44 protein-coding genes (1 of these 44 running past the window's edge) are annotated in these 57,671 nt (G+C 69.4%); 14 read left to right on the top strand and 30 right to left on the bottom strand.

What is annotated here, in order from left to right:
• Positions 1 to 1,638 carry the 5' portion of an ATP-binding protein gene (locus H5407_RS15385; protein WP_183105348.1) on the bottom strand. 15 nt of this gene lie to the left of the window's left edge, so only the first 1,638 of its 1,653 coding nucleotides appear in the window; it begins with the start codon at positions 1,636 to 1,638; its stop codon lies off the left edge, out of view.
• 35 nt (positions 1,639 to 1,673) lie between these two features.
• Between H5407_RS15385 and H5407_RS15380 the strand changes: the two genes are divergently transcribed.
• Positions 1,674 to 2,462: a hydroxypyruvate isomerase family protein gene (locus H5407_RS15380; protein ID WP_183105347.1), complete on the top strand. Its 789-nt coding sequence runs from the start codon at positions 1,674 to 1,676 to the stop codon at positions 2,460 to 2,462.
• Between the two features lie 25 nt (positions 2,463 to 2,487).
• On the opposite strand, the gene H5407_RS15375 is transcribed toward H5407_RS15380, so the two are convergent.
• Genes H5407_RS15375 through H5407_RS15340 form a run of 8 tightly spaced genes read right to left on the bottom strand, consistent with a single transcriptional unit; the run spans position 2,488 to position 9,545 of the window.
• The gene (locus H5407_RS15375) at positions 2,488 to 3,378 is read right to left on the bottom strand and encodes a ribose-phosphate diphosphokinase (RefSeq protein ID WP_183105346.1); all 891 of its coding nucleotides are present in this window, start codon (positions 3,376 to 3,378) and stop codon (positions 2,488 to 2,490) included.
• Between the two features lie 13 nt (positions 3,379 to 3,391).
• On the bottom strand, positions 3,392 to 4,960 hold the full coding sequence (locus H5407_RS15370; protein ID WP_183105345.1) for a thymidine phosphorylase family protein: 1,569 nt from the start codon (positions 4,958 to 4,960) through the stop codon (positions 3,392 to 3,394).
• A 25-nt stretch (positions 4,961 to 4,985) separates the two neighbouring features.
• Positions 4,986 to 5,717 carry a 1-acyl-sn-glycerol-3-phosphate acyltransferase gene (locus tag H5407_RS15365; RefSeq protein ID WP_183105344.1) on the bottom strand — a complete coding sequence of 244 codons (732 nt, stop codon included), beginning with the start codon at positions 5,715 to 5,717 and terminating at the stop codon, positions 4,986 to 4,988.
• Between the two features lie 10 nt (positions 5,718 to 5,727).
• Positions 5,728 to 7,035, bottom strand: coding sequence for a dihydroorotase (locus H5407_RS15360; RefSeq protein WP_183105343.1), 1,308 nt, complete (start codon positions 7,033 to 7,035; stop codon positions 5,728 to 5,730).
• Positions 7,036 to 7,049: 14 nt separating this feature from the next.
• Positions 7,050 to 8,006, bottom strand: a complete 957-nt coding sequence (locus H5407_RS15355; RefSeq protein WP_183105342.1) for an aspartate carbamoyltransferase catalytic subunit — start codon at positions 8,004 to 8,006, stop codon at positions 7,050 to 7,052.
• 5 nt (positions 8,007 to 8,011) lie between these two features.
• Entirely contained in the window at positions 8,012 to 8,521 is a 510-nt protein-coding gene (gene pyrR / locus H5407_RS15350; RefSeq protein ID WP_183105341.1) for a bifunctional pyr operon transcriptional regulator/uracil phosphoribosyltransferase PyrR, read from the bottom strand.
• Entirely contained in the window at positions 8,518 to 8,970 is a 453-nt protein-coding gene (ruvX, locus tag H5407_RS15345; protein WP_183105340.1) for a Holliday junction resolvase RuvX, read from the bottom strand. The genes pyrR and ruvX overlap by 4 nt, the downstream gene beginning before the upstream one ends.
• Complete coding sequence (locus H5407_RS15340) at positions 8,967 to 9,545, bottom strand: YqgE/AlgH family protein (protein ID WP_183105339.1); 579 nt, start codon at positions 9,543 to 9,545, stop codon at positions 8,967 to 8,969. The genes ruvX and H5407_RS15340 overlap by 4 nt, the downstream gene beginning before the upstream one ends.
• A gap of 58 nt (positions 9,546 to 9,603) precedes the next feature.
• Between H5407_RS15340 and H5407_RS15335 the strand changes: the two genes are divergently transcribed.
• On the top strand, positions 9,604 to 11,061 hold the full coding sequence (locus H5407_RS15335; RefSeq protein WP_183105338.1) for a deoxyribodipyrimidine photo-lyase: 1,458 nt from the start codon (positions 9,604 to 9,606) through the stop codon (positions 11,059 to 11,061).
• Positions 11,062 to 11,073: 12 nt separating this feature from the next.
• Here H5407_RS15335 and H5407_RS15330 read toward each other — a convergent pair whose 3' ends face one another.
• The 12 genes from H5407_RS15330 to H5407_RS15275 form a co-directional block, all read right to left on the bottom strand.
• Positions 11,074 to 12,150, bottom strand: a complete 1,077-nt coding sequence (locus tag H5407_RS15330) for an acetylhydrolase (RefSeq protein WP_183105337.1) — start codon at positions 12,148 to 12,150, stop codon at positions 11,074 to 11,076.
• The gene (locus H5407_RS15325; protein ID WP_183105336.1) at positions 12,147 to 15,236 is read right to left on the bottom strand and encodes an efflux RND transporter permease subunit; all 3,090 of its coding nucleotides are present in this window, start codon (positions 15,234 to 15,236) and stop codon (positions 12,147 to 12,149) included. Before H5407_RS15325 ends, H5407_RS15330 begins: the two co-directional genes overlap by 4 nt.
• Before the next feature lie 13 nt (positions 15,237 to 15,249).
• Entirely contained in the window at positions 15,250 to 16,404 is a 1,155-nt protein-coding gene (locus H5407_RS15320; RefSeq protein ID WP_255501264.1) for an efflux RND transporter periplasmic adaptor subunit, read from the bottom strand.
• A gap of 21 nt (positions 16,405 to 16,425) precedes the next feature.
• Positions 16,426 to 17,841 carry a TolC family protein gene (locus H5407_RS15315; protein ID WP_183105335.1) on the bottom strand — a complete coding sequence of 472 codons (1,416 nt, stop codon included), beginning with the start codon at positions 17,839 to 17,841 and terminating at the stop codon, positions 16,426 to 16,428.
• Positions 17,834 to 18,694 (bottom strand): TetR/AcrR family transcriptional regulator, encoded by an 861-nt coding sequence (locus H5407_RS15310; RefSeq protein WP_183105334.1) that lies wholly within the window; start codon positions 18,692 to 18,694, stop codon positions 17,834 to 17,836. Before H5407_RS15310 ends, H5407_RS15315 begins: the two co-directional genes overlap by 8 nt.
• A 208-nt stretch (positions 18,695 to 18,902) precedes the next feature.
• Positions 18,903 to 19,943 carry a GGDEF domain-containing protein gene (locus H5407_RS15305; protein WP_183105333.1) on the bottom strand — a complete coding sequence of 347 codons (1,041 nt, stop codon included), beginning with the start codon at positions 19,941 to 19,943 and terminating at the stop codon, positions 18,903 to 18,905.
• Positions 19,944 to 20,020: 77 nt separating this feature from the next.
• On the bottom strand, positions 20,021 to 26,944 hold the full coding sequence (locus H5407_RS15300; protein WP_183105332.1) for an Hpt domain-containing protein: 6,924 nt from the start codon (positions 26,942 to 26,944) through the stop codon (positions 20,021 to 20,023).
• 50 nt (positions 26,945 to 26,994) lie between these two features.
• On the bottom strand, positions 26,995 to 29,334 hold the full coding sequence (locus H5407_RS15295; RefSeq protein WP_183105331.1) for a methyl-accepting chemotaxis protein: 2,340 nt from the start codon (positions 29,332 to 29,334) through the stop codon (positions 26,995 to 26,997).
• A gap of 71 nt (positions 29,335 to 29,405) precedes the next feature.
• Complete coding sequence (locus tag H5407_RS15290; protein WP_183105330.1) at positions 29,406 to 29,936, bottom strand: chemotaxis protein CheW; 531 nt, start codon at positions 29,934 to 29,936, stop codon at positions 29,406 to 29,408.
• A 6-nt stretch (positions 29,937 to 29,942) separates the two neighbouring features.
• A complete protein-coding gene (locus tag H5407_RS15285) occupies positions 29,943 to 30,320 on the bottom strand; it encodes a PleD family two-component system response regulator (RefSeq protein ID WP_183105329.1) in 378 nt (125 codons plus the stop codon).
• A 58-nt stretch (positions 30,321 to 30,378) separates the two neighbouring features.
• The gene (locus tag H5407_RS15280; protein ID WP_183105328.1) at positions 30,379 to 30,753 is read right to left on the bottom strand and encodes a PleD family two-component system response regulator; all 375 of its coding nucleotides are present in this window, start codon (positions 30,751 to 30,753) and stop codon (positions 30,379 to 30,381) included.
• A gap of 88 nt (positions 30,754 to 30,841) precedes the next feature.
• Positions 30,842 to 30,994, bottom strand: a complete 153-nt coding sequence (locus H5407_RS15275) for a rubredoxin (RefSeq protein WP_183105391.1) — start codon at positions 30,992 to 30,994, stop codon at positions 30,842 to 30,844.
• Positions 30,995 to 31,269: 275 nt separating this feature from the next.
• On the opposite strand from H5407_RS15275, the gene H5407_RS15270 reads away from it, so the two are divergent.
• From H5407_RS15270 to mpl, 4 genes are read left to right on the top strand one after another with little or no spacing between them, the layout of a single operon-like run.
• Positions 31,270 to 32,220: a bifunctional hydroxymethylpyrimidine kinase/phosphomethylpyrimidine kinase gene (locus tag H5407_RS15270; RefSeq protein WP_255501263.1), complete on the top strand. Its 951-nt coding sequence runs from the start codon at positions 31,270 to 31,272 to the stop codon at positions 32,218 to 32,220.
• 20 nt (positions 32,221 to 32,240) lie between these two features.
• Positions 32,241 to 33,527: a glutamate-1-semialdehyde 2,1-aminomutase gene (hemL, locus tag H5407_RS15265; protein WP_183105327.1), complete on the top strand. Its 1,287-nt coding sequence runs from the start codon at positions 32,241 to 32,243 to the stop codon at positions 33,525 to 33,527.
• A gap of 15 nt (positions 33,528 to 33,542) precedes the next feature.
• Entirely contained in the window at positions 33,543 to 34,217 is a 675-nt protein-coding gene (locus H5407_RS15260) for an HAD family phosphatase (RefSeq protein ID WP_183105326.1), read from the top strand.
• A gap of 16 nt (positions 34,218 to 34,233) precedes the next feature.
• A complete protein-coding gene (mpl, locus tag H5407_RS15255; RefSeq protein ID WP_183105325.1) occupies positions 34,234 to 35,655 on the top strand; it encodes a UDP-N-acetylmuramate:L-alanyl-gamma-D-glutamyl-meso-diaminopimelate ligase in 1,422 nt (473 codons plus the stop codon).
• Between the two features lie 128 nt (positions 35,656 to 35,783).
• Here mpl and H5407_RS15250 read toward each other — a convergent pair whose 3' ends face one another.
• The 3 genes from H5407_RS15250 to H5407_RS15240 all read right to left on the bottom strand — a co-directional run bounded on the left by H5407_RS15250 (position 35,784) and on the right by H5407_RS15240 (position 38,851).
• Positions 35,784 to 36,722, bottom strand: coding sequence for a polysaccharide deacetylase family protein (locus tag H5407_RS15250; RefSeq protein WP_183105324.1), 939 nt, complete (start codon positions 36,720 to 36,722; stop codon positions 35,784 to 35,786).
• 89 nt (positions 36,723 to 36,811) lie between these two features.
• Complete coding sequence (locus H5407_RS15245; protein WP_183105323.1) at positions 36,812 to 38,479, bottom strand: NAD(P)/FAD-dependent oxidoreductase; 1,668 nt, start codon at positions 38,477 to 38,479, stop codon at positions 36,812 to 36,814.
• A 144-nt stretch (positions 38,480 to 38,623) separates the two neighbouring features.
• Entirely contained in the window at positions 38,624 to 38,851 is a 228-nt protein-coding gene (locus H5407_RS15240; protein WP_183105397.1) for a hypothetical protein, read from the bottom strand.
• Between the two features lie 180 nt (positions 38,852 to 39,031).
• Between H5407_RS15240 and mfd the strand changes: the two genes are divergently transcribed.
• The 5 genes from mfd to H5407_RS15215 all read left to right on the top strand — a co-directional run bounded on the left by mfd (position 39,032) and on the right by H5407_RS15215 (position 46,133).
• Positions 39,032 to 42,517 (top strand): transcription-repair coupling factor, encoded by a 3,486-nt coding sequence (gene mfd, locus H5407_RS15235; RefSeq protein WP_183105322.1) that lies wholly within the window; start codon positions 39,032 to 39,034, stop codon positions 42,515 to 42,517.
• 6 nt (positions 42,518 to 42,523) lie between these two features.
• On the top strand, positions 42,524 to 43,087 hold the full coding sequence (locus H5407_RS15230) for a nucleotidyltransferase family protein (protein ID WP_183105321.1): 564 nt from the start codon (positions 42,524 to 42,526) through the stop codon (positions 43,085 to 43,087).
• A gap of 77 nt (positions 43,088 to 43,164) precedes the next feature.
• A complete protein-coding gene (gene serB / locus H5407_RS15225) occupies positions 43,165 to 43,872 on the top strand; it encodes a phosphoserine phosphatase SerB (protein ID WP_183105320.1) in 708 nt (235 codons plus the stop codon).
• 96 nt (positions 43,873 to 43,968) lie between these two features.
• Complete coding sequence (locus H5407_RS15220; protein ID WP_183105319.1) at positions 43,969 to 45,318, top strand: hypothetical protein; 1,350 nt, start codon at positions 43,969 to 43,971, stop codon at positions 45,316 to 45,318.
• Between the two features lie 248 nt (positions 45,319 to 45,566).
• The gene (locus tag H5407_RS15215) at positions 45,567 to 46,133 is read left to right on the top strand and encodes a flavin reductase family protein (protein WP_183105318.1); all 567 of its coding nucleotides are present in this window, start codon (positions 45,567 to 45,569) and stop codon (positions 46,131 to 46,133) included.
• Between the two features lie 678 nt (positions 46,134 to 46,811).
• On the opposite strand, the gene rraA is transcribed toward H5407_RS15215, so the two are convergent.
• The 4 genes from rraA to H5407_RS15195 all read right to left on the bottom strand — a co-directional run bounded on the left by rraA (position 46,812) and on the right by H5407_RS15195 (position 50,635).
• Positions 46,812 to 47,306 (bottom strand): ribonuclease E activity regulator RraA, encoded by a 495-nt coding sequence (rraA, locus tag H5407_RS15210; RefSeq protein WP_183105317.1) that lies wholly within the window; start codon positions 47,304 to 47,306, stop codon positions 46,812 to 46,814.
• Between the two features lie 22 nt (positions 47,307 to 47,328).
• Positions 47,329 to 47,544 (bottom strand): RNA-binding S4 domain-containing protein, encoded by a 216-nt coding sequence (locus H5407_RS15205; protein WP_183105316.1) that lies wholly within the window; start codon positions 47,542 to 47,544, stop codon positions 47,329 to 47,331.
• Between the two features lie 33 nt (positions 47,545 to 47,577).
• Positions 47,578 to 49,302 carry a thiamine pyrophosphate-binding protein gene (locus H5407_RS15200; RefSeq protein WP_183105315.1) on the bottom strand — a complete coding sequence of 575 codons (1,725 nt, stop codon included), beginning with the start codon at positions 49,300 to 49,302 and terminating at the stop codon, positions 47,578 to 47,580.
• An 85-nt stretch (positions 49,303 to 49,387) separates the two neighbouring features.
• Positions 49,388 to 50,635 carry an MFS transporter gene (locus H5407_RS15195; RefSeq protein WP_183105314.1) on the bottom strand — a complete coding sequence of 416 codons (1,248 nt, stop codon included), beginning with the start codon at positions 50,633 to 50,635 and terminating at the stop codon, positions 49,388 to 49,390.
• Positions 50,636 to 50,715: 80 nt separating this feature from the next.
• Here H5407_RS15195 and H5407_RS15190 point away from each other — a divergent pair, with 80 nt between their 5' ends.
• The 3 genes from H5407_RS15190 to H5407_RS15180 all read left to right on the top strand — a co-directional run bounded on the left by H5407_RS15190 (position 50,716) and on the right by H5407_RS15180 (position 53,242).
• On the top strand, positions 50,716 to 51,585 hold the full coding sequence (locus H5407_RS15190) for a helix-turn-helix domain-containing protein (RefSeq protein ID WP_183105313.1): 870 nt from the start codon (positions 50,716 to 50,718) through the stop codon (positions 51,583 to 51,585).
• 78 nt (positions 51,586 to 51,663) lie between these two features.
• Entirely contained in the window at positions 51,664 to 52,779 is a 1,116-nt protein-coding gene (nadA, locus tag H5407_RS15185; RefSeq protein WP_183105312.1) for a quinolinate synthase NadA, read from the top strand.
• A gap of 163 nt (positions 52,780 to 52,942) precedes the next feature.
• A complete protein-coding gene (locus H5407_RS15180; protein ID WP_183105311.1) occupies positions 52,943 to 53,242 on the top strand; it encodes a late competence development ComFB family protein in 300 nt (99 codons plus the stop codon).
• A 33-nt stretch (positions 53,243 to 53,275) separates the two neighbouring features.
• Here the strand turns inward: H5407_RS15180 and nadB are convergent, their stop codons facing one another.
• Both nadB and H5407_RS15170 read right to left on the bottom strand, forming a co-directional pair.
• Positions 53,276 to 54,877: an L-aspartate oxidase gene (gene nadB, locus H5407_RS15175; RefSeq protein WP_183105310.1), complete on the bottom strand. Its 1,602-nt coding sequence runs from the start codon at positions 54,875 to 54,877 to the stop codon at positions 53,276 to 53,278.
• Between the two features lie 262 nt (positions 54,878 to 55,139).
• On the bottom strand, positions 55,140 to 57,671 hold a 2,532-nt coding region (locus H5407_RS15170), incomplete at its 5' end, for a zinc-dependent metalloprotease (RefSeq protein ID WP_183105309.1).

Genomic DNA, 57,671 nt, shown 5'->3' with positions numbered 1-57,671 from the left:
TCCCGTCACCAGGGGCAGGTTCAGGCGCAGGTGGCAGCCCGGCGTCTCCCGGTTGCTCAGCGCGATATCGCCGCCGTGGGCCTGCACGATGTCGCGCGCGATGGCCAGGCCCAGGCCCAGGCCGTCCGGGCGATGAGCCCGCGCCGCTTCGCCACGGAAGAGGCGATCGAAGACCTGGGGCAGATCCTGCTCGGCCACGCCGATACCCTCGTCCAGCAGGTCGATGCGCAGTTGCCCGCCCTCCTCCACCGCCTGCAGCCGAATGGCACCGCCTGGCCGGCTGTAGCGTCGCGCGTTGTCCAGTACGATGGCCAGGGCCTGGCTCAGGCGCTGAGCGTCCCCGCGCAGGCGCGCCGCGTCGCTGGACGGCCTCAGCTGCCAGTCAAAACGCAGCTGGGCCGCGCGAGCCAGCACGGCGGCCTGCTCGCAGCTGCGCGCCAGCAGGGGCGGCCAGGCCAGCAAGTCCTCGCGCATGGCCAGCGCCTCCACCTCGCTGCGCGCCAGCTGGCTCAAGTCCCCAAGCACATGGGAGAACTGCCCCACGGTGTCCACGATGCGCTGCAGCGCCTCGCGATAGTCCTGCGCCGGGCGCTCGCCGCCGCGCAACGCGACCTCCGCCTCGCCGCGAATGGCCGTGGCCGGTGTGCGCAGCTCGTGGCTCAGCTCGGCGAAGAAGCGGCGGCGCCGGGCATCCAGCGCCTGCAGGGTGTCCAGGGCCTGGCGCAGCTCCGCGGTGCGCGCCTGCACCATGTCCTCCAGCAGCGCGCGGTCCGCCTGTTCCTGGGCGCGATGCTGCTGCAGCTCGCCGGCCATCTGGTTGAAGCTGCGCGCCAGCTCGCCGAACTCATCGCGCCCCTTGGCGGGGATACGGTGCCCCAGGTCGCCCTCGCGCAGAGCCCGTGCGCCGCGCATCAGCGCATCCAGCGGCTGGCGCAGGGCCCAGGCGAAGTAGGCCAGCAGCGCCAGGGTCAGCATCAGGGCACCGGCGCTGAGCCAGGTCACGCCGCGGTCGATGGCGCGCAAGGCCTGGTCCGCCGCCTGGCGGGACTGCGAGGTGGCCAGGCGTTCGGCTTCCATCTCGGCATTGAGCAGCCGACGCAAGTCCTGCCCCTGGGACTCGTCGAACAGGCTGCGCAGGCGCTGCGAGGCCTGGGTCGCGTCCGTCCCCGGCGGCAGTGCGGCCAGGCCCTTCAGCGCACGGCCCAGCTCAAGCAGGTGGCGCTCCAGCACGTCCAGCGAGCGTTGGCGGATCTCGCGGCGCCCCGGCTCCTGCAGAGCGGCCTCCAGCAGGTCCAGTTGCCCGGCCAGCGCATGCAACTGAGCCAGGCCGGCCTGCATGTCCTGCAGCAGGCTGTCTCGCAGGGTGTCGGTCGCCGAGTCTGCCAGCAGGCGCTGGGCCGCCCAGCTGCGCAGGCGCTGCTTATTGGCAGAGAGCTCGATATAGCCCTTGAGGATGTCGCTGGTCAGGCGCCCGCGCTGCACCTGCTGCACGGCGGAACGCTGGGCCCACAAGGCGACGCCGCCCTCTGTCAGGGCCAGAAGGCCCAGGAGCGAGAGGGCCAGAAGCAGCTTGGCTCGGAACATGGCCGCACTGTAGCGGCGCCGGGCCCGACACAGCCGGCCGATCCAGATGAACATCCGATGAAAATCGGGTCGCCCTCCGGAGTCTGCCCATGCCCATCCTCGCCGCCAACCTGAGCTTCCTCTACCAGGAGTTGCCCGCCAGCGCACGCTGGACTGCCGCCCGTGCCGATGGCTTCGAGACCTGCGAGATCCTTTTTCCTTATGCCGAGCCCGCCGCGCAGCTGGCAGTGCACCTGCAGACGCTGGGCCTGCAGCTCGCCCTCTTCAACGCGCCGGCAGGCGACTGGGCCGCCGGCGACCGTGGCCTGGCCTGCCTGCCCGAACGGCGCGAGGAGTTCCGCACCGGCCTGCTGCAGGCCCTGGACTACGCCGGTGCCACGGGCACGCAGCGCCTTCATGTGATGGCAGGCGTGCCGGGCGAGGCGATCACGCCCGAGGCCGCCCAGGACTGCTGGCTGGAGCAGCTGCGCTGGGCCGCCGAGCAACTGGGCGACGACCCCATGCGCCTGTGCGTCGAGCCCATCAACCCGCTTGACATGCCGGGCTACTTCCTGAGCAGCCAGACCCAGGCCCATGCCCTGCTGGACCTGCTGGGCGACGCCCGTGTGCTGCTGCAGTTCGATGCCTACCACTGCCAGCGCAGCGAAGGCGAGGTGCTCAACAAGCTGCGCCTGGCCTGGGAGCGCGGCCGCCTCGGCCACGTGCAGATCGCCGGCGCCCCTGACCGCCACGAGCCCGACCGCGGCGAACTGCGTGTCGAAACCCTTCTGCAGGCTCTGGACGACTGGGGCTACGCAGGCCGTGTCGGCTGCGAATACCGGCCTGCCGCCGGCACCCGCGAAGGACTGGCCTGGGCCCGCCCCTGGCTCAGGCGCTGAGCCAGCCCTTCAGGCCCGTCGGCGCTCAGCCGAGTGCGCGGATGGCATCGACCAGCAGGGGGACGATGCTCACCGCGTTGCTCTCGTGCGGCACCGCGTTGCTGCTCCACACATGGCGAACGCCCGCGGCCTTCAGCAGGGGCAGGGCATCACCATTGAACAGCGCATGCGTCACCGCCACGTCCACCGAAGCCGCGCCACGGGCCAGCAACTGCTCGGCCGAGCCGATCAGGGTGCGGCCCGTGGAGGCCATGTCGTCCAGCAGCACGACCGCCCTGCCCTTCACCTCGACCTCGGGGAGGGCCAGGCGGACCTGGTGGTCGCCCTCGCGCAGCTTGCGGCCCACGGCATGGTCCAGGCCGCCGGCCAGGGCGGCTTCCTTGACCCACTGGCCTGATTCCTCGTCCGGCCCGATCAGCAGGGCGCCCGGCACGTGTCGGGCGATCCAGGCCCCCAGCACCGGCGCCACGGACAGGGCGATGCCCACGCCGGGCGGCATCACCTCGTCCAGGCTGGCGATGCGGTGCAGGTGCGGGTCCAGCGTGATCACGCGGTCGAAGAGCTGGGCCAGCCAGCGGGCCACATGGCGCTGGCTGACGGCCTCGCCAGGGGTGAACTCGATGTCCTGGCGCATATAGGCCAGGTAGGGCGTGACCAGGACCACATGCCTGGCCCCCAGCTCGCGCGCGGCGGGCGCAGCGATCAGCAGCTCCACCATTTTCTCGTTGGGCTGCTGCAGGCCGCGCAGCAGGATGACGGCCTCCGGCAGGGGCTTGGGCAGGACCAGGCGCAGCTCGCCGTCAGGGAAGCGGTGGCGGCGGATGAAGTCCAGGCGCAGGCCCAGGGCCTCCGCCAGTTCGCGGGCCAGGAGAGCTTCGTCCTCGAAGGCCAGCAGGAGGGTCAGGTCTTGAGCCATGGGGAGCGAATCGTCAGATGGAGAAGAAGCCCGAGGCATGCGAGAGCTCGGCCCAGTGTGCCGTGCTGCCCAGGCGGTAGCCGCTGTCGCGGTCGGCCAGCTCGCGGGCGAACTGGAGGTCGGTGGGGTACTGGGCGTGGATGCGGTAGAGCGGCTCGCCGGCCTTCACCGGCTCGCCCAGCTTCTTCAGCAGGTCCAGGCCCGCGCCGGGCACCTGGGGCGCGCCGGCCAGCCGGGCGATGCGGGCGATGCGCAGGTTGTCCAGGGCCAGCACAACGCCGTCCTGCGGGGCCAGGACCGCTGTGCTGAGTGCCCCCAGCGGCGGTGGTTCAGCACGGCGGCCCTGGGCGTCGATGATGGCCTCCATCTGGGCCAGGGCTCGGCCGGACTCGAGGATGTCGCGGGCGATCTGGTAGCCCTGGCCGCCGCGAACATCGGGGTCGAACTCGATCATGCGGCCGGCCAGGCGCAGGGCCTTCTGGCGCAGGTCATGCGGCGCGTCAGGGTCGCCTCGCAGCACCTGCATCACGTCGCGCGCCTCCAGCACCGGGCCGATGCCGCGGCCGATGGGCTGGCGACCGTCGCTGATCACCACGTCCAGCTCCAGGCGGAGATGGCTGGCGACGAACTCGAAGAGCTTCTTGAGCCGGTGCGCCTCGGCCATGGAGCGCACCTTGGCGCTGTCGCCGACCGGGATGTCCAGCACCAGGTGCGTGGAGCCGGCGGCAATCTTCTTGGACAGGATGGACGCGACCATCTGCCCGGGGGAGTCGATGGACAGGGGCCGCTCGACGCTGATGAGGATGTCGTCCGCCGGCGAGAGGTCGGCCGTGCCGCCCCAGGCCAGGCAGGCGTGGGTGTCCCGCACGATGCTGACCATGCGGTCGAAGGGCAGCTCCACATTGGCCAGCACCTCCATGGTGTCGGCCGTGCCGGCGGGCGAGGTGATGGCGCGCGAGCTGGTCTTGGGGCACAGCATGCCGTGCGCCGCGACGATGGGCACCACCAGCATCGAGGTGCGGTTGCCGGGGATGCCGCCGATGCAGTGCTTGTCCACCACCGGCCCCGAGCCCACCTGGGCACGCCAGTCCAGGCGCCGGCCCACGGCGATCATGGCCTCGGTGAGGTGCAGCACCTCCTCGCGGTCCAGCTCGACCTGGTTGGTGGCGACCACAAAGGCCGCCAGCTCGATCTTGGAATAGCGGGCCTCGGCGATGTCGCGGATGATGCCCAGGAGGTCCTCGCGGCCCAGGCGGTCGCCATTGATCTTGCGGTGCAGGGCGGCAATGGAATGCGGCGGCTCGGCGTGCGCGATGCTGGCCTGGTGCCCCTCGGCCACGCCCAGCCGTGCGAAGGCTTCCTCGCTGACGCCCAGCTCGCAACTGCTCACGATGCGCTCGTCATCGACCACGTTCAGCACGGCCTGGATGGTGCAGCCGTTGGCGTGGATCTCGACCTTGGACAGGGCCTGGAAACCTGCGGCGCGGACCACGGGGCAGTCCCGGTGCAGGTAGGCGACGTTCTCTCGCCAGGTGTCGATGCCGACGCGGCGGATCTGGAGTTGGGAGGCTTGGGCGCTCATGCCCGGATGGTAGCCCCGCTGAGCCTCAGCCGAGCTTGGCAGCGATCAAGTCACGCAGGTGCTCGGCCAGCAGGCGGCGGTCGGCATGGGCCGTGGCATGGGCCGGCAGGAGCTGCAGCTCGACGGCCAGGCCCCTGGCGGTCACCACGCGCCAGATGCTTTGCAGCAGCGTCGTGTCGCCGATGAACTGGGCGCTGCGGCTGTAGCGCTGCCCCGGCTCGTGCCAGCGCAGCACCAGGGGCTGGACCGGCAGCTCGGTGACGATGGCGGCCTGCAGCAGGTTGGCATGAAAGGGCAGCAGCTCGGGACCGGGGCCTGTCGTGCCCTCGGGGAAGAAGGCGATGGTGTCGCCCGCGCGCAGGGCCTCGGCACACTGGTGCACCACGCGCAAGGCATCGCGCTTGGAAGCGCGCTCGATGTACAGCGTGCCCACGGCCGTCACCAGGGTGCCGACCAGGGGCCAGTGCTTGACGTCGGCCTTGGAGACGAAGCGAGCCTCGGGCATCAAGGCGTGGACGGTCGCGATGTCCAGCCAGGACACGTGGTTGGCCACCAGCAGTTTGGCCCCCGGACGCGCCTGACCCTGGCTGCCCAGCGTGATGCCCAGCAGGCGCAGCATCTTGCCGGACCACCAGCCCACGCGCGCCTGACGCTGCTGCGGCGTGTAGGCACCGAAGCGCAGCTTCACCAGCGCCAGGCCGTGCAGCACGTGCAGCGTCAGCCGCAGCAGTCGCCAGATCCCGATCAGGCCTCGCATGGAGCGCGCGTCAGCGGCCTTCGTAGGCCAGGGTACCAGCCACGAGGGTGGTCTTCACGCGGCCGGGCAGCTCGAAGCCGCTGATCTCGAAGGCGAAGGGCGTGTGTGTGCCCTGGCTCAGCAGCTGAGCCGGCTCGACGGCCCAGCGGGCAGCCGCGTCGAAGAGGCACAGGTCGGCAACGCCGCCCTCCACCAGGCGGCCGGCGCTGGCCGAGAGCGAGCCCAGGGCATTGCCCAGCACCCGCACCGGCTCGCTGCTGACCACGGCCAGGGCGCGGGCCAGGGGCAGGCCCTCGTCCTCGGCCCACTTGAGCGCCACGCTCAGCAGCAATTCCAGGCCGGTGGCGCCGGGCGTGGCCTCGGCGAAGGGCACGTGCTTCTCGTCAGCGCTGACCGGCATGTGGTCGGACACCAGCGCGTCGATCGTGCCGTCGGCCAGCGCGGCGCGCAGGGCCTCGCGGTCACGCCCCTGGCGCAGGGGCGGCGTCAGGCGCATGGCGGTGTTGAAGTAGCCGATATCGACGTCGGTCAGGCACAGGGAGTTGATGGACACGTCCGCCGTCACCGGCAGGCCTTCCTGCTTGGCGGCGCGCAGCAGGGCCACGCCGGCGCTGCTTGAGAGGCGGCACAGATGCACGCGCGCACCGGTGGCGCGCATCAGCTCGAAGATGGTGTGCAGGGCAATGGTCTCGGCCGTCACCGGCAGCCCCGACAAGCCCAATCGCGTGGCCACGGCGCCGCTGGCAGCCACGCCGCCGGAGAGCCAGGGGTCCAGCGGATGCAGCCACACGGTGTAGTCATAGGTGGCCGCGTACTGCAGGGCGCGCTGCAGGAACTGGGTGTTGTGCACAGGGAACTCGGCCTGGGAGAAGCCCACGCAGCCGGCCTCGGTGAGCTCGGCCATCTCGGTCAGTTGCTCGCCCTTGAGGCCGCGGGTCAGCGCGCCCAGCGGGAAGAGCCGGCACATGCTCAGCTTGCGGGCGCGGAACTTGAGCATCTCAACCAGGCCGGGCTCGTCCAGGGCCGGGTCGGTGTCCGGCGGGCAGACGAGGCTGGTGATGCCTCCCGCCGCCGCCGCCGCCAGCTCGGTCTCCAGCATGCCTTCATGCTCATGGCCGGGCTCGCGCAGCCGGGCACAGAGGTCCACCAGGCCGGGGGCGACGACCAGGCCCGTGGCGTCGATCACGCGCTGCGCGTCGAAGTCCGCGGGCACCTCACCCAGGGCCACGATGCGGCCGGCGGCTATGGCCAAGTCGCCCAGGCGGTCCAGGCCCGAGGCCGCATCCACCAGGCGGCCGTTCTTGATCAGGATCTTCACTTGCTGTTCTCCGCTCAGTTGCCGGCCAGGATGCTCATCACGGCCATGCGCACCGCGATGCCGAAGGTGACCTGGGGCAGGATCACGCTCTGCTGGCCGTCGGCCACCTCGGAGGCGATCTCCACGCCGCGGTTGATGGGGCCCGGATGCATCACGATGGCGTCGGGCTTGGCCAGCTGCAGCTTCTCGGGCGTGAGGCCGAAGCTCTTGAAGAACTCGCCGGTGCTGGGCAGCATGGCGCCGTTCATGCGCTCGTTCTGCAGGCGCAACATGATGATGACGTCGGCGTCCTTGATGCCGGACTCCAGGTCGTGGCAGACGCGCACGCCCATCTCGCGCAGGTCACCCGGCACCAGGGTCTTGGGGCCCACGGCGCGGATCTCGGGCACCCCGAGGATGCTCAGCGCATGGATGTCGGAGCGGGCCACGCGCGAGTGCACGATGTCTCCGACGATGGCCACCGTCAGGTTGCGGAAGTCCTTCTTGTAGTGACGGATGGTGTACATGTCCAGCAGGCCCTGCGTGGGGTGGGCGTGCCGGCCGTCACCGGCGTTGACCACGTGCACGTGCGGCGCACAGTGCTGGGCGATCAGGTAGGGCGCGCCGCTCTCGCTGTGGCGCACCACGAACATGTCGGCATGCATGGCCGAAAGATTGGCCACGGTGTCGAGCAGGGTCTCGCCCTTGGCGGTGGAGCTGCGGGCGATGTCGAGGTTGATCACGTCCGCCGAGAGCCGCTTGGCGGCGATCTCGAAAGTGGTGCGGGTGCGGGTGCTGTTCTCGAAAAAGAGGTTGAACACCGACTTGCCGCGCAGCAGCGGGACCTTCTTGACCTCACGGTCATTGACCGACAGGAAGGTGCCGGCGGTGTCCAGGATCTGGTGGATGACGGCCTGGGGCAGGCCCTCGATGGAGAGCAGGTGCACCAGCTCGCCGTGCGTGTTCAGCTGGGGATTGCGCTTGGACAGCATGGGGCTCAGGCTCCTTTGACATCAAAGCTGAAGCGGCCGCCTTCTTCCTTGGCCAGTCGCAGGCGCTGGGCAGGGGCGAGGTTGACGCGGGCCGCCGAGAAGACCGGCTCGATGGGCAGCTCGCGGCCGCCGCGGTCCACCAGCACGGCCAGCTGCACGCTGGCGGGGCGGCCGAAGTCGAAGAGCTCGTTGATCACGGCGCGCACGGTGCGGCCGGTGTAGAGCACGTCATCGACCAGCACGATGTGGCGGCCATTGACCTCAAAGGGCAGACGGGTGTGGTCGCTGCTGACGCTCATGCCCTTGGAGCCGAAGTCGTCGCGGTGCAGGGAGCTGGAGATCACGCCATGCGCGTCCAGCGCCAGGTCCGCGGCCAGGCGCTCGGCCAGCCAGGCGCCGCCGGACCAGATGCCCACCAGGGCGATCCCGCCTTCTGGGCGGCTGGCCAGCAGCCGCTGCACGCCCTGGCGCAGATCGGCGTACAGGGCCTCGGCATCGAGGAGTAAGGTGCTCATGAATGCTCTCGGAAGTACTGTTCAAGAATGAGGGCGGCCGAGGTGGAGTCCACATCGCGGGCGCCCAGGCTCTCGGCCTCGACGCTGGTGTAGCGCTCGTCCACCTCGTAGACGCGCAATCGGAACCGGCCCTTGAGCTGGCGCCCGAAGCGCCGCGCTGCCAGGGTCATCTCATGCTCGGCGCCGTCCGGATGGAAGGGCACGCCGATCACGAGAGCGTCGGGCTGCCAGTCCTTGATCAGGCGGGCGATGGCCTCGAAGCGGGCCTCGCCGCTGGCAGTGATGGCCCGCAGGGGCTCTGCCTGCTTCAGCATCGCATGGCCCTTGGCCACGCCGATGCGGCGGGTGCCGAAGTCGAAGGCCAGCAAGGAGGCGGGAGGGGGAAGATCGGAAAGGGAAGGCCGGGGCGCGGAGGCTGCTATCGACGGGGGGAACCGGTCGGCACTCATGCGTGCCCCGCCTCCGTGCTCAGCATGCGCGGGTCGATGCCAAGCAGGCCCAGGGCGCGCTCATAGCGCTGCTCGACGGGGGTCTCGAAGATGATCTCGGGCGTGGCGTCCACGGTGAGCCAGCCGTTGCGGCCGATCTCCTCCTCCAGCTGCCCGGCGGCCCAGCCGCTGTAGCCCAGGGTCACCAGCAGCTTGCGGGGGCCTGCGCCATGGCTCAGGGCCTCCAGCACGTCGCGGCTGGTGGTCATCTCCAGGCCGCCGGGAATGGCCAGGGTGGCGTTGTAGTGCCCCCCCTGCTCGTCCAGGCGCTCGTGCAGCACGAAGCCGCGCTCCGTCTGCACCGGACCGCCGTAGAACACGGGGCGGGCCGCCAGGTCCTCGTCCGGCAGGGCCAGCTCGACCTTCTCGAAGAGATGGCCCACGGTCAGGGAGATGGGCTTGTTGATCACCAGGCCCAGCGCGCCCTTCTCGTTGTGCTCGCACATATAGACCACGGAGCCGGCAAAGGCATCGTCGGCCATGCCGGGCATGGCGATGAGGAACTGGTTGGTCAGGTCGATGCGGTCCTTGGGCATGGGGGCATTTTAAGGGCTGGCTGTTCGGTCGCCCCCGCATCGCGGACACTCCGGGCCCATGCGACACGACAAATCCCTGGTCTGGTTCCGTCGCGACCTGCGCGCCGAGGACCACGCCGCCCTCTTCCACGCCCTCAAGAACAGCCGCCAGGTGGTCTGTGCCTTCGTGCTGGACACCGGGATCCTGGACGCCCTGCCCCGCCGCGACCGCCGCGTGGCCTTCATTCTGCAGTCCCTGCAAGCCCTGGACCAGGCCCTGGCGACGCTGCAGCCCGGCGCCGGCCTGCTGGTGCGCCATGGCCTCGCGTGTGACGAGATCCCGCTCCTGGCTGCCGAGCTGGGCGTCGATGCCGTCTATTGCAACCATGACGACGAACCCGCCGCCCTGGCCCGCGACGCTCAGGTGAGCCAGGCCCTGGCCCGCCACCGCCGCGCCTTCCTGAGCTTCAAGGACCACGTCGTCTTCGAGCGCAGCGAGGTGCTGACCGGCCAGGGCAAGCCCTATGGCGTGTTCACGCCCTACAGGAACGCCTGGCTGCGGCAGCTCACGCCCTTCTTCCTCACCGGCTACCCGGTCAGCCACTACGCCGCGGCGCTGGCGCCCTGCCCCGCGCACGGCGTGCCCGATCTGAGCAGCATTGGCTTCGAGCCTCTGGAGCTGCCGCCCCTGCTCAGCGGCGGCAGCGCGCGGGCCGAGGCCTTGTTCCAGGACTTTCTCGGCCGCATGGACCGCTACGACCAGCAGCGAGACTTCCCCGCCGTCAAGGGCCCCAGCTACCTCAGCGCGCACCTGCGCTTCGGCACCATCTCCATCCGCCGCCTCGCGCGCGAGGCCTGGACGCGGGCGCAGGCGGGCGATGCGGGCGCGGGCGTGTGGCTGTCGGAGCTCATCTGGCGGGACTTCTACCACCAGGTCCTGCACCACCATCCGCAGGTGGTGACGCAGGCCTTCCGGCCCGAGTACGACCGCATCGAGTGGGCTTCGGGCCCCGAGGCCGAGGCGCACTTCGCCGCCTGGTGCGAGGGCCGGACGGGCTATCCCCTGGTTGACGCCGCCATGCGTCAGCTCAACGGGACCGGCTACATGCACAACCGCCTGCGCATGGTCACGGCGAGCTTCCTGGTGAAGGACCTGGGCATCGACTGGCGCCGCGGCGAGGCGTATTTCGCTCAGCAGCTGCTGGACTTCGACCTCGCGGCCAACAACGGCGGCTGGCAGTGGGCGGCCTCCAGCGGCTGCGATGCCCAGCCCTATTTCCGCATCTTCAACCCGGTCAGCCAGAGCAAGAAGTTCGACCCCGAGGCCCGCTTCATCGAACGCTACGTGCCCGAGCTGGCCGCCCTGCCGCCCGCCCTGCGCCATGCCCCTTGGGAGGCGCCGCCGCCGGCCCTGCAGGCGGCGGGCGTGGTGCTGGGTCAAGACTACCCGGTGCCCGTCGTGCGCCATGACGAGGCGCGCGCCGCAACCCTGGCGCGCTACGCCGTGGTCAAGTCGCGGGCCCTGCCGGAGGCTTGAGCCGGCAGGCCCTCAAGGGGGCGAGGCCGGCTGGAAGCGGTTCAGCAGCGCGGCATGGCGCTGAGGCCAGGCCTGCAGCTCACGGGCATCGCCCTCCAGCACCTCGTGCACAAAGGCCAGGGTCAGCTCGCAGGTGGCGGCCTTGACCCGCGGGTTGAGCTCGACGCCACCCGTGCCGCTGCGATCGGTGAAGATGCTGTGCGAGCCGCCCTTGAAGACAGCCAGGGCCTTGGACGGCCCACCGGTGGCCTCGAAGACCTGCAGGCGGTCGCTGGCGGGCGAGTAGTAGCCGGGGATGCGGATCACATCCTCGGTGGCCGTGACATGCAGGGTGGGAATGCGCACGCCCGCCAGGATGCGCTGCGGATCAGCCTCGCCATAGAAGGGCGGGGCAGAGATCACGATGGCAGCACGCAGCCGTGGCTCGGCCAGATCCAGCACCTGCCCCTGGCGCTGCACCTGGGCGCCTGCCAGCAGCAAGGTGGTGTTGGCGCCATAGGAATGGCCGGCGGCGATGATGGCGTCGCGGCGCACCAGGGGGCCGTAGGCGCTGGCCAGCAGCTGTTCCAGCGCGAAGCGCACGTCCTGCACGCGGTTCAGAGCCTCGTCTTCCTGGGCCGCCCCCTGCAGGCGCCCGATCAGCTGCAGCGGATTGCCCGACCACAGGCTGCGGTCCGAGCCCACGTGCTGCACATGCAGGGCGGCGAGGCCCTGCGAGGCCCAGTAGGCGCCAAGATAGCTGTAGCCCCGGCGTGAGCCGCCAATGCCATGCGAGAACAGCACCAGGGGCACGGCCTGGCCCACCGCAGCCTGTGCCGGCCAGTACAGGCGTACCGGCACGGCGCGCTGACGGCGCTCGTCGTGCCAGTCCAGGTCCAGGGTCTGGACAAGCGAAGCATCGCCCGCCAGCACCGGCGCGGAAGCCGCTGCCGGGGCGACGACAGAGGCTGCCTGCCCCACCCCCTCGGCCGGCACCTGCGCCGTCCACGCAAGCGCCTGCCATCCCGGCAGGCTGGCAGCCAGCAGTAAAGCGGTGAGGGCAAGACCTGCCCCTCGCAGCCAGCGGCCCAGGCGCGCGCGGGGCTTCATGCCGCCTCCACCCGGCCCTGTGCGACCCGACGCTCGCGGCGCTGGGCAGGGCTCAGCAAGCCGATGAGGTCGTCCACATAGCTGAAGACGATGGGGATGACCAGCAGGCTCAAGAAGGTGGAAGTGATCAGGCCGCCAATCACGACGATGGCCATCGGTGCACGGAAGCTGGGATCCACGCCCAGGCCGACGGCGATGGGCATCATGCCGGCGCCCATGGCGATGGTAGTCATCACGATGGGCCGAGCGCGCTTGCGGCAGGCATCCAGGATGGCCTCGTAGCGGCTGAGCCCGTGCTCGCGGCGGGCCAGCACCACGTAGTCCACCAGCAGGATGGAGTTCTTGGTGGCGATTCCCATGAGCATGATCAGGCCGATCATCGAAGGCATGGACAGGGCCGTCTGCGTGACGAACAGCGCCAGGAAGGCGCCCGGCACCGAGAGCACCAGGGCAGCCAGAATGGTCACCGGCTGCACGAAATCCTTGAACAGCAGCACGAGCACCACATAGATGCACAGCACGCCCGTGAGCATGGCCAGGCCGAAGCTCTGGAACAGCTCGCCCATGGCCTCGGCATCTCCGATCACGGCCTGGCTGATGCCGGGAGGCAGCTGCCTGAGGCTGGGCAGGGCCTGGGCCTGGCGCTCGACCTCGCCGAGCGGCTGGCCGTTGAGCTCGATCTCGAAATTGACGTTGCGCTGCCGGTCGTAGCGGTTGATCTCGGAGGGGCCGCTGGCATGCTCCAGCACCGCCACCTGGCCCAGGGGCACCGGACCTTTGGCGCCCGGCACGGGCAGCCGGGCAAGCAGGTCCAGGTCGGTACGCGAGGCATCGGGCAGCCGCACGACGATGGGCACCTGGCGCTGCGCGAGGTTCAGCTTGGGCAGGGACTGCTCGTAGTCACCGAGGGTCGCGACGCGCAAGGTGTCCGCGATGGCCGCGGCGCTGACACCCAGGTCGGCCGCGCGGGCGAAGTCCGGCCTCATCTGAAGCTCGGGGCGGACCAGGCTGGCGCTGGAGGTCACCGCGCCGATGCCGGGCAGGCTGCGCAGCTCGCGCTCCACCTTGGCGGCATGGACGGCCAGGGCCTCGCCGTCCTCGCCGGCCAGCACCAGGATGTACTTCTCGGCCGAGCCGCCAAAGCCCACCTTGACGCGAGCCCCGGGCACCTGCGCCATCCGCTCACGCAGCTCGGACTCGATGCGCTGCTTGCTGATGCCGGGCCGCTCCTTGCGTGGCGTCAGGTTGAGGGTCAGTGTGGACTTGGTGACGCTGGCCATGCCGCTGCCCATGAAGGGATCGGCGCCGGCGCTGCCGCCACCGACGGCCGTGTAGATCAGCCTCACCTGAGGATGCGCCTTGACCAGGTCCTCGGCCTGCCGGGTCAATGCCAGCGTCTCCTTGAGCGTGCTGCCCGGCGGGAGGGTCAGGGTGACCTGGGTCTGCGACAGATCGTCGGGCGGCAGAAAACCGGTGGGCAGCAGGCCCGCCAACCCCAGCGAGCCTACGGTGAACAGCCCCGTGATCAGGAGGGTGGCGATGCGGTGCTTCAGCGCCCAGCGGGCCCAGCCCAGGTAGCGCTTCAGCCAGGCCGGGTCGGTGTGGTCCGTCCTGGGCGGGCGCAGGATGTAGGCCGCCATCATGGGCGTCAGCATGCGCGCCACGACCAGGGAGAAGAAGACCGCGATGGCCGCCGTCCACCCGAACTGGACGAAGAACTTGCCCGGCACGCCGCTCATGAAGGCCGTGGGCAGAAAGACCGCGATCAGCGTGAAGGTGGTGGCGATCACCGCCAGACCGATCTCGTCCGCCGCCTCCATGGCTGCATCAAAGGGCGTCTTGCCCTGGGCCAGGTGGCGCATGATGTTCTCGATCTCGACGATGGCGTCGTCCACCAGCACGCCCACCACGAGGGACAGCGACAGCAGGGTCACCACATTGAGCGTGAAGCCCATCAGGTACATCAGGCCGAAGGTGGGCAGCACCGATAGCGGCAGGGCCGTCGCCGCGACCAGGGTGGCGCGCCAGTCGCGCAGGAAGAACCACACGACCACCACCGCCAGAAGCGCACCCTCCCACAGGAGGTACATGGAGCCGGTGTAGTTCTCCTCGACAGGATCGACGAAGTTGAAGGATTCATCGAACCTCACCTCAGGATGCGCCGCGCGCAACTCCTCCACCGCGGCCCGCACGCCTTGAGCCACCTCGACCTCTCCCGCGCCCTTGGTCCGGGTGATCTCGAAGCCCACCACGGGCTTGCCGTCCAGGAAGGCGGCCGAGCGGGGCTCGGCCACGGTGTCCGAGACCTGCGCCAGTTGGTCCAGGCGGGCGCGCCGGCCGTCGGTCAGGCTGATCTCCATGGCCGCCAGCTCATCGGCGCGCTGCACCGTGGCCAGGGTGCGCACCGACTGCTCGGCGCCGCCCAGGTCCAGGCGGCCGCCGGCAGCTTCCTGCTGGATCAGGCGCAGCTGACGCGAGACGTCGGCCGCCGTGGTGTTGAGCGCCATCAGGCGCAGCGGGTCCAGCTCCACGCGCACCTCGCGGCTCACGCCGCCCACGCGCCCCACCGCGCCCACGCCGCGCACGGCCAGCATGCGCTTGGCCACCTCGTGATCCACGAACCAGGACAACGCCTCCTCGTCCTTTCGGTCCGAGGCGACGGTGTAGGTCAAGATGGGCGTGCCACTGAGGTCCAGCTTGGAGATGATGGGATCGCGCATGTCCGCCGGCAGGTCCGAGCGCACGCGCGAGACCGCCTCGCGCACGTCGTCCAGCGCTTCCTGCGTGCGCTTCTCCAGGCGGAATTCCGCCGTGATCGTGGCCACCCCGTCATTGAGGCTGCTGTAGATGTGCTTGACGCCCTGCAGCGTCGCAATCTGGTTCTCCAGCTTGCGTGCCACCTGCGATTCCAGCTGGCCCGGCGCGGCGCCGGGCAGCAGGGCCGTCACGGTGATGGTGGGCAGGTCGATGTCCGGGAAGTTCTGGATCTTCATCGCCTGGAAGCCGGCCAGCCCCCCCAGGCTGAGCATGATAAAGAGCAGGACCGCAGGTATGGGGTTGCGGATGCACCAGGCTGAGATGTTCATGCCCAATCCCTTCTCAGCGCGACGCGGCGGGGCCGGCCGGGGCTGCCCCGGTCACCACCTGCACGCGGTCGCCATCGACCAGGAAGCCGACGCCGGCCGCGACGATGCGGGCCGCAGGCTCCAGCCCCTGAAGCACCTCCACGCGATCGCCCTGGCGACGGCCCAGGCTCACCTTGGCCTGCTGCACGCGGCCATCGGCGCCCGCCTTGAACACATAGGCAAACCCTTCGCGCAGCTGCACGGCGCTCTGCGGCACATGCAGGGCCTCGCCGCTGCCCTGCTCGAAGCTGCCCTGCAGGAAGCTGCCGGCCCGCAGACCGGTGCCAACGGGCAGGTCCACATAGGCCAGACCCATGCGGGACTGCGCATCCACCGTGGGCGCCAGGGTGCGCAGCCGGGCCACTATGGGTTCGGCCCGGCCCGGCAGCCGGACCTGCACCCGCGCGCCCGCGCGCAGTTGGGCCAGGCTCTCGGCAGGCAGCTCGGCCCGCCATTCCAGGCGCTGCTGGCGGATCAGCCGGAACAGCTCCTGGCCGGGCTGGGCCACGGCACCTTCCACTGCCGTCTTGGCGCTGATGACCCCATCATCACCCGCCACGATGCGCGTCTGGCTGAGCCGCAGCTCCTCGGACTTCACCCGCGCCTGGGCCGACAGCAGCCGCGCGGCGGTGCTGCGCGCCTGCGCTACATACTGCTGCAGGGCCTGCTGCGACAGCCCCTCGCCGCCTTCCGCCTCGATCTGGCGGGCACGCCGGGCATCGGCCTGCGCCAGCTCGTTCGCGGCCTCGGCCTCGGCCAGTTGGGCGCGCGCCTGGGCCAGGTCGGCCTGCACGCCCAGGTCTTGCAGACGGGCCAGCAACTGGCCGCGGCGGACCACTTCGCCCACCTGGGCTCGGACCTCGACCAGAATCAGCCCGCCGGTCTCGGCGCTGACCTGCTGCTCAGCAAAGGCCGCCACGGTGCCCACGGCGGGGATGCTGCGGATCCAGACGCTTTTCTGGGGCGTGACGAGCTGCACGCTGAGGGCCGGCTTGGCGAGCGCCGCCGGGGCGGCGGGCGCGGCCTTGTCCTTGTCGGCGGCGAACGCCGGCCCGCCCGGCAACAGGCCAGACAGGGCAGCCGCCAGCAGGGCGGCGGGCGCGCGCGGGGTCATGGAATGAAAGTTCATGCAGTACCTTCTGTGCCGGACTCAGGCCGGCTTGAAGCCGCCACCGACGGCCTTGTAAAGAGACAGGCAGGCCGACAGGCCCTCGCGCTGCAACTGCAGCTGCAGGCTGCGAGCAGCCAGGGTAAGGCGCCGCTGCTCATCCAGCTCGCTGGCACTGGCCAGGCCATGCCGCCAGCGCTGCTCAGTGCCCTTGAGCGCCTTCTCGTAGCTCGCCAGGCTGGCCTGCGCGGCCTCGACCCGCGCCTGCTGCGCCGCCAGGCGCAGCAAGGCCTCCTCCACCTCGCGGACCGCCTGCAGGGCCGTGCCGCGCCATGCAGCCTCGGCCTGGCGCCAGCGCGCCTGCGCGGCCTCGGCCTCGGCGCGCCTGGCGCCGCCGTCCAACAGGGGCAGGCTCAGCTGCGGACCCAGGCTCCAGCCGCGGCTCTCGTCGCGCTCCGAGCCCAGCTTCACCCCCGCCACGCTGATGCTGCCCAGCAGTTGCAGCTGGGGATAACGTGCCGCCTGCGCAGCCCCGGCCTCGGACCAGGCTGCCAGAGCCTGCATGCGTGCGGCCATCAGGTCGGGCCGCAACTGAACGGCTTCGGCAGGCACGGCCCGCAGGGCAAGGGCGGGCCAGGACGGAAGCTGGCCACGGCCGGGCGCCAGCTGCCGGCGCAGCAAGGCTTCGTCCATCCCCGTCGCGGCGACCAGGGCCTTGTGCAGCGCCTCCAGCTCCAGCTGCTGGGCCAGGCGCCGTTGACGGCTCTCTGCCGCCACGCCTGCCAGCAGGGCCTGCTGGGCTGGCGTCTCCAGGCCCGCGCGCTGGCGCTGGGCGGCCTGGGCGGCCAGGCGCTCGGTGATCCCCTCCTCCTCAAGGGCCAGGGCCTGGGCCTGCTCAGCGCTGCGCAGCGTCAGGTAGAGCTGGGCGACCTCGACCATCAGGCTCAAGCGCACCGCCTGCAGCTCCCATTGCGCGGCCTCGGCCCGGCGGGCCAGGGCCTGCGACTGCTGACGCACACGGGCAAAAAGGTCCAGCTCCCAGCTCGCATCGATCTGTGTCAGGCCCTGGCTCAAGACCGGGCTGTTGGCCGGCAGGACCGCCCGGGTGCGCTGCAACTGCGCCAGGCCCTGCACGCGCGGACCGCCAGGATCGACGCCAGCCAGCGCACGGATTTCGTCGCGCCGCGCCACCGCCTGCTGCAGGCTGGGCGCCTGTGCCTGGACGGCCTCCAGCACCGCCCGCAAGACGGGGTCGGACGACTGCAGCCATTCAGGCAGTGCCGCGACGCCATCTGCCGGCAACGGTGCCTGCCAGACCGCAGGCATGGCCGGCGCTGTGCCGGCCGGTGGCGTCGGGGCCTGAACGGCACAGGCGCCCAGCAGCAGGCTCGCTGCCGCCGCCAGGGCGAGCCGGGCGCCAGGGGCTCGCGCACGCGGGTTCGGGGAGGGGTCAGGCATCTGCGTCCTTTGCTTGGATGTCTCGGGATGTCTCAGCGGGAGGCGGCGTGCGAGCGGTGCCATAGCCAGCCGGCCGGCCCGGCGCGGCGCGGCCAGCACGGAGCCGGGACCGCCGCGCGCCTTCAGCCTCGACCAAGGCCAGGCCGTAGCAGACCAGGGTGTCCAACACCTCGTCGAGCGCGCCCTCGCCCCGAACGGTGCCGGGGGCCAGGGCCTCCATGTAGTCGGCCGAGGTCCAGTAGTCCTGCACCAGGGCCATCAGCGCGAAGCCCAGACGATGGACACCATCGTCTGCAGCCGGCAGCCCCAGACGTGACGCCAGGGTCGCGCTGAGGCGGTCATGGAAGGGCTGCATGAAGGCCAGGCAGACTTCGTCGCCGACGGGCGTCGGATCGGAGAGCTCTCGGCCCCAGACCCGCATCAGGTCCACCAGACCGGAATCAGGCCGACGAAGCGGCGCGACAAAGGCGCCGTACAGCTCGCCAAGCCAGGCCCGCAGGGGCAGCTCGCCACCGTCCTGCCAGGGAATGCCCTGCATGATGCCCTCCAGCGGACGGACCAGAGCCTCGCTGTAGAGGCCCTGCTTGTCGCCGAAGTAGTACTTGATCATGCCGATATTGGCTCCCGCAGCCAGGCAGATCTCGCGGGTACTGGCCTTGTCAAAGCCCTTGGCGCCGAAGATGCGCAGCGCCTCGCGCAGCAGGCGCTCACGGGTGCCAGCCTCCTCGGTGCCGGTCACTTCGGCCGCAAGCCCGGCTGGCCGGGTCGGGCGTGAGGCCGCGGGCCCGGCGCTGGAGTGGGCGCTGGAGCCGGCGGGCGCCGGGGCGGCAATGGGGGTCTGGGTTCCGGACATGGCGCCGGATTCTAGGGCGAATTAATCAATCGATTGATTAACCCCAGCTTGCCCTGGAGTATCACTGTATTGCGAACGGATGCGCCTGTTTGGTGCATGCCGGAAAGACCCGCCGCGCAGGACGCAGCCGCGCAAGCGGCTCCAGTCCGGGCCAGGGAGAGGGCTAAAGGCGTGGGGGAGCGACCGAGGAGCAGGCGGCGGGGCGGGCTCAGAACAGCTCGATGTCGCTGTGCTGTTCCTGTTCCTTCATTTCGCCGACGCGGACCAGCTCCGCGTGGCTGTGCACCTGGTTGCGACCGTGGGACTTGGCGTGATAGACGGCTTTGTCCGCGCGCTCGAAGGCACTGGCCGGGGTGTCGCCGCCGCGGACTTCCGTGAAGCCCACGCTCACGGTGATTTGGCCGACCTGGGGAAAGGTGTAGGCCTCGGTGTTGTGGCGCAGGCGCTCGAAGGCGTGGGCCGCATCCGGTTCGTCGGCACAGCGCATCAGGACCACGAACTCCTCGCCACCGAAACGGTAGAGCAGGTCGTTGAAGCGAAAGCTGTTGCGCATGAGACGTGAGAGCAGCAGCAGGACTTCGTCGCCGATCAGGTGGCCGAAGCGGTCATTGACCTGCTTGAAGTGGTCGATGTCAATCACGCCCAGCCACCAGTGCGGGTGGGCGGCTTCATGGCGCCGGCCGTCGTCGGCCTGCACATTGCTGGGGCTCAGGGGCAGCTCGCTGACGGCCTTGAGAAAGCTCTCGTCGAAGGTCTTGCGGTTGAGCAGGCCGGTGAGGGTGTCGCGCTCGCTGTAATCCAGCAGGCCCTGGAAGTTGTGATAGATGCGCAGGATGCTGCCCACCGTGCGCAGCTCGGCGGGCGTCAGCAGCTCCAGGGATCGCACCTCCAGTACGCCGATGACCTCGCGGTCGGTCTGCAGCGGGAAGAGCGTCTCATGGTGCCCGCCGTCCAGCACACTCTGCAGGATGGTGCGACTCTCGAGGCACAGCTGGCGCTCGGGGAAGGCGTCCAGCGGAGGCAGGCGGCCGGGTTCGGTCCAGAGGGAGTCGGCGGTGGCGACGGCGTCCTCGGCGGCCAGGCGCGCCCGGGTCAGCCATCGCTGCTGGCCGGGCTCCCCGACACAGCGGTAGATGGCCACGGAGACCGGCTCCAGCAGATCGCGCAGGGCCGAGACCAGGGTGACGTCCATGACGTCCCGGTCCCGGAATCCGGTTAACTCTGCCAGATGCTCAACGACTTCGGACATGACTGCCTGTCAGGACGCTCCGGGCCCTAAGGCCTTCAGGAAACGAGGAACTTTTGGGGGTCAAGGGCAGCCCAGGATCAGGCGGCCGCATTTTCCTCGGCAGTGTAGCGAGCAATGAGGCTCAGCAGCAGATCCTCGTCATAGGGCTTGCCCAGATAGTCGTCAACTCCCAATTCGTGCGCATAGTCGCGGTGCTTCTGCGCGATCCGCGAGGTGATCATGATCACCGGCAAGGCCTTGAGGCGCGGATCGGCGCGAAGATTGCGGACCAGATCGAAGCCGTCCATGCGCGGCATCTCGATGTCCGAGAGCACCACGCCGGGCAGTTCGTCCGCGGCCAGCTGCTCCATGGCATCCAGGCCGTCCTTGGCCAGCTTGACGCGATAGCCCTCGCGTTCCAGCAGACGCTGCGTGACGCGGCGCACGGTCAGGGAATCATCGACCACCAGCACCAGCGGCGGCAGCTTCTCCTCGACCACCACCGAGGCCTGGGCCGCCAGGGCCGCGGCGTCGGCTCGGACCAGCGCCTGGGCATGCTCGCCGTAGACATTGGCCAGGGCCACCGGGTTGTAGATCAGGGCCACATCGCCCGAGGCCAGCAGGCTGATGCCAGCAAGACCTGGCACGTGGATCAGCTGCGGACCAAGGTTCTTGACCACAACTTCCTGGTTGCCGATCACTTCGTCCACATGCAGGGCCACGCGCTGGTGGGCACTGCGCACCAGCACCACCGAGGCGGTGCGGCCGTGAATATGCCCTCGCTCGCCGGCCTGCAGCAGGCCACCCAGCCAGTACATGGGCACGGTCATCTCGCCCAGGTGCAGCTCACCGGCCTCGTAGCCCTTCTCGACCTGGGCTGGCGGCAGGCGCAGCACGGAGTCGATCAAGTTGGCCGGCACGGCCACGATCAGCTCGCCGCAACGCAGCTGCACGACCTGGGTCAGCGCGGTGGTCAGGGGCACGCGCAGCGCGAAGCTGGTGCCCATGCCCTCGCGGCTCTGGGTCTCGACGTAGCCACCCAGGGTGTTGACCTCGGAACGGACCACGTCCATGCCCACACCGCGACCAGCCAGCTCGGTCACCTCATGGGCGGTCGAGAAGCCCGGAGCGAAGATCAGGGCCATCAGCTGCTCGTCGCTCAGCTGGGTGTCCGGCTTGATCAGCCCTTGGGACACGCCGCGTTCGCGGATGCGGGGCAGGTTCAGGCCGGCGCCGTCATCGGTGAAGCGCAGGACGACCTCGTTGCCTTCCTGGGCCAGCATCACGTGGATGTGGCCGACAGCGGGCTTGCCGGCGGCCTCGCGCTTCTCGGGCGACTCAATGCCGTGGATCACGCTGTTGCGCAGCAGGTGCTCGAAGGAGCCGATCAGGCGCTCCAGCACAGAACGGTCCAGTTCCACATGGCCGCCGGAGATCTCCAGCTGCACCTGCTTCCCAACCTCGCGGGAGGCCTGGCGCACCACGCGGTGCATGCGCTCCGCGAGGGACTCGAACTCCACCATGCGGGTACGCAGCAGGTCGTCCTGCAGTTCGCGGGTCAGTCGCGACTGGCCGGCCAGTTCATCTTCACCCAGCTGCACATTGCGCAGCAGGCTTCGCTGGACGGTGGCCACGTCGTTCACCGACTCGGCCATCATGCGGGTCAGTTCCTGGAAGCGGGTGTAGCGGTCAAATTCCAGCGGATCGAAGTCGCGACCCAGCTGCTTGGCCACCTCGCGGCTGGAACCCATCTGGGCTTCGGCCTGCACTTCCAGCTCGCGGAGCTGGGCGCGCAGACGCTCCAGGTTGTCCTCCAGATCGACCAGGGCGGTCTTCATCGCACCCAGCTCGCCTTCCAGGCGGGCACGGCGGATCGAGACTTCACCGGCCTGCGTGGCCATGCGCTCCAACACCGGGCCGCGCACGCGCACCACGGACTGGGCTTGAGACAGCATGGCGCTGTCGGATTCCAGCTCCTTGCCGGCGGCGAACTGCGCCCAGTCGATGGGCTTGCCGACCATCGGTGCGGGGGCGGCCACCACCACGGGCGGCAGCTCGCCAAAAGCGGAGAGCAGCCCCTCGGACAAGGGCTCGACCTCGGGCAGGACAGCGGTGGCGCTGTCCGCCAGCAGGATTGCCTCGGCAGGCAGCTGCTCGCTCGGGAGTTCGGGCTCGGCCAGCCTCTGGGCCTCGAGGGCCGGTGCGTCGAACGGCACTTGCGCAGCAACATCGACCAGGGCCGGGCTGTCGATGCCTTCGCGAACGGTCTCGGCCGCCACGGCATCGACGGCTTCGCTTGGGAGCGGTGCCTCGGGCGCAGCCAGGGGCTGGACGGGCACAACAGGCGCGACAACAGGCGCAGCCACCGCCACCGGAGCTGGGGCCGCAGCGGGCGCTGCACCACCACCGCCCTTGAGGCGTTCACGCAGGCGCTCGAAGGCAGCTTCCAGGCCATCGGCGTCGTCCTGCAGGGCCATCACGCCACCGGCATCGATGGCGGCATCGGTGAGCAGGCGCTCGATGGAGGATTCCAGTTGGTGGGCCAGTTCGCCCAGCTGCATGGCACCGGCCAGACGTGCACCGCCCTTGAAGGTGTGCAGATGACGCATGCAGGCCGCGGCGCGGCTGGGATCGCCCGGCGCGGCCTGCCATTCACGCATGGCGGCGTGCAGGCTGCGCAGCAGGTCGTCGGCCTCCTCCTCGAAGATGGGGAAGAGCTCGTCGTCGATATGGTCGGCCTCGCCCACCGGGAAGCTCTCGGCGGCGGCCTGCGCAGGAACGGGCTCCTGGACCAGCACCACCGGCTCGTCCACCAGCGCCGGCAGGGCCTCGGCCGACAGCTCGGCGGTGTCCGCGTGCAGCTCCTCGGTCGAGACCATCGCAGCGAGCTGGTCGTAGTCGCTGTCGGTAGCCTCGGCCAGCGGGTCGCGACGGTCCAGGGGCTCGTAGGCTTGCAGGGCCTCGATCAGGCCTGGCTCCACCGGCTTCAGGAAACCGGCGGCGAACTGGTGCAGCAGGCGGCGGATGTCCTCGGCGGCGCGGACGAAGGTCTCGGCGTCGGTCTCGGTGTAGCGGCCAGCCAGGGCGGCGCGCTCCAGCGCGTGCTCCAGGGCACGGGCCAGGTCCGAGAGGTCTTCGTAGCCGACCGTGGCCGCGTTGCCGGCCAGCTTGTGGGCCAGGGCCTCGCAGGCGGCAGGCACCGTGTCGTTCAGCTGCAGCGACCACTCGGACAGCTCGGTGCTCAGGCGGCGCGACAGCTCATCGGCCTCGTTCAGGAAGATGTTGAACAGGCTGATGCTGATGCGCAGGGGGCCGATGACCTTGACGCTCTCGTCGTCGCCCAGCCCCTCGCCGGCCTCCTCGGCCGCAAGATCCTCGGCGGCCAGCGCCTGGCCCTGGTCACTGACCAGGGTGAGCTGGGGCGCGGCGGGCAGTTCCGGCACCTCCGTGGGCGGCTCGATCGGCAGCTCCACGGGCAGCTCCACAGGCAACTCGGTCGGCAATTCGACGGGCAACTCCACCGGCAGTTCAGGTGCCGTCAGCTCCAGGGCCTCGCCGGCATCGAGCAGGGCGGGCATCTCCAGCACCTCGGTATCGGGCGTGGGCAGGGCGCTGTCTTCGACCGCCTGCAGGGGTTCGGCGGCCGGCTCGGGGCTCTCGTCCAGGGGCAGTTCGAAGGCCGGCAGGGCCTGGTCGCTGAAGGCCTGGGCCTCAGCCACAGGAAGGGCCAGGGTGGGCGTTTCGTCGGGGCTGAGGGGCTGCAGTTCGGGCTCGGGCTCGGGCAGGGCCACCTCGCCCAGGTCCTCCATCAGCGACAGGTCCAGCGAAGGCTCGACCGCGGCGGCAGGCTGGAGGGTCTCCAGCGGCACCTCCAGGTCCAGATGCAGCAGGGGCTCGTCCAGACCGGTGGAAGCAGGCAGGTCCTCGGTGCCAAGGCGCAGGGTGCTGTCGATCTTGTCTGCCGATGCATTCTCCGCGCTGAATTCGGCAGTGGGCAGGTCCAGGTGCAGGGCCAGGGGCTCCAGTGCGTCTGTGGACTCTGGCAGGACCGGCTCCAGGGGCATGGGCTCGGTGGCCAGGGGCTCCGGCTCGCCGGCGACGGACACGCCCGGCAGGGCCTCCTCGCTGAGCACCGGCATCTCGATGACCTCGCCCAGCTCGGGCAGGGCATCCAGGGACAGGGCTTCGCCCAGCTCCGGCAGCTGCGCAGACACTTCCACCGGCAGGTCCAGCGGCATCTCGGTCAGCTCCGGCACCTCGATGGGTTGCACCGGGCTTTCCAGCGTCGCGGCCAGCTCGGGCACAGCCTCCACAGCCTCCACAGCAGGCTCGGCCACAGGCTCGGTGCCGGGCTCTGTGGCAGGCGCAATTGCTTCCAGCGACAGCCCTGGCAGTTCCGGCAAGGTGTCGGACTCGGGCACCAGCTCGGGACTGACCTCGGTGACCTCAAAGGCCGCCGGCAGCACGGCGGGCACCAGCAACTCGGGCTCGGCGATCTCGGCGCTGAGACTGCTCACCGGCAGGAACTCGCCGCGCAAGCGCAGGGCGTCGGCGCTCAGGCGCAGCGGCGCGGCGCTGTGGCGGCCGAAGCGCTGGTCGGCGATGTCGGACACCCAGGCGTCGAAGTAGTCGAGGGCCTGGTGGGTGAAGTCCAGCAGGGCCCTGTCGGCGCCGGCCTGTTCGGACAGGCGGGCGTTGTAGAGCTGTTCGCAGGCCCAGCCGGCTTCGCCGAACTCGTTGAGGCCCACCATGCGCGAGCTGCCCTTGAGCGTATGGAAGGCTCGGCGCACCGTGGTCATGTGCTCGAGGTTCTGGCTCTGTTCGCCCAGGGCCTGCAGGGCCTCGCGGGCGGTCTGGCAGACTTCCTCGGCCTCGGCCAGGAAGATCTCCAGCATCTCCTGGTCCAGGGCGGCCGGGTCTTCGGGAATGGGGGCGCTCACCGCCGGCAGCTCGGGGAGGACCGGCGTGCGGGCGGCGACCAACTCATTGAGGGACTGCGCGGCCTGCGCGCGGGCCTCGTCGGCCTGCGCCGGAGCCTCCGCGCCGGCAGCGGCTTCGGGGCGGGCCGCGTCCAGCATCTGCTTGGCGGACTGCGCGGCCTCGGCCACCGAGGTCTCATCGGCAGCCCGGGCCTGCAGGGCGATGCGCTCCAGACTGCGGGCCAGGTCCTCGGCCGGGAGCTCACCGGCCGCGACGGCGGCGGCGGCGGCCTGCACCTGGCTCAGCAGGTCGGCGGAATTCGGCACCGAGACCGGCGCCGCCTTCTGGCGACGAACCTCGGAATTGAGGCTGCCCGTGCTCTCATCGAAATGGAACATGCGCTTTGCCAGCTGCGGCTGCACGCTGAGCATGTCGATGAGGAAGCCCAGAGCGCCCAGATTGTTGGCCAGGCGGTCGAAGATCTCCTTCGGGCCGGGCAGCTCGGGATCGACCTCGGTATTGGCGAGGGCGTCGATCTCGTCACGCATGCGCACGCAGGCCAGCGCGGCCTGGTCCATGCCCAGCACGCTGAGCACGCCACGCATGCTCTGCAGCTGGTTGGGCACGGGGATCAGGACCTCACGCTTGGCGGGGTCGCGGAAGTACTCGTCGATCTGGCGCTCGATCTCGGTGAGGCTGGCTCGCAGCTCATGGACCACGCTGCCCAGGGTCTGGCGATCAGAGACGCGGCGGTAGAGATCCTCCATCCACGTCTCGAGCTCCTCGGGCGCCTCGCCGCGGGCCACCGCGGAGATGCGGCGGGCCAGCACACGTACGCGCTCGGCCTGCTCAGGCTGATCGAAGGCGGCGTCTTCCAGCGCAGCCTCGATATAGAGGATGGCGGTGGCCACTTCCATGGCCAGATGCGGGGCCGGCGGCTGGTTGGAGCGCAGCGTGGCCACGACGGCCCGCTGCAGCACCTCGCCCAGCACGGCGCCCTCGGGAAAGAGCTGCGCCAAGGATTCGGACAAGGCCGTGAACTGCTCGCTCAGGCTGCCCAGGCGGTGCGAATCGCCCTCGGCCGCCGACGACCACCCCTCCTTGGCGGCATGCACGCGGCGCTTGGCCTGCGCAACCCAGTTGGGGTCGATGCGGCCCAGGCTCTGGTCCTCGTAGTCGCCGGAGGCCGCGGACTCCAGATGGTAGGCCGCACGCACCGCGTGCAGGCGCGGCGCCTGGCTGGCCTGAGCCGGGGTACGGGCCTGAGCACAGAAGAAGAGCAGGTCCTGGCCGAGGCGGTCGGAGACGCTCACCTCACCGGCGCTGCCAGCACGCAGCTGCGACAGCAGGCGCGAGCCGAGGCGCTTGGCGTAGTTGTCGGTCTGCAGCAGGCCCTGGGCCTGAGCCTCGAACTGGGCCGAGGCCAGGCGCCACAGCGTGCGGGACTGGAGGTCGGCAGCGGAGGCGCCCAGGCCGGCGCAAAGCTCGCTGAGCAGGCGCGCATGGCTGGGCGCCGGTGCGCGCATCTGCTTCAGCAGGGCGGATTCGAAGACGTTGCGGACGGCATCCGGGCGCAGGCCGGAGACGGGCGGGAAGGTCGAGACCTCGCGCCAGGTCCACTCGTGGTGCCACAGGTCGGCTGGGTGCACGCGCTCGGCCTGGGCCAGCTCGGAGAGCTCGCGGTAGGCCGGGAACAGCGCCAGGGTGGACACGGCATTGCCGGCCAGCATGCGGGTGATCAGCGAGAGCAGCGCGAAGTGCGCGCGCTCGAAGGCCTCCACGGCATGGTTGTCCATGTTCTGGGGACTGACCGCCAGATGGCGCAGCGCACGCTCGCTGGCACCCAGCAGCTTCGCACCGGCCGGCAGGCCGACCACGGACACCACACCCACCAGCTGGTGCAGCTGGGCTGCAGCGGCCTCGATCAGCTGGTGCGGGCCTTGGGGCTCGCCACCCAGCATCAGGGTGCTGCGGCTTTCGTTGTCACGCAGCACACGACGCAGGGTCTTGTGCACGGACTCCAGGGAGCGGCGCAATTCCTCCTGCACCCAGGCCAGGGGGCTGAGGTCCGCGGGGAACTCGGAATCGCGCGGGAAATCCATGCCGGGTCTTGCCTTCTAGATCTGTTGTATTGCTGAGGGCTGTAGGGCGATCACTCGACCTTGAATCGCGACACCGACTGCTTCAGGGCCTCGGCGGAACGCGACAGCTCGTGCACCATCTGGGCGGTGGAGCGCGTGCCCTCACCCGTCTGCTCGGTCACGGCAAAAATGTGCTGAATGTTGGAGGCCACGTCGTTGGCGGAGCGGGCTTCGTTCACAGCAGACTCGGAAATGCGGGCGATCAGCTCGTCCAGGCGGCGGGACACCTCGTTGATCTCCTCCAGCGCGTGGCCGGCGGCATCGGACAGCTTGGTACCCTGCACCACCCCCAGCGTGGAACGCTCCATGGCGGCCACGGCATCCTGGGTGTCGGTCTGAATGGTCTTCACAAGAGCGGCGATCCGGCGCGTTGCATCGCCGGAGCGTTCCGCCAGGCGCTGCACTTCTTCCGCCACCACCGAGAAGCCCCGACCCGCTTCACCGGCCGACGCGGCCTGGATGGCGGCGTTCAGTGCCAGCACGTTGGTCTGCTCGGTAATGTCCGAGATCAGCTCGGTAATTTCGCCAATCTCCTGCGAGGACTCGCCCAGGCGCTTGATGCGCTTGGAGGTTTCCTGGATGTGCTCGCGGATCTGGTTCATACCGCCGATGTTGTTCTCCATCGCCTGCTTGCCCTGCTCGGCCGCTTCACGCGACTGGCGGGCCACCTCGGCGGTCTGCTGCGCCTGCGAGGACACCTGATTGATGCGCTCGGCCATCTGCAGCACGGCCTCGCCGGTGGCGCGGATCTCGTGCAGCTGTTCGGTGGAAGCGGCCAGCAGTTCGGTGGAGGTCTGATCGACCTGGCCGGTGGTTTCCGTCACCCGTGCGGCCGTGGACTGCACCTGGGTCACCAGGTTGCGCAGCTCTTCCACGGTGTAGTTCACCGAGTCGGCGATGGCGCCCGTGATGTCTTCCGTCACCGTGGCCTGTTGGGTCAAGTCACCTTCAGCGACCGACTGCAGTTCGTTCATGAGTCGCAGAATGGCGGCCTGGTTGGCGTCGTTGACGCGCTTGGCCTCCTGCTCCTGCTGCTCGGCCAGCTTGCGCTGCTCTTCGGCCATCTCGGTACGGTGGGCCTGTTCCGCCACGTACAGGCGCAGGAAGCCCACGGCACCAGCCACCAGGGCCACCAGGGAACCGGCCATCAGCAGCAGCAGCAGCGGGCTCGTGCCGCCGGTGGCTTCAAGCTGCTGACCGGCCTGGTCCAGGCCCTTTCGCAGCGGTTCGCTGTCAGCCAGGATGGCGGCCTGGGCTTCACGGGCCGAGGCCAGGCCAGGCATGTTGCTCAGAATGGCCGAGGCCTGACCGCGGGTCTCCTCAAACTGCTTCAGCAGGGCGGCGAGGCGCTCGCGCATCTGCGCATTGCCCACGGCCTTGAGGCCCAGCTCGGAGTTGCCCTTGAGCAGGGCCTCGTTGATCTCGCGGAAGGTGTTCAGGTCCTTGCCCAGCAGGAACACGGCCTCGGCGTTCACGCCTTCCTGGGTCAGGAATTCGTTGGCGCTCTTGCCGATGCGCTGGGTCAGCATGACCATCTGGCCCACGGCGGCAATTTCCACCGCCGAGCTGTTTTGCTGCAGAGCCAGGGACGACACCGCCTCGGCGCTTTCCAGCAGGTCGGAGGACTGGCGGTTAATCGTGCGCAGTGCGGCACCCACCTGCGTCAGGATCTTTTCCTGGCCCAGCACCAGCTTGGCGTTCTTCTCGGCCGCGGCGATCTTGGGGGCCAGGTTCTCCAGGGTCTGCAGAGCATCACCCGAGGCCTTGGCCAGTTCGCCCTCGCCGGTGCGCAGGTTGTTGGCAATGCCGCTCAGCACGGAGGAGCTCTCGCGCAGTTCGGCAAAGGCCTGCGTGTTGCCCATGGTGGCGGTCGACACGGCCTTGGCGAGACGCTGCGACTGCATCATGGCCTGACCGGAGGCACGCACCTGCGCGGCAGTCCGGCTGCTGTTCCAGATGTTCAGGCCCACGGTGGCTGCGGTACCGACCAGGCCGACCGCCACCAGGGCGGTCAGAGTGCGCTGGCGCTTGACGCGGTCCGCGGCGGCAGCGGCGGCCACGGCTGTCAGCGCGGCGGCGGGGTCGGCGGCCTGCGTGTTGCCGAAGGTGGTGGTCTGGCCGAAGGTGGTGCTGCTTGCGCCCTCGGCGTACTCATGGGCCGGCGCGGCCTGCTCGGCCGTCGGCGTGGCCTCGGAGATGATGGACACGTCGGCCGGATGCGCATCGACCTGGACGGTCTCGCCACCATCCTGGGAGGACGGCTGGGCCTCGTGGTTGGCGTCGTGGAGCCCTTCGGGTGCGTGCTCACCCTCTTGCTTGCCCATGCTCTTGATCTTGTCCAGGAAGCTCATCTGACCCTCTGACGTCTGTTGGATAGCGTGAAAGACGCGCGGCCGTCTCGCGTTCGGCCGGCGCTGCAGGTTTAGGCGACGATGCGCAGGAATTGTTCGTGCTTGGCCAAGGCCTCGAGATCGAGCACCTGCCAGCTACGGCCTTGCTCGTCCTTCATGCGCGCGCCGGCAAAGCGGGGCCGCGCGCCCGTCTCGACCCCTTCGGGATCGGGACTCAGCTGTTCATCCGAACGCAGGCCCAGCAGGCGGTCCACCAGCAGAGCGCAGTTGATGTTCAGATCGGAATTGATCGCGACGAAGCGGGACTGGCTGGCATCCAGCCGGGTCCCGGGCTCGCGGGCTCCGAGGAAGGCGGCCAGGTCCACCACGGTGTGCAAGCCGCCGCGCAGATTGGCCACGCCCAGCATCCAGGGCTGGGCATAGGGCACGTTCTTGAGCGGCACAGGCGAGAAGATCTCGGCCGCCTGCTTCAGCGAGAACAGCATGGCGTGGCCGGCCACCTCGACGGCGAGCCAGCTGGCGCTGCGGGTCTGTTCCCGCGCCGCCTGCATCCGCTGCGCCAGGCGCTGCTGCAGTTCACGCAGGGCTTGCTTGTTGGCCATGGTGTGTCAGCCCTTGGCGCCTTCCAGCGCCTTGATCTTGGCGATCAGCTCATCGGACTTGACGGGCTTGACCACATAGTCGGAAGCGCCCTGGCGCATGCCCCAGACCTTGTCGGTCTCCTGGTTCTTGCTGGTGCACATGATCACCGGCACATGGGCAAACCTGGGGTCGCGGGTGATGGCGCGGGTCAGCTGAAAGCCGTTCTGGCCCGGCATGACGACGTCCATCAGGATCAGGTCCGGCACTTCCTCGCCCAGGCGCTTCATCGCCTCTTCGCCGTTCTCGGCAGTGCGCACGGCGTAGCCGCGCTTGGTCAGAAGCTCGCTCAGATGGTGAAGTTCGGTCTTGGAATCGTCGACCAGCAGAATGTTTTGGATAGTCATGGAAGCTCCTTGCTGGATCAGGGGGTGTCGCAGCAGCGTGTGGGGTCAGCCCGCCAGCTCAGGGCTGCGAGCGGTGCTGTTGCACCGCCTGCAGCAGTTGGTCCTTGGTGAAGGGTTTGGTGAGGTAGTCCTGCGAGCCCACCATGCGACCGCGCGCCTTGTCGAACAGACCATCCTTGGAGGACAGCATGATCACGGGCACGTGGGCGAACTGCGGATTGCGCTTGATGATGGCGCATGTCTGATAGCCGTCAAGTCGCGGCATCAAGATATCGCAGAACACCAGGTCCGGCTGATAGTCGCTGAGCTTGGACAGGGCATCGAAGCCGTCCTCCGCCAGCACGACCTCGTGACCGCCCTGCTTGAGAAAGATCTCGGCACTGCGACGAATGGTGTTGCTGTCATCAATGACGAGCACCTTGGTCGCGGCCATCTTGCCTTCTTGCGCTTTCCCGTCCAACCCAGCTACTCCTTCAGCGGTGGGGAACACGCTTGCAGCGTGCCTTGGTCTTGTCAGCCCGTCAGATGCGGACCATTTCGAAATCTTCCTTACGAGCACCGCACTCGGGACAGGTCCAGTTCATGTCCACGTCGGCCCAGGCGGTGCCGGGCGCAATGCCGTGCTCAGGGTCACCTGCGGCTTCGTCGTACATCCAGCCGCAGATCAGGCACATCCAGGTACTTGCTTCGCTCACGATACAGTTCTTTGCTCACTACAATGCGACGAAAGATTGTAGCCACGCCCCTCAGACGTTCTCGCGGAGCATATAGGCACAGATGCAACAGGAAACTCGGGGCTTATCCCCACTTAGATGGGCATGCCCAGAGAATTCCGAGCAGTATTACCCACACTGCTGCCCACGCCGCCCGCCGGACCGTGCCGGAGTACGGTCCCGATCACGGTCCACAGCACGGTTCACCACAGGCCCAGCCTGGCCCAAGCTCCACCATGAACAGCCCTGACACCCCCCTCCCCCCGGACGCCAGCGCGGCTGAAGAAGAAGCCCAGGCCCCGGCCTGCGTGATGAGCTTCAACGCCAGCGAACCCACCGGCGCCACCGGCATTGCCGGTGACATCGCCACCATCGCCGCCATGGGCGCCCACGCCCTGCCCGTCGTCACAGCCATCGTGCTGCGCGACACCGCCGAGGTCTTCGAGCACCAGACCCTGGACAGCGACCTGCTCGTCGAGCAGGCCCGCTCGGTGCTGGAGGACGTACCCGTCGCCGCCTGGAAGGTCGGCTTCCTGGGCAGCGCCGAGGGCGTCAGCGCCGTCGCCGAGGTGCTGTCCGACTACCCAGACGTGCCCCTGGTGTCCTACATGCCCGCCATCAGCTGGCTGGACGAGGAACAGCAGCAAAGCTACTGGGACAGCTTCCGCGAGCTGATCCTGCCCCAGACCCAGGTGCTGGTGGGCAACCACAAGACCCTCACCGACTTTCTGTTGCCCGACTGGGACGCCGGCCGCCCCGCCTCGCCGCGCGAGTTGGCCGTGGCGGCCGCCGAGCACGGCGCCCAGCATGTGCTGGTGACCGGCATCGCCCTGCCCAACCAGTTCGTGGACAACGTGCTGGCCAGCCCGCAGGGCCCCATCACCGGCGAGAAGTTCGAGCGCTTCGAGGTGAGCTTCATCGGTGCCGGCGAGACGCTGTCTGCCTCGCTGGCCGCGCTGCTCTCCGTCGGTGCCGAGATCCATGCTGCCGTCGGCGAGGCCCTGGCCTTCCTGGACCAGAGCCTGGATGCCGGCTTCCGCCCAGGCATGGGCAATGTGGTCCCGGACCGCTTCTTCTGGGCTCTGCCGCCCGGTGAAGAGGGCGAAGCCGGCGCCACCGCCGAGCATGAGCACGGCCACGACCTGATGATGGACGAACCCTCCAAGGGCCCGCGCCGCATCCACTGACCCCTCTCCGACCCGATCCCATGAGCCAGAACCAGACCCTGTTCGAGCGCGCCCAGCGCGTGATCCCGGGGGGCGTGAACTCGCCCGTCCGCGCCTTCCGCGCCGTCGGCGGCACGCCCCGCTTCATTACCCGCGGCAGCGGCGCCTACATCTTTGACGCAGATGCAAATCGTTACATCGATTACATCGGTTCCTGGGGCCCGATGATCCTGGGCCATGGCCACCCCGCCGTGCTGGAGGCGGTGCAGAAGGCGGCGCTGGACGGTTTCTCTTTCGGTGCGCCCACCGAGCGCGAGATCGAGCTGGCCGAGGAGATCCTCAAGCTGGTGCCCTCCATGGAGCAGGTGCGCCTGGTCAGCTCGGGCACCGAGGCCACCATGAGCGCCATCCGACTGGCCCGCGGCGCCACCGGCCGCAGCAAGTTCATCAAGTTCGAAGGTTGCTACCACGGCCACACCGACAGCCTGCTGGTCAAGGCCGGCTCGGGTCTGGCCACCTTCGGCAATCCCACCAGCGCCGGCGTGCCGGCCGAGGTGGCGCAGCACACCGTCGTGCTGGAGTACAACAACCTCGCCCAGCTGGAAGAGGCCTTCTCGCTGTACGGCCACGAGCTGGCCTGCGTGATCATCGAGCCCATCGCGGGCAATATGAACTTCGTGCGCGCAGCCCTGCCCTTCGTCAAGCGCCTGCGCGAGCTGTGCACCCAGCACGGCGCCCTGCTGGTCTTCGACGAGGTCATGACCGGCTTCCGCGTGGGGCTGCACAGCGCCCAGGGCCATTACGCAAGCCAGCTGCCGGGCTTCAAGCCGGACATCAGCACCTTCGGCAAGGTCATCGGCGGCGGCATGCCCCTGGCAGCCTTCGGCGCGAGCCGGGAGATCATGAAGCACCTGGCCCCGCTGGGTGGCGTCTACCAGGCCGGCACGCTGTCGGGCAACCCGGTGGCCACCGCCTGCGGCCTGGCCACGCTGCGCGAGATCCAGAAGCCCGGCTTCTTCGACAGCCTCTCCGCAAAGACCCGCCAGTTGGTCGAGGGCCTCAAGGTCGTGGCCGCCGAGAACGGCGTGCCCTTCAGCGCGGATTGCCAGGGCGGCATGTTCGGCTTCTTCCTTCTGCCGGAGCTGCCACAGAACTACAAGACCGTCATGACCACCGACGGCGCCCGCTTCAACGCGTTCTTCCACGGCATGCTGGACCGCGGCGTCTACCTGGCCCCGGCCCTGTACGAGGCCGGCTTCGTCTCGGCCGAGCACACCGAGGCCGACATCGCCGCCACCCTGGAAGCGGCGCGCCAGGCCTTGCGCTGACCGCCGGCTGAAGCCATGAGCACCGCCTCCCGCCGTTACCGTGCGGCGGTCTTCGACATGGACGGGCTGCTGCTCGACTCCGAGCGCCCCATCCAGGACGCCTGGCTGCGCCTGTCGGCCGCAGCCGGTGTCGCATTGACGCCTGCCGACTACCGCCTCACCGTGGGCCGCAATCGTGCCGACTGCCTGGCCTTGCTGGCCGGCTGGTTCGGCTCGACCGAGGCCGCCGAGCGCATGTATGAGGCCGTCGATGCCGAGGTGGCCGAGCGCTTCGCCAGCCGCGGCTTCGCGCTCAAGCCCGGCGTGCTGCCCCTGCTGCAGGCCTTGCGCGAGCGCGGCATCCCCTGTGCCGTGGCCTCCTCCACCCGTCATGCCAAGGTGCTGGACCGCCTGGGCGCAGCCGGCATCGTGACGCACTTCGACCCCATCCATGGCGGCGACCAGGTCGCGCGCGGCAAGCCGCATCCGGACCTCTTCGAGCTGGCCGCACGCAGCCTGGCTCAGGCGGCGAGCGACTGCCTGGTCTTCGAGGACTCCAGCTACGGTGCTCAGGGTGCGCTGGCGGCAGGCATGGGCGTGGTCCTGGTGCCCGACCTCAAGGAACCCGATCCGGACATCGCCCCGCGATGCCTCATCCTTTCCAGCCTCGACCAAGCCCTGGCCCATGTGCCGTCTTGGTTCGGCGACTGACCTTCTGCAGCACACCATGCACATCCACATCCTCGGCATCTGTGGCACCTTCATGGGCGGCCTGGCGGCCCTGGCCCGCGAGGCCGGCCACCGCGTCACCGGCTGCGATGCCAATGTTTACCCGCCCATGTCCATTCAGCTGGAAGCCTTGGGCATCGAGCTGATCGAGGGCTTCGGCGCCGAGCAGCTGGACCTCAAGCCCGATCTCTTCGTGATCGGCAACGTGGTCACCCGCTCCAGCGAGGGCCGCTTCCCGCTGATGGAAGCGGTCCTTGACGCCGGCCTGCCCTACACCAGCGGCCCGCAATGGCTGGCCGAGCACGTGCTGCAGGGCCGCCACGTGCTGGCCGTGGCCGGCACGCATGGCAAGACCACCACCACCTCCATGCTGGCCTGGATCCTGTCGCATGCCGGCTTGAACCCCGGCTTCCTGGTGGGCGGCGTCCCGCAGAACTTCGGGGTCTCGGCAAGACTTGGCGCCGTCGCCCCGAGCGCCCCCGCGCAGGGCAGCGCCGTGCCTGCAAGGGCAGGCATGGGGGCCCCATTCGTCATTGAAGCGGACGAATACGACACGGCCTTCTTCGACAAACGCAGCAAGTTTGTCCACTACCGGCCTCGCACCGCCGTGCTGAACAACCTCGAGTACGACCACGCGGACATCTTCCCCGACCTGGCCGCCATCGAGACCCAGTTCCACCACCTCGTGCGCACCGTGCCGCCCAGCGGCCGCCTGGTGGTCAATGCCCGCGAAGAGGCCTTGCAGCGCGTGCTGCAGCGCGGCTGCTGGAGCGAAGTCCAGCGCTTCGGCGCCCGCAAGGAAGAGCCCGGCACCCTGCGCGCCCGCGGCGAGCCCTCGGCCTTCGACGTGCTGCGCGGCGCGCTCAAGGTGGCCCGAGTCGAATGGGACCTTGCCGGCGAGCACAACCAGCTCAATGCCCTGGCAGCCATGGCCGCGGCCGAGCACCTGGGCGTGACGCCCGAGCAGTCCGCCGCCGCGCTGGCCGTGTTCAAGAACGTGCGCCGCCGCCTGGAGCTGCGCGGCGAGGCCGGTGGCGTCAAGGTCTACGACGACTTCGCCCACCACCCCACCGCCATCCGCACCACGGTCAACGGACTGCGCCGGCGCATCGCGCCCTCGGAGCGCATCCTGGCCGTCTTCGAGCCGCGCTCCAACACCATGAAGCTTGGCACCATGAAGGCTCAGCTGCCCTGGGCGCTGGAGGAGGTCGACCTGGCCTTCTGCAACCAGGCCGGCCTGGGCTGGGACGCGGCCGAGGCCCTGCTGCCCATGGGCGAGCAAGCCCAGGTGCATGAGGGCATCGAAGCCCTGGTGAAAGCCATCGTCATGGCGGCCCGTCCGGGCGACCACGTGCTGTGCATGAGCAACGGCGGCTTCGGCGGCATCCACGAGAAGCTGCTCGCGGCGCTGGCGCGCTGACGTCTGCGGCCGCCTGCCGCGGGCCGCGCCCCCGGCGCCGACCTTGGCTGGTCAGAGGGTGACAGGTCTGCACCGGCATCGGGGCAAGACCTGCCCCTCGGCGCCCCAAGACCTGCCGGCCAGGACACTCAGTGCGGCGCGGCAGGCGGGCCCAGGCGCTCGATCTCGTGGTCTCCATCATCCACCAGCCGTTCCCAGCCCTCGAAGCGCCCCAGGCCCAGGGAGCGCGCCATGGACAGCAACAGGCTCTGCCCCGCGACGGGGCTGATGGGTTGCAGCTGGTAGACCGGGTCCTCGAAGGCCTCTGCCGGCGAGATGAACTGCCAGCCCTTCGCCTTGAACATGCCGATGACGTCGTCCAGGAACAGGGCATTGAGCAGGTTGTGATGGGTCAGCAGGACCTGGGCGATGTCCCGCCCCTGCAGGCGCCGAGACAGGGCCTGGTAGGCCTGTGCACGCTGCCAGAGATGGTCCAGGTAGGCCTGGCGGATGTCGCTCACTTCGGCCTTCGGATCGGCCTTCAGCCGCGCCTCCAGGAACTCGTTGAGCCGCCAGTCGCTGGTGTCCAGGCTCACGTAGGCATTGCGCCAGCCCTGCGCCTTCATCCAGGCGCGCATGCCGTCGCGCTTGGCTTCGGGCTTGCCCTCGCGCAGAAAGGTGAAGCGGAACCAGCGCTGCAGGCCGGGCAGCCCTTCGAGGATCTGCTGGCAGCGCTGGATCTCGTCCTGGTACTGCTCCAGGCTGACCTGCGGGCTGTTGAGGTCCGGGTGCGTCATGGTGTGATTGCCCAGCAGTTGGCCGGCGTCCGACCAGGCCTTGACCAGGGCCAGGCCCTCGGGGCGGTCGGCGCCGTTGCCGCAAGTCACGAAGAGCGCGGCCTGGACCTGGTGCTTGCGGATCGCAGCCAGCAGGGCCTCGTTGCGCGCCTGCGGGCTCAGCCGCGGCGTGGCGCTGAGGTGCGGGCCATCGTCCAGGGTGAGGGCGATGCGCTGGGCGGCCTGTGCCCGCACAGGCGAGGCGCAGGCGACCAGTGCGGTCGCCGCGATGAACAGGAGGGATCGAATCATGGCCCGATTGTCGCCAGCCCGCACCGCAGGCCGCCGGACCGGCAGGGGTCTGGTGCGCGTGTCGCCCCGGCAAGACCTGACCCCAAGGCTCAGGCGCCCAGCAGCTCCTTGGCCAGCGCCTCTGCCACCTCAATGCCATCCACCCCGGCCGACATGATGCCGCCGGCATAGCCCGCGCCCTCGCCCGCCGGATAAAGGCCGCGCACATTGAGGCTCTGGTAGTCCCGGCCCCGCGTGACGCGCAGGGGGCTGGAGGTGCGGGTCTCGACGCCGGTCAGCACGGCGTCTTGCATGTCGAAGCCGTGGATCTGGCGGCCGAAGGCGGGCAGGGCCTCGCGGATGGCGTCCAGGCAGTAGTCGGGCAGGCTGCCGCGGCCCTTCTCCTGCAGATCGGTCAGGTGCACGCCGGGCTTGTAGGAGGGCATCACGCTGCCGAACTCGGAGCTCACCTGGCGCTTGATGAAGTCGCCCACCAGGCTGCCCGGGGCGATGTAGCCACCGCCGCCCAGCTCGTAGGCCCGCGATTCCCAGATGCGCTGGAAGGCCATGCCATCGAGCGGATTGACGGGGCCCTCGCTCAGGCCGTCCTGGCGGTAGTCCTGCGGGCTGATGCCCACGACGATGCCGGCATTGGCATTGCGCTCATTGCGCGAATACTGGCTCATGCCGTTGGTGACCACACGGTTGGGCTCGGAGGTGGCGGCCACCACGGTGCCGCCGGGGCACATGCAGAAGCTGTAGACCGAGCGGCCGTTCTTGGCATGGTGCACCAGCTTGTAGTCCGCCGCGCCCAGCAGGGCATTGCCTGCGTTGGGGCCGAAGCGGGCCTTGTCGATCAGGCTTTGCGGGTGCTCGATGCGGTAGCCGATGGAGAAGGGCTTGGCCTCCATGTAGACGCCGCGATCGTGCAGCATCTGGAAGGTGTCGCGCGCGCTGTGGCCCAGGGCCAGGATGACCTGGTCGGCGCGGATCTGCTCGCCGCTCTCCAGCACCACGCCGCGCACATGCCGCTGACCGTCCTGCCCGGGCTCGATGAGCAGGTCGCTGACCTTCTGCTGGAAACGGATCTCGCCGCCCAGGGCCTCGATCTCGGCGCGGATCTTGATCACCATGCTCACCAGGCGGAAGGTGCCAATGTGCGGCTTGGAGACGTAGAGGATCTCCTCCGGCGCGCCGGCCTTCACGAACTCGGTGAGCACCTTGCGGGTGAGAAAGCGGGGGTCGGAGATCTGGCTGTAAAGCTTGCCGTCCGAGAAGGTACCGGCGCCGCCCTCGCCGAACTGAACATTCGACTCGGGATGCAGGTTCTGCTTTCGCCAGAGGTCCCAGGTGTCCTTGGTGCGCTCGCGCACCTGCTTGCCGCGCTCCAGCACGATGGGGCGCAGGCCCATCTGGGCCAGGATCAGCGCGGCCAGGATACCGCAGGGGCCAAAGCCGATCACCACGGGGCGCAGCTTGTCGCCCCGGTTGTAGAAGTCCAGCGGCGCATGGCCGACGAAGTGGTAGCTCGTGTCCGGCGTGGGCTTGACGTGGGTGTCGCCCTCGAAGCGGGCCAGCACCGCGGCTTCGTCCTCGACCTCGCAGTCGATGGTGTAAATCAGCATCATGGCCGTCTTCTTGCGTGCGTCATGGCTGCGCTTGAAGAGATGGAAGGCCTTGAGCTGGCTGGCCTTCAGGCCCAGGCGCTGGACGATGGCCGGACGGAGCTCGTCCTCGGCGTGGTTCAGCGGCAGGCGGAGTTCGGTGATGCGGATCATGGAGGTCCTCAGGGGCGTGGCGATAACCCAGTGGGGATGAGAAACGAGTCCGGCCGCGAAGGCAAGCCAGGCTCAGAAACGGAAACGGCGCCTTTGCAGGCGCCGTCATGCAGTCTTGAGACCGCCGGTCGATCAGCCGCCCGATCAGCCGCCCTTGTGGGTACGCTTGCCGGGGTTCTTCTTGCTGCGGGTATGCGTGCCACGCTCCAGGCTGGTGCAGTTGCCGCGGCCGTGCGTGAAGCTCACGCCGTTGGCGGGGACGGGACGGGGGGCGGCGCGCTTGTCGGCCTCGGTGACGATCTTGTTGCCCATGGTGGCTCCAGTGAAATTGGGAATGTTGACGGCAGCTGACAGCAGCTTTTTGCGGGTCAACTGGCTATTTTAGCCCGACTGCGGGCCGATCCCGTCGGCACCCGTGTTCACCGGCCTGCAGCCCCCGCTCCATGGCCATGGCCGGCAAGCCGCCCGTCGCCCCTGCTGACAGTTTTGGCGGCCCTGCTCCCTACAATCCGCCCAGCCCCCGCGAGGGGCTGTTCCTGTTTGTAGAGCCCCATGCAACTGCCCCTGATCGCTCCCGGAAAGAAGTTCTCGCTGCCGCGCCCGCCGGGCTCGGCCGACGCCCTGCTGCTGGCCCGCTTCTGCCGCCAGCAGCTAGAGTCCGGCCGGCTGTGCACCATCGTCACGGCGGAGCCCGGCGACACCCAGCGTCTGGAGGACGAGCTCAAGTTCTTCGCGCCGGAGCTGCGCGTGGCCGTCTTCCCGGACTGGGAGACCCTGCCCTATGACACCTTCAGCCCGCACCAGGACCTGATCTCCGAGCGCCTGGCCACGCTGTGGCGACTGCTGCAGGCCCGAGACAAGCCCCGCGAGGCGCGTGATGTCGATGTGGTCCTGCTGCCTGCCAGCACCGCGCTGACGCGCCTGGCCCCGCCCTCCTTCCTGGCAGCCACCACCTTCCAGTTCAAGCAGAAGCAGCGCCTGGACGAGTCCGCGCTGAAGGCCCAATTGGTGCTGGGCGGCTATGCCCACGTCTCGCAGGTGGTCTCGCCCGGCGAGTTCGCGGTGCGCGGCGGCCTGATCGACCTCTTCCCCATGGGCTCGCCCGTGCCCTACCGGGTGGACCTGTTCGGCGACGAGGTCGATTCCATCCGCACCTTCGACCCTGACAGCCAGCGCAGCCTCTACCCCGTGCCCGAGGTGCGCCTGCTGCCCGGTCGCGAGTTCCCCATGGACGAGGCTGCACGCCAGGCCTTCCGCGCCCGCTGGCGCGAGAAGATGGACGGCGACCCCAGCAAGTCCCGGCTCTACAAGGACATGGCTACCGGGCTGGCCACCGCGGGCATCGAGTACTACCTGCCGCTTTTCTTCGAGCAGACCGCCAGCTTCTTCGACTTCGTGCCCGAAGACGGCGCCCTGGTCCTGCATGGCGAGGTTGATGAGGCCCTCAACCGCTTCTGGACCGACACCCGCGAGCGCCACCGCTTCCTGCAGCACGACCCCGAGCGGCCGCTGCTGCCGCCCGAGGAGATATTCCTGCGCGTCGAGGACTTCTTCGGCGCCACCCGCACGCGGGCCGTGTTCAGTGTCCGCGGTGCGGAGGCCGTGGACTACGCCCGCCCCCTGCCCGACATCAGCGTGGAGCGCGGCGCCCAGGAGCCCCTGGCCCGCCTGGCCTCGCATCTCAAGACCACGCCGCACCGCGTACTGATCGTGGCCGAGAGCGAGGGCCGGCGCGAAAGCCTGCTGGAGCTGCTGCGCGACAACAAGATCGATCCGCCCTCCGTCACCAGCCTGGCCGAGTTCCAGGCCTCCGATGAGAAGTTCGCCATCACCGCCGCACCGCTGGCTGCGGGCTTCTTCTGGCACGAGCCGGAGGCGGCGCCCCACGGCATCGCGATCCAGTTCCTCACCGAGACCGAGCTCTTCGCCACCACGCCCACCACGCGCAGGCGGCGCAAGCAGGAGCTGGTCAGCGACGTCAATGCACTGATCAAGGACCTCTCCGAGCTGAAGGTCGGCGACCCCGTGGTGCACATGAACCACGGCATCGGGCGCTACCAGGGGCTGATCAACATCGACCTCGGTGACGGCCCGTCCGAGTTCCTGCACCTCGAATACGCGGACAAGGCCACGCTCTACGTGCCCGTGGCCCAGCTGCACCTGATCAGCCGCTACACCGGCGTCTCCGCCGAGGAGGCCCCGCTGCACAAGCTGGGCTCCGCGCAATGGGAGAAGGCCAAGCGCAAGGCCGCCGAGCAGGTGCGTGACACCGCTGCCGAGCTGCTCAACCTCTACGCCCGCCGGGCCGCCCGCGAAGGCCATGCCTTCCGCTACTCGGGCCACGACTACGAGGCCTTCGCCGCCTCCTTCGGCTTCGAGGAGACGCCCGACCAGCGCGCCGCGATCCATGCGGTGATCCAGGACATGATTTCGCCCAAGCCCATGGACCGCCTGGTCTGCGGCGACGTGGGCTTCGGCAAGACGGAGGTGGCCCTGCGCGCCGCCTTCGTCGCGGTGATGGGCGGCAAGCAGGTGGCCCTGCTGGCGCCCACCACCCTGCTGGCCGAACAGCACTACCAGAACATCGCGGACCGCTTCGGCAAGTGGCCGGTGAAGGTGGCCGAGATGAGCCGCTTCCGCTCGACCAAGGAGATCAAGGCCGCGATGGAGGGGCTGGCGGACGGCAGCATCGACATCGTCATCGGCACCCACAAGCTGCTCTCGCCGGACGTGCAGTTCAAGCGCCTGGGCCTGCTGATCATCGACGAGGAGCACCGCTTCGGCGTGCGCCACAAGGAGGCGATGAAGGCCATGCGAGCCGAGGTGGACGTGCTCACGCTCACCGCCACGCCCATCCCGCGCACGCTGGGCATGGCGCTGGAGGGCCTGCGCGACCTCAGCGTGATCGCCACGGCGCCGCAGCGCCGCCTGGCCATCAAGACCTTCGTCCGCACGGAGAACAGCGGCACCATCCGCGAGGCGGTGCTGCGCGAGCTCAAGCGCGGCGGCCAGGTCTACTTCCTGCACAACGAGGTCGAGACCATCGAGAACCGCCGCCAAAAGCTGGAGGAGTTGCTGCCCGAGGCGCGCATCGTCGTGGCCCATGGCCAGATGCCCGAGCGCGAGCTGGAACGGGTGATGCGCGAGTTCGTGACGGGCAAGCACAACGTGCTGCTGTGCTCGACCATCATCGAGACCGGCATCGACGTGCCCAGCGCCAACACCATCGTCATCAGCCGGGCCGACAAGTTCGGCCTGGCCCAGCTGCACCAGCTGCGCGGCCGCGTGGGTCGATCCCATCACCAGGCCTATGCCTACCTGATGGTGCCGGACATCGAAGGCCTCACCAAGCAGGCCGCCCAGCGCCTGGAGGCCATCCAGCAGATGGAAGAGCTGGGCTCGGGCTTCTACCTCGCCATGCACGACCTCGAGATCCGCGGCTGCGGCGAGGTGCTGGGCGAGAACCAGAGCGGCAACATGATGGAGGTGGGCTTCCAGCTCTACAACGACATGCTCTCCGAGGCCGTGCGATCGCTGAAGGCCGGCAAGGAGCCCGACCTGCTCTCGCCCCTGGGCGGCGTGTTCGGCGCCACCACGGAGATCAACCTGCACGCCCCCGCCCTGCTGCCCGATGCCTACTGCGGCGACGTGCACGTGCGCCTCTCGCTCTACAAACGCCTGGCCACGGCAGACAGGGCCGAGCAGATCGACGCCATGCTGGAGGAGATCACCGACCGCTTCGGCAAGCTGCCCGCCCAGGGCCAGACCTTGTTCGACACCCACCGCCTGCGCGTGCTGGCCAAGCCCTATGGCGTGATGAAGATCGACGCGGCGCCCACGGTCATGAACATCAACTTCCGCCCCAACCCGCCCATCGACGCCATGCGCGTGATCGAGCTGGTGCAGAAGAACCGCAACATCAAGCTGGTGGGCAATGACAAGCTGCGCATCGACAAGGCCCTGAGCGACCCCAAGGACCGCGCCCAGGCCATCCGCGAGGTGCTTCGCCTGCTGGGCGCACCGCTCAAGCAGGACTGAGGAGAAATGCAGGCCGAGGACACCCTGCGGGCCTGGCTGCAGGACTCCGGCTGGCTCATGACGGCACTGCGCAGCGCCCGCGCGCTGGGCCTGGGCACCTGGTGTGTCGGCGCCGGAGCGGTGCGCAATGTGGTGTGGGAACGCCTGCACGGACGGCGGCTGCTCGCCGAGCAGCTGGCCGACATCGACCTCGCCCACCACAGCCCGCTGCGCGGTGGTGCCGATGACGACGCCCGGCTGACCCGGCAGCTACGGCAGACTTCACGCCTGCCTTGGGAAGTCGTCAACCAGGCCTTCGTGCATCGATGGCCCGGAGCCCGGCCAGGCATGCGGGCCCATGCCGATCTCGCGGCGGCGCTGGCTTCCTGGCCCGAGACAGCGACCGCCGTGGGCGCCTGGCTGGACGCCGAGGACGGGCTGCACCTCGTCGCGCCCCATGGGGTGGAGGACCTGATGGCCGGCGTGCTGCGCCCCAGCCCGGGCGTGGACGCACAGCTGTTCGCAAGGCGGCTGCAGGAGAAGGGCTTCCTCACGCGCTGGCCCGGTCTGCGTCAGGCTGCACGCGGATGAAACCCGACGGAACGCCTACCGCCCCGAGCCCATGCTAAGGTGCGGGCCGCCACAGACCTTGTCCACGGAATTTCATCGTGACCGCCCCGACCCCGTACTCCCTGATCACCCAAGGCTTCACGCCGCCGTTGCGCCTGGCAGATTTCCGCCTGGCGGCCTTCGACATGGACTCGACCCTGATCAACATCGAGTGCATCGACGAGATCGCGGCTGCGGCCGGCAAGAAGGCCGAGGTGGCAGCCATCACCGAGGCGGCCATGCGGGGCGAGATCACCGACTTCAAGGACAGCCTGCGCCGCCGGCTGGCCCTGCTCAAGGGCGTGCCGGTAAGCGCGCTGGAGCAGGTGCTGACCACGCGGCTGCAGTTCAATCCGGGCGCCCGCGAGCTGTGCGCGGCGCTGAAGGCGGCCGGGGTGAAGCTGCTGCTGGTCTCCGGGGGCTTCACCTATTTCACCCGCCATGTCGCGGCCGAGCTGGGCATGGACTTCGTGCGCAGCAACGAGCTGGAGATCATCGACGGCCAGCTCAGCGGAGGCCTGCTGATGCAGGCCTGGGGCGAGATCTGCGACGGCGAGGAGAAGAAACGCATGCTGCTGCAATGCGCCGCCGAGATCGGCGCCACGCCCGAGCAGTGCATGGCCGTGGGCGACGGCGCCAACGACCTGCCCATGATGGGCGCGGCCGGCCTCTCCGTGGCCTACCACGCCAAGCCCCGTGTGCGCGAGCAGGCCATGGTGGCGATCAATGAAGGCGGGCTGGACCAGCTGCTGAACGTGCTGGGCTGAGGGTTCCTGGCCGCCGTCGGCAGGCGAGCCTGGCCTGCGCCGCCCCCCTCCTGCGGGCGATTTCATGCCACTCCCTTAGGGCGATAGCATGCGTGCATGAAGGACACGACCAGGCCAGGACGACGACCGCTGCTGCGCTGGCCAGCCATGGGTCTAGCCCTGAGCGTTGCGGGCACCCTGTGGTGGCTATGGCCCTGTGAGGACGAAGACCGTCGTGGCCACGCGCCGCCGCCTGCCGGGCCGGCGCTGAGGGCCGCCGCCGACCCGGCTGCCCGCGCCGCTTCCCTGCCCCGGCCCGCGCAGGGCGACACACCTGGCCTGCCGGCCGCCTCGCCCCCGCAGGCGCAGCAGCCGGCAGCCTTCCGTCCTGCCGACGCGCTCCCCTTGCCCCGCGACCCAGGCGCGCTGAGCCCCGAGCAATTGGCCCGGATCGAGCAGCAGTGGTGCACCCACGGCCTCAAGGCTCACCAGCAGACCCGGCAGGCACTGTATCGGGTCTATCCACTCAGCAAGGACGGCTTGAGCCTGGACCCTGAGGCCCTGCATGCGCGAACGCAGGCCGCACTCAAGGAGCCCGACGCACAGGCCATGCTGGCCGTTGAGTTCCGCCTGAAGAAGCGCTGGATCGAACAACTGCGCCAGCGCGGCGACATGCGCAGCCAGGCCGCCGCCGATTACCTGCAGCTCTCGATGAGCGCGCCTGACGAGGCCCGGGCCGCGTCCCTACACCTGCTCAGCCTGGCCCAGAGCAGCCGTGACCCGATGGTCTTCATGACCTGGCAGCTCGCCCGGTCCGATTGCCTGGGCGACGCCCATTGCAGCGCCCTGCCCATGACGGATTGGAGGACCCTGGACGCCGGCAACCTCCTGGCTTGGCTGCCCACCCGCGGCAACGGGCAGAACGCCACCGACCTCGACTGGGACGCCCTCGCACGCACGCGATTTGCCAACAGCTACCTGGAGGACTTCCAGGCCCTGCTGCTCCCCCTGCTGGACCAGGAAGCACCGGGCCTGGGACTCCAGCAGGGGCTGGCCGTGCTCACGCGCCTGGGTACTCTGTGGCCCGCCAGCTCGAGTGCGCTGGCGCTGGGCCGGGCCTGCGTCGAGACCGGCGAGACCCTGCCGGCGCGCAGGGCCGCCTGTCTGCATGCCGCCGACCTCCTCTGGCGCAGCCCCTCCGCAGGCGTGATCGAGTACAAGTTGGCCGTGGGCATGGCCAGCCTGGCTGGCGTGACGGAGCAATCGCCCTGGTCGGAGCGCCTGGCCCTCGTCAAGGGCCTGAGCGCCGCCGACGGCCAGCACTTGATGGAACTGGAATACCCCTCCAACCGTGACAACCAGGACTGCGAGACGCTGGCCGAGCAGCGCCGCCAGCTCAAGGAACGCTTGCGCAAGGGGCTCTGGGCTGCAGCGCTGGGCGGCGACGGCGCCCGCCGCATTCCCTGAACGGGCGCCCTCCGCGGGGCGCAGCGCCGCCCTGGCCCGTGCGATCTGCGCCCAAACTGACTCCGGTTCAACACACGCCTGGCAGCAACCCCCAAACAGGGGCTTGACCCCGGGCAAATCCCGATCCCTTTTGCAACACCTTGCTACATCCTCTTGCCATTCGATCCTGACGCCAGAAGTGGGGCTGCGCACAATCGCTGCTTGGCCTGACGCAGGCCTGAGCTGTACCGCCTGCCCTCTTTTCTTCCATGCGCGTTCCTGTTGATCTCCGCCAAGTCAGTCGATTGCTCAACCACGGCCCCACCGTTCTGGTCAGCAGCCAGCATGAGGGCCGCCGTGATGTCATGGCGGCGGCCTGGAACATGCCCCTGGATTTCAGTCCGCCCAAGGTCGCCGTGGTCATCGACAAGGCCACCTACACCCGTGAGCTGGTCGATGCCTCCGGTGAATTCGTGCTGGCCGTGCCCTGCGCCGCTCAGGTCCAGCTGACGGCCGACGTGGGCCATGTCAGCGGCCGTGAGATCGACAAGTTCAAGCGCTTCGGCATCCAGGCCCAGCCCGGGCAGAAGGTGGACGCCCCGCTGATCGAGGGTTGCCTGGCCTGGCTGGAGTGCGTGGTCTACCCCGAGCCCTATGTCGAGCACCGCTACGACCTCTTCCTGGCGGAGGTGGTGTCTGCCTGGGCCGAGGACTGGGCCTTCGTCAACGGCCGCTGGGTGGACCAGTCCGAGGTGCAGCGCCGCGCCCTGCACCACCTGGGCGCCGGCCAGTTCTTCACCAGCGCAGGGCTGCTGGTGACGGAAGCCGTGGCCTGAGCGACTCCCGGAGCGCAAGACCAGGCGCTCCTGCCCTGCTCCAGTCCGGGCGCCGCCCCTGCCCGCCCTCCTTCAGGTGCAGCCCCTCGACCAGGCCACCTGCGGGCCCATGCCCATCGTCCTGCAGGACGGCCGCGTCCGGCAGGCCCTGCAGCGATCGCTCCGTCTCTGCCCCCTGCGCCAGCTGCTGGACCAGGGTCGCTTCAGAACCGTCAATCTTGGGCTCGGCCATGCCGCGGGCGACGAGGTACGGCGGGAAACGGCACGGCGCCTGGGTACCGGCCTGCGTGACACCGCCCCTCCCCCGGCCGGGCGACCCAGCGTCCGCCGGGGCGACCGTGGCGGCCCTGTCGACAGCTCTCGGCCCATGTCTCACCCCCGCGCTCCGCACGGAACGATGTGGCCGCGCATGTGATGCAGCCGCCGCAGCCCCTGGACGCCATGGGGGCTGCCGCTCGGTGGGCGACTTCGACACCGGCTACGCCAGCCTCGGCGACCTCCCGCGCCTGCCGGTCACAGCGATCAAGCTGGACAAGAGCGGCGGCGTGACCTGGAGCCGAACCCGGGCGACCGCGCCGTGGCCAGGGCCGGCCAGGGTCGGCGCCTGGGCCAAGCCAGGGGCGCTCGCTCAAGCCCTGATGGCCTGCTTGCGCAGCCTCGCCTGAATCGCGCCCGGCCTCAGTCCAGGCGCTGCGGCAGGATCAGGCAGCCGTCCTCGTCGGCATAGAGCCATTCGCCGGGCCGCAGCAGCAGTCCGTGCAGCTGCAAGGGGACATCCACCGAGCCCTGGCCCTGGCGGTCCGTGGGCAGAGGCACATGGCCCAGCGCGAGGATGCCCACGTCGGCCGCGCGCAGTTCGGCGCGGTCGCGCACGCAGCCGTGGATCAGCAGACCGGCCCAGCCATTGCGTGCGGCCGCAGCAGCGAGATTGCCGCCCAGCAGGGCGCGTTGCATGGAGGCGCCGCCATCGACCACCAGCACGCGGCCCTCGCCGGGAGACTCCACCGCGGCCTTGACCGCGCTGTTGTCATCCAGGCAACGCACCGTGCGGATGGGGCCGGCGAAGCGCTCGCGCCCGCCATAGCTCAGGTAGCGGCCGCCAGGCAGCACGCGCAAGGCGCCGCTGGCATCACTCTTGAAACGGTCGCAGATATCGCAGGTGCTGAAGTCCATGCGAGGCTCCCCGGATCGGGTTTCAGGCGACGACGCGGATGTGCTGGCCCTGCACGCTGATGCGCTGGCCGGCCCGCATCTTGGCGGTCTTGCGGCTCTCGGGCTGGCCATCGACCGTGACCTGGCCCTCGGTGATCATCATGCGGGCCTGCCCACCGCTCTGGGCCAGACCGGTGGCCTTGAGCAGCTTGTCCAGCTCGATGTACTCGCCGCGCAGTTGGAATTCGATATCGTTCATGAGCGCATTGTCCCAGACGCCGGCCCGCAGCCCTCAGGACTGGCCCAGCCGCTGGCGCGCGGCCTCGCGGATGGCGCTGAGCGTGCTGCGGCTGGTCGAGACGTCGCTGGAGAGGCGCAGGTGGAACAGCGTGGGTCGCTCCTCGGCGATGGCGGCGCGCAGGGCGGGCTCAAAGTCCTCGGTGCTCTCGATGCGGTGCGAGGCCCAGCCATAGGCCTGGGCCAGCGCGGCAAAGTCGGGGTTGTAGAGGTCGCTGCCCGAGACGCGGCCCGGGTACTCGCGCTCCTGGTGCATGCGGATCGTGCCGTAGGTACCGTTGTCAACCACCACGCACAGCAGCTTGCGGGCACCGTAGCCGGTGGCCGTGGCCAGCTCCTGGCCGTTCATGAGGAAGTCGCCGTCCCCCGCGATATTGACCACCCAGCGCGACTGCAGCAGCGAGGCTGCCACCGCCGCCGGCAGGCCGTAGCCCATGGCACCGCTGGTCGGGGCCAGCTGCGTGCGGCCGTGCTGATGCAGGCCGCTGTAGCGATGGAATCGATGCAGCCAGCCGCTGTAGTTGCCGGCGCCGTTGGTGAAGACCGTGCCCTCGGGCAGCAGCCTGGAGAGGCTCTTGACGACCTGGGCCATGTCCAGCGGCGCCACGGGCTGTGCAACAAGGTTGGCCTCGTAGTCGGCGTGCGCGGACTGCGTCCATTCGGCCCAGGCGCAGCTCGCGGGTGGCGCCAGCGCGGCCAAAGCCGGCGCGGCGCAGCGCATGCTGGCGTTGATCATCAGCTCGGCCGCATAGACGCGGCCCAGCTCCTCGGCGCCGGCATGGATGTGAATGAGGTCCTGGTCCGGCAGCGGCGCCTGCAGCAAGGTGTAGCCGCCGGTGGTCATCTCGCCCAGACGCGGGCCGATGGCGAGGATGAGGTCCGCGTCCTTCACCCGTTGCGCCAGCTTGGGATTGATGCCGATGCCCACGTCACCGGCATACAGCGGATGGGCGTTGTCGAAGAGGTCCTGGAAGCGGAAGGCGCAGCCCACGGGCAGCTGCCAGCTTTCGGCGAAGCGCTGCAGGGCGGCGACGCTGTCGGGCGTCCAGCCGCCACCGCCGGCGATCACGAAGGGGCGCTTCGCGGCGGCCAGGCGCTCGCGCAGCTCGACCAGGGCCGCAGGGCTGGGTGCAGCTTCGGCCACGCGAACGCGGGGCAGGACCGGGGCGCTGATCGTCTTCGTCAGCATGTCCTCGGGCAGCACGAGCACCACGGGGCCGGGCCGGCCCTGCAGCGCGGTGTGGAAGGCACGGGCCACGTATTCGGGCAGCCGCTCGGCGTCATGCACCTCGCCCACCCACTTGGCCATGCCCAGCGTGCCAGGGCCGAACATCTGGCGGTAGTCCACCTCCTGGAAGGCCTCGCGGTCGCGCTGGTCGCTGGCGACCTGGCCGATGAAGAGGATCATCGGCGTCGAATCCTGGAAGGCCGTGTGCAGGCCGATGCTGGCATTGGTGGCGCCCGGGCCGCGGGTCACGAAGCAGATGCCCGGCTGCCCGCTGAGCTTGCCCTGGGCCTCGGCCATGAAGGCCGCCCCGCCCTCCTGGCGGCAGGCGATGAAGCGGATGCGCTCGCGGTGCTCGTGGAAACCGTCCAGCACGGCCAGGTAGCTCTCGCCGGGGACGCCAAAGGCGTCGCTCACGCCTTGTTCAATCAAGGCCTCGACCAGCGCGTGGCCGGCAAGGCGCGATACAGCTTGGGTGGGTGCTTGCGTCGTCATCCAGCGACTGTAGCGTCCGGCCGGGGGGCGGGCCTTGCGCTGTTGCAAGGCCCTCTTCGGGGCTTTCCCTAGCGCCCTGGGCGCCTCAGGCGGTGCCTCTGCGGCGAGCCACGCCCACCAGCGAGGCCGCGCCAATGCCCATCAGCAGGGCGAGGGCCGCACCGTAGAAGATGCCGTGGGCCTGGCCATGGTCCATCAGCGCGCCGAAGACGGGGGCCGCGAGCGCGAAGCCGATGTCCAGGCCCGAGTACACCGTGCCATAGACGCGACCAGTGGCCCCGGGCGGGGCGGCGCGCTTGATCAGCATGTCCCGCGAAGGCCCGGCCAGCCCGGTGCCGAAACCGGCCAGAGAGGCCACCACCAGGGCCGGACCGACCGACAACCAGCCGGTGGCCGTCAGACACAGGGCCGCCGCGGCGCTGGCCATGGCCAGTGCGATGGTTCGCTCCAGCTGCGCGCCACGCGCCACCACGAAGCCACCCAGCACCATGCCCGCAGCGCCGGCCAGCATATAGCCCGTCACCACAAAGGCCGTGGAGCGCACGGGGATGCCGTACATCGTCGCCAGGGCCGGGCTGGCAAAGCTCTGGATGGCCGTCAGCGCGGCCGTGGTGAAGAAGAAGAAGGAGAAGCACAGCCATACCGAGGGCAAGCGCAGGAAGGCCAGCGGATGCTCCTCCTTGACGGCCGCCGCGGCATGGCCGGGCTTCTCGTGGGCCCAGCTGCCCTGGCTGTCGTCGATGGCCTCGCGCTGCCACAGCAGCAGGGCCATCACGGCAAGCGCCAGCAGCGCGGTGCCCAGGTAGGCCAGTCGCCACTGCCCGCTGAGCTCCGAAAGGCCGATCAAGAAGACCGGCGCGCTCGCCCATCCCAGGTTGCCCGAGATGCCGTGCACAGAGAAGGCATGCCCCAGGCGTGCCGGCGACACACGCTTGTTGAGGATGGTGAAGTCCACCGGATGGAAGGGCGAGTTGCCCAGGCCGGCCAGGGCGGCCGCCAGCATCAACCCCGCAAAACCGTGCGCCGTGCCCGCGGCGATGGAGGCCAGCACGAAGCAGCTCAGGGCAGCGAACAGCACCGGCCGCGCGCCGGTGCGGTCCACCAGAAAGCCGGCCAGGGCCTGGCCGATGCCCGAGATCACGAAGAAGGTGGTGACCAGCAGGCCCAGCTCCGAATAGCTCAGGCCGAACTCCCGGATGAAGACCGGGAACAACGGCGGCAGCAGCATGTGGAAGAAGTGGCTGGTGCCGTGGGCCAGGCCGATCAAGCTGATGGTGCCGAGGTCGCGGCGGGCGTTGTCGGGCGAGGACGGGGTGAGGACTGCGGAATTCATGCCCTCAATGTAGGCAGGGCCGAGTCGGCGCAGTTACGATAGCCTGCCAGATTCTGTCGAATTTCAGCCACACCAGTCGCATGAGCACGGTCAAATCTCCCAGCAAGCGCCGCAGCGTGCCACCGATGGATCCCATGCGCTTCAAGCCCAGCCTAGAACGCCCGCTGCGGGCCAAGGCACGCTGGATGGAGCACCAGATGGACATCCAGCCCCACCAGCACGAGTGGGCACAGCTGGCGTTCTCCATGGTGGGCGCGGTGCGGGTGCAGGCCGAAGGACAGGAGCGCAGCCTCAGCTACCTGGTGCCGCCCTCGCGGGCCGTGTGGATCCCGCCGCACACGGTGCATGCCGTCAGCGCGGTGGAGCGGGCGGACATGAGGGCGCTTTACGTGCATGAATCCGCCGTGGCCCAGTTGGGCCTGGCCGGCGGGCCGCAGGCCTGGGCGCAGTGCCGGGTGCTGGAGGTGACGCCGCTGATGCGCGAGCTGCTGCAAGCCCTGGCCACGGAGCCCGACAGCCTCGCCAGCCACAACGCCCCCCATCCCCTGGACCAGGCCCGCGAGCAGGCCCTGTGTCAGTTGCTGATCGACGAGCTGCGCCGGGCCCGCAGCCTGCACCTGGGCCTGAGCCTGCCCCATGACAAGCGCCTGCGCCACCTCTGCGAGACCATGATGGCCGAGCCCGCCCGCCACCCCGACATCGAAGGCTGGGCCACCGAGTGCGGCGCCAGCGCGCGCACGCTCTCGCGCCTGTTCCGCGAGGAGCTGGGCACCAGCTTCAGCCAATGGCGCCAGCAGCTGCAACTGGCCCATGCCCTGCAGCTGGCGGCGCAGAAGAAGCCCATGAACTTGATTGCCGCGGAGCTGGGCTACGCCAGCGCCAGCGCCTTCTCCGCCATGGTCACACGCGCCGTGGGTATGCCCCCGAGCCGCTTCTTTGATAGAGCCTGATGCCCCCCGCCAGGCGCCGCATGCGCAGCAGTGGCCCTGCCGCGGCAAGGGCGCCGCACCGACACCTAAAATCCTCGCATGGAACAACAGCTGTTTGACTACACGCGCCAGGACGCCGCCGGCGAGAGCTGCACGGCGCACGCTTGGGCCAAGGTGCCCGCGCCGCTGAACCCCGGCCAGCGCGCCGAACTCAAGGCCCGTGCGGCAGCCCTGCTCAAGGCAAAAGGCGCCGTGCTGGTGGCCCACTACTACGTCGATGGCGACCTCCAGGACCTGGCCCTGGAGACCGGCGGCTGCGTGGCGGATTCGCTGGAGATGGCCCGATTCGGCCGCGACCACGCCGCCCGGACGCTCGTCGTGGCCGGCGTGCGTTTCATGGGCGAGAGCGCCAAGATCCTCAGCCCCGAAAAGCGCGTGCTGATGCCCGACCTGGACGCCACCTGCTCCCTGGACCTGGGCTGCCCCGCCGACGAGTTCAGCGCCTTCTGCGACGCCCATCCGGATCGCACCGTCGTCGTCTATGCCAACACCAGCGCCGCGGTGAAGGCCCGTGCCGACTGGATGGTCACCAGCTCCTGCGCACTGGAGATCGTCAGCGAGCTCAAGGCCCGCGGGGAAAAGATCCTCTGGGCGCCGGACCGCCACCTGGGCCGCTACATCCAGGAGCAGACCGGGGCCGACATGCTCATGTGGAACGGTGCCTGCATCGTGCACGACGAGTTCAAGGGCCTGGAGCTGGACCTGCTGCGCGAGCAGCACCCCGACGCCATGATCCTGGTCCACCCCGAGTCGCCCAAGAGCGTGGTCGAGAAGGCGCATGTGGTGGGCTCCACCTCGGCGCTGATCAAGGCCGTGGTCGAGGGCAAGGCCAAGGAGTACATCGTCGCCACCGACAACGGCATCCTGCACCGCATGCGCCAGCTGGCCCCCGGCAAGACCCTCATCGAGGCCCCCACCGCCGGCAACAGCGCCACCTGCAAGAGCTGCGCCCACTGCCCCTGGATGGCCATGAACGGCCTGCAGGGCGTGATCGACTGCCTGGAGCAGGGCACGGGCGAGATCGGCGTGGATGAAGCCGTCCGCCAGAAGGCCCAAACCTGCATCACCCGCATGCTGGACTTCACCGCGCAGCTGAAGGCGCGCCAGACCCCTGGGCCGGCGCCTGGCCTGGTGCCCGGCATCGGCGCCGCCTGATAAAGGGCACAGGCAAGATCTGGCCCCAAGGCCTCCGGGAAACGCGATTTGCGTCCGCGGGGGCTTTCTTTTTGGCGGCCGCGGAGGCTATAAAGCGCCTATGCTGTCCCGCTGCCTCTGCCCATGCCGGGCCGCAGCGTCCACACCATAGAAGGGCCTCTCCATGTCCTCCGTCGATTTCACCTCGCTGTACAACCACCATGAGCGCGAAGTGTTCGCCGCCGTCATCGCCAGCGCGTCCAAGTACCCCTCGCTGAGCCGGGATGACGACCTGCTTTGCGACGTGGCCTGCGTGGCCCTGAACCGCCTGCCTCCCCGCTACATCCGCCACGCCGTGGACTTCAGCTTCTACCTGACGGAGTCTGAGCGCCTGGAAACCGACGCGGCCATCGCCGAGGCCGTGTCCTATGCCTTCAACTTCGTGCAGGCTCGACTGGCCCTGCGCACCAAGCAGGGCGGCTGAGCCGCGCTGCGGCCGGGCCGAGGCCTGAGGCGCTCAGCGCCGTCCGCGCTCGGCGATCAGCACCGTGGGGAAGCTCACCGGCAGGGTCCGCGGGTAGTCGCGGCTGAAATGCAGGCCGCGGCTCTCGTGGCGCAGCAGGGCGGAGCGCACGATCAGCTCGGCGCAATCGACGAGGTTGCGCAGCTCCAGCAGATCCCGGGTGACGCGGAAGTTGGCGTAGTAGTCGTCGATCTCGCTGCGCAGCAGGGCGATGCGGTGCAGCGCCCGCTCCAGGCGCTTGGTGGTGCGCACGATGCCCACGTAGTTCCACATCAGCAGGCGCAGCTCGTCCCAGTTGTGGGCGATGACGACCTGCTCGTCCGCGTCCTCGACCTGGCTTTCGTCCCAGGCCGGCAGGGGCGCGGGGGCCAGCGTTGGCTGGGCCTGGATGTCCTCGGCGCAGGTGCGGCCCAGCACCACGCATTCCAGCAGCGAATTGCTGGCCAGCCGGTTGGCGCCGTGCAGCCCGGTGTAGGCGGTCTCGCCCACGGCGTAGAGCCCGGGCAGGTCGCTGCGGCCCTGCAGGTCCGACACCACGCCGCCGCAGGTGAAGTGCACGGCGGGCACCACGGGGATGGGCTGGCGAGCGATGTCGATGCCCAGCTTCAGGCAACGCGCGTGGATGGTGGGGAAGTGGCTCCTGAGGAAGTCTTCGCCCAGGTGGCGGGCGTCCAGCCAGACGTGGTCCAGGCCGTGCTTCTTCATCTCGAAGTCGATGGCGCGGGCGACGATGTCGCGCGGGGCCAGCTCCATGCGGTCGTCGTGCGAGGCCATGAAGCGGGTGCCGTCGGGCAGGGTCAGGTAGCCGCCCTCGCCGCGCAGGGCCTCGGTGATCAGGAAGCTGCGCTCCTCGGGGTGGTAGAGGCAGGTGGGGTGGAACTGGATGAACTCCATGTTCGCGACCCGGCAGCCCGCGCGCCAGGCCATGGCGATGCCGTCGCCGGTGGAGGTGTCGGGGTTGGTGGTGTAGCGGTAGACCTTGCCGGCGCCGCCGGTGGCCATCACCACGGCGCGGGCGGGCAGGGTCTCGACGCGGCTGCTGTCGATGTCCAGGGCGTAGAGGCCGTAGCAGCGCGGTTCCTCGTCGCGCTGCACATGGCGGGAGGTGATGATGTCCAGGGCCATCCAGCGCTCGCGCAGCTGAATGTTGGGATGGGCCTGGGCGGCCGCCAGCAGTTGCTCGTGGATGGCCTTGCCGGTGGCATCGGCGGCATGGGCGATGCGGCGCACGGCGTGGCCTCCCTCGCGGGTGAGGTGCAGGCCCAGCGGGCCGCCGGCCTCGGGCGTGAAAGGCACGCCCTGGCGCACCAACCACTCCACGGCCTCGGCACTGCGCTCGGCGATGAAGCGGGCGGTGGCCTCATCGACCAGGCCGGCGCCGGCGTCCTGAGTGTCGCGCACATGGCTGTCGATGCTGTCATCGCTGCCCAGCACGCCCACAATGCCGCCCTGGGCCCAGGCCGTGGCGGCCTCGCCCAGCTCGCGCTTGGCCAGCACGGTCACGGGGACCTGGTCCGCCAGGTGCAGGGCCACGGTCAGGCCGGCCAGGCCGGCCCCCACGATGACCACGGGAAGTTGGGAAGCTGCAGCACTCATGAATCGTTCGGCACGCCCCAGGGTCGTGGAGGCGTCATCGCAAAAGGTGCCTGATTCTAGGAGCGGGGCGGGAGGGGAGGCTGCGTGGGGGCAAAGGGAGGGATCGTGAAGCGGCGCCCGTGCCCGGCGGCGAATGGAGAAGGAGTGGAAGCGGTGATGCAGCGCAAGCTGCCTTCCATGCGTAGACCGAGCGCTCGCCTCACATGGAAAAAGCCGGTCCGGGCTTGTCGCGCGGACCGGCATTCTGCGGCGAAGGCAGTGATCAGCTGCGCTGCATGCTGGCCTTGAGGAGGTTGGACAGCAAGTCGAGCGACTCCGCCAGATGGGCGCGGGTCTCGACCGACTGCCCGCCACGGGCCACGGCTGCGCGCAGGTCAGACTGCAGCTGGTTGGCATGCAGGCGCACCAGCGCGTAGGCATCCGCCATCACGCCCGGGGCACCGCCACGGGTCAGGATGGCCTGCAGACGGCGCAGGTGCTCGCGCTGCAGGTTGCGGCGCAGCCGGTCGATCTCGCCACCCGTCTTGAGCTCGCTCCACACCGCCGCCTGCGTACTGGCATAGACCTCGCTCAGCGAGATCAGACCCTTGCGGTCCTTGGCCAGCACGAAGCCCGGCAGGTCCATCAGGCGCTGGGCGGTGCCGGCGCTGTAGAGGCGATCCAGGGCCACGTTCTGGATGCGGGCCACCGCGCCGGGGATGTCCACCGGGCCGGCACGCTCCCACTCGTTGTAGTCCACCGTCAGCGTGCTGAGGAACTCGGGCTTGAAGCGGAAGCTGTCGGCGCTGAACAGGCCCTTGGCCAGGAAGTCCAGGGCCTCACGCTGGCGGGCGGGCTCGACGGGCTTGAAGGCCGGCTGCATCGAGGCGCCCGGCACCTCGCGTTGCATGTACATGCCACCCACGTACTTGCCCACCAGCTCGGAAGCGCGGGCCAGTTGGCTGAAACCAGCCAGCAGCACGCGGCGCTGGCGCAGCGGGTCCTCGCCGACCTTGGGCTGGCGCTCCTGCACACGGGTCCACAACTCCTGCGAGAGCTTCAGGCGGCGCTTGTAGTAGGCCAGCGGGTCGGCGCCCAGGTCGAAGCGGTTGGCCAGGGGGTCGATGCCGCCGAAGAGGTCGGCGTCGGCGTCATCGGCATAGGCCAGGGTCGGGTCGCTGCTGCGTGCGGCGATCTTGCCGAGCTCCTGCGCCTCGGCCTCGGCAGCCACGGGCTTGTAGGCGTACTCGATGGCCCAGTAGTCGTAGGCGCCCAGGGTGGTGTTGGTCAGCGCGCCGCGCGGCTCGCCCTTGAGCGAGAGGTTGTAGGCGTTGTAGTCCATCACCGAGCCGGAGATGCCGTGGGCCTCGGTCCAGGCCTTGTCCAGCAGCTGCGTCTGCGTGACCGTCGTGGAGGCCTTGAAGTTGTGCTTCAGGCCCAGGGTGTGGCCCACCTCGTGCATGATCACGTCCCGGATCACAGCATGGACGAAGGCGTCGGTCTCCGGACTGTCGGGCAGGAGCTCGCCACGGGCTTCCAGCACGTCCAGCGCGAAGTCCATTTCGGTGGCGGCCTCCTGCGCGTAGCGGCAGGCCTCGGCATCATCGCCATGAGCGGCATGAGCCAGCGGGCGGTTGACATCCTCGACCAGGAAGCGCCGCGAACCGCGGGCAAAGATATCGCTCATGCCGATGTCGGCGTCCAGGATTTCGCCCGTGCGCGGGTCGGCGTGGCTGGGGCCGATGGCAAAGCCCACGTCGGCGCCCACGAACCAGCGGATGGAGGCGTGGCCGGCGTCCATATTGTCCCAGTCGGCATCATCCGGCTGCTGCTTGGCAACGATGGCGTTCTTGAAGCCGATCTTCTCGAAGGCCTTGTTCCATTCGAGGATGCCCTCCTCCACGGCCTTGCGGTACTTGGGCGGGATGTTCTTGTCCAGCCAGTAGGTGATGGGCTGCACTGGCTCGGACAGGGCGGCACTCGCGTCCGCCTTCTCCAGGCGCCAGCGCTTGATGTGGTGGACGCGGGTGTTGGGCTTGTAGTCCTCACTGAGGTCGGTGTAGGACTCGGCGAAGTGGCCCAGGCGCGGGTCGGCCAGGCGCGCCTTCATGGGCTGATCAGGCAGGGCCTTGAAGCTATAGACCAAGCTCATGAACAGGCTGCGTGGATCCGGCGTGGCCTGCGGCGCGCTGGGCATCGGCACGGGCGAAGGCGTCAGCGGCGGCGCGGGGATGCGCGGCGTCGCGAAGTGCATGCGGGCGGTCAGCGTGCTGAGGCCGGCCTCAGCGCGGGTGGCCTCGAAGAAGCTGTTGCCGCGATCCGGGGCGTAGGGCAGGCGATAAGCGAACTCCAGGCGGGTGGACAGGCCCGGGATGTCGGTCAGCAGCAGGCCGGCGTCCACGAGGAAGGACTTGCGCTCGGCATGCTCGGCGCTGGCCACAGGCGAGGCCGCCAGCAGGCTGGGCGAGAAGGCCTGCTCCGAGGCCAGGCGGTTGCCGCCGTCGGCGCGGAACTTGGTGTTCAGGGCCACCAGCTGCAACTGGTTGCCCACGCGGCGCCATTCGGCCAGGTGCGCACGGCCCATCTGGCTGGCGTACAGGCCGCGTTCGCCCACGGCATTGGACACGTTGACGGAGAAGAGGAAGGGCTTGTTCAGCTGAGCCTTGGGGATCTCGATCCAGACCTTCTCGTCCTTGCGCCAGATGGGGAACAGGCCGTCCTGGCTCTTGGCGTCCTTGATGACGTCGGTGAAGGGCTTGGGCGCGGCCGGATCGGCCGGCGGCTTGGGCGCGGCGGCGGGCGCGGCCAAGCCGCC

Source organism: Mitsuaria sp. WAJ17 (genome assembly GCF_014174515.1).
Classification (GTDB): Bacteria; Pseudomonadota; Gammaproteobacteria; order Burkholderiales; family Burkholderiaceae_C; genus Roseateles_B.
Note: the sequence above shows the minus strand (reverse complement) of the source record. Positions and strands in the feature narration are given on the sequence as shown.

Coding starts and splice junctions, on each gene's coding strand:
- H5407_RS15380 (WP_183105347.1), top strand. CDS start 1,674: ATGCCCATCCTCGCCGCCAACCTGAGCTTCCTCTACCAGGAGTTGCCC.
- H5407_RS15375 (WP_183105346.1), bottom strand. CDS start 3,378: ATGGCTCAAGACCTGACCCTCCTGCTGGCCTTCGAGGACGAAGCTCTC.
- H5407_RS15370 (WP_183105345.1), bottom strand. CDS start 4,960: ATGAGCGCCCAAGCCTCCCAACTCCAGATCCGCCGCGTCGGCATCGAC.
- H5407_RS15365 (WP_183105344.1), bottom strand. CDS start 5,717: ATGCGAGGCCTGATCGGGATCTGGCGACTGCTGCGGCTGACGCTGCAC.
- H5407_RS15355 (WP_183105342.1), bottom strand. CDS start 8,006: ATGCTGTCCAAGCGCAATCCCCAGCTGAACACGCACGGCGAGCTGGTG.
- pyrR (WP_183105341.1), bottom strand. CDS start 8,521: ATGAGCACCTTACTCCTCGATGCCGAGGCCCTGTACGCCGATCTGCGC.
- ruvX (WP_183105340.1), bottom strand. CDS start 8,970: ATGAGTGCCGACCGGTTCCCCCCGTCGATAGCAGCCTCCGCGCCCCGG.
- H5407_RS15340 (WP_183105339.1), bottom strand. CDS start 9,545: ATGCCCAAGGACCGCATCGACCTGACCAACCAGTTCCTCATCGCCATG.
- H5407_RS15335 (WP_183105338.1), top strand. CDS start 9,604: ATGCGACACGACAAATCCCTGGTCTGGTTCCGTCGCGACCTGCGCGCC.
- H5407_RS15330 (WP_183105337.1), bottom strand. CDS start 12,150: ATGAAGCCCCGCGCGCGCCTGGGCCGCTGGCTGCGAGGGGCAGGTCTT.
- H5407_RS15325 (WP_183105336.1), bottom strand. CDS start 15,236: ATGAACATCTCAGCCTGGTGCATCCGCAACCCCATACCTGCGGTCCTG.
- H5407_RS15320 (WP_255501264.1), bottom strand. CDS start 16,404: ATGAACTTTCATTCCATGACCCCGCGCGCGCCCGCCGCCCTGCTGGCG.
- H5407_RS15315 (WP_183105335.1), bottom strand. CDS start 17,841: ATGCCTGACCCCTCCCCGAACCCGCGTGCGCGAGCCCCTGGCGCCCGG.
- H5407_RS15310 (WP_183105334.1), bottom strand. CDS start 18,694: ATGTCCGGAACCCAGACCCCCATTGCCGCCCCGGCGCCCGCCGGCTCC.
- H5407_RS15305 (WP_183105333.1), bottom strand. CDS start 19,943: ATGTCCGAAGTCGTTGAGCATCTGGCAGAGTTAACCGGATTCCGGGAC.
- H5407_RS15300 (WP_183105332.1), bottom strand. CDS start 26,944: ATGGATTTCCCGCGCGATTCCGAGTTCCCCGCGGACCTCAGCCCCCTG.
- H5407_RS15295 (WP_183105331.1), bottom strand. CDS start 29,334: ATGAGCTTCCTGGACAAGATCAAGAGCATGGGCAAGCAAGAGGGTGAG.
- H5407_RS15290 (WP_183105330.1), bottom strand. CDS start 29,936: ATGGCCAACAAGCAAGCCCTGCGTGAACTGCAGCAGCGCCTGGCGCAG.
- H5407_RS15285 (WP_183105329.1), bottom strand. CDS start 30,320: ATGACTATCCAAAACATTCTGCTGGTCGACGATTCCAAGACCGAACTT.
- H5407_RS15280 (WP_183105328.1), bottom strand. CDS start 30,753: ATGGCCGCGACCAAGGTGCTCGTCATTGATGACAGCAACACCATTCGT.
- H5407_RS15275 (WP_183105391.1), bottom strand. CDS start 30,994: ATGTGCCTGATCTGCGGCTGGATGTACGACGAAGCCGCAGGTGACCCT.
- H5407_RS15270 (WP_255501263.1), top strand. CDS start 31,270: ATGAACAGCCCTGACACCCCCCTCCCCCCGGACGCCAGCGCGGCTGAA.
- hemL (WP_183105327.1), top strand. CDS start 32,241: ATGAGCCAGAACCAGACCCTGTTCGAGCGCGCCCAGCGCGTGATCCCG.
- H5407_RS15260 (WP_183105326.1), top strand. CDS start 33,543: ATGAGCACCGCCTCCCGCCGTTACCGTGCGGCGGTCTTCGACATGGAC.
- mpl (WP_183105325.1), top strand. CDS start 34,234: ATGCACATCCACATCCTCGGCATCTGTGGCACCTTCATGGGCGGCCTG.
- H5407_RS15250 (WP_183105324.1), bottom strand. CDS start 36,722: ATGATTCGATCCCTCCTGTTCATCGCGGCGACCGCACTGGTCGCCTGC.
- H5407_RS15245 (WP_183105323.1), bottom strand. CDS start 38,479: ATGATCCGCATCACCGAACTCCGCCTGCCGCTGAACCACGCCGAGGAC.
- mfd (WP_183105322.1), top strand. CDS start 39,032: ATGCAACTGCCCCTGATCGCTCCCGGAAAGAAGTTCTCGCTGCCGCGC.
- H5407_RS15230 (WP_183105321.1), top strand. CDS start 42,524: ATGCAGGCCGAGGACACCCTGCGGGCCTGGCTGCAGGACTCCGGCTGG.
- H5407_RS15220 (WP_183105319.1), top strand. CDS start 43,969: ATGAAGGACACGACCAGGCCAGGACGACGACCGCTGCTGCGCTGGCCA.
- H5407_RS15215 (WP_183105318.1), top strand. CDS start 45,567: ATGCGCGTTCCTGTTGATCTCCGCCAAGTCAGTCGATTGCTCAACCAC.
- rraA (WP_183105317.1), bottom strand. CDS start 47,306: ATGGACTTCAGCACCTGCGATATCTGCGACCGTTTCAAGAGTGATGCC.
- H5407_RS15205 (WP_183105316.1), bottom strand. CDS start 47,544: ATGAACGATATCGAATTCCAACTGCGCGGCGAGTACATCGAGCTGGAC.
- H5407_RS15200 (WP_183105315.1), bottom strand. CDS start 49,302: ATGACGACGCAAGCACCCACCCAAGCTGTATCGCGCCTTGCCGGCCAC.
- H5407_RS15195 (WP_183105314.1), bottom strand. CDS start 50,635: ATGAATTCCGCAGTCCTCACCCCGTCCTCGCCCGACAACGCCCGCCGC.
- H5407_RS15190 (WP_183105313.1), top strand. CDS start 50,716: ATGAGCACGGTCAAATCTCCCAGCAAGCGCCGCAGCGTGCCACCGATG.
- nadA (WP_183105312.1), top strand. CDS start 51,664: ATGGAACAACAGCTGTTTGACTACACGCGCCAGGACGCCGCCGGCGAG.
- H5407_RS15180 (WP_183105311.1), top strand. CDS start 52,943: ATGTCCTCCGTCGATTTCACCTCGCTGTACAACCACCATGAGCGCGAA.
- nadB (WP_183105310.1), bottom strand. CDS start 54,877: ATGAGTGCTGCAGCTTCCCAACTTCCCGTGGTCATCGTGGGGGCCGGC.